46 protein-coding genes, 5 pseudogenes and 1 CRISPR repeat array (1 of these 52 cut by a window edge) are annotated in these 56,958 nt (G+C 69.1%); of the genes and pseudogenes, 29 read left to right on the forward strand and 22 right to left on the reverse strand.

Going from position 1 to position 56,958, the window contains the following annotated elements; all coding sequences use genetic code 11:
- Positions 1–1,168: NHL domain-containing protein (locus tag ACZ5Y0_RS27890; RefSeq protein WP_469131447.1), on the forward strand; the 1,168-nt coding region annotated here is incomplete at its 5' end.
- A gap of 258 nt (positions 1,169–1,426) precedes the next feature.
- On the forward strand, positions 1,427–2,218 hold the full coding sequence (locus ACZ5Y0_RS27895) for a carbon-nitrogen hydrolase family protein (RefSeq protein WP_469131448.1): 792 nt from the start codon (positions 1,427–1,429) through the stop codon (positions 2,216–2,218).
- Between the two features lie 164 nt (positions 2,219–2,382).
- Here ACZ5Y0_RS27895 and istB read toward each other — a convergent pair.
- The 4 genes and pseudogenes from istB to ACZ5Y0_RS27915 all read right to left on the reverse strand — a co-directional run bounded on the left by istB (position 2,383) and on the right by ACZ5Y0_RS27915 (position 6,232).
- Positions 2,383–3,197: pseudogene (gene istB, locus ACZ5Y0_RS27900) on the reverse strand (IS21-like element helper ATPase IstB).
- On the reverse strand, positions 3,194–3,544 hold the full coding sequence (locus ACZ5Y0_RS27905) for a hypothetical protein (protein WP_469131544.1): 351 nt from the start codon (positions 3,542–3,544) through the stop codon (positions 3,194–3,196). Before ACZ5Y0_RS27905 ends, istB begins: the two are co-directional and overlap by 4 nt.
- Positions 3,459–3,840: pseudogene (gene tpg / locus ACZ5Y0_RS27910) on the reverse strand (telomere-protecting terminal protein Tpg); the annotation flags it as partial. The gene ACZ5Y0_RS27905 and the pseudogene tpg, both read right to left, overlap by 86 nt.
- 592 nt (positions 3,841–4,432) lie before the next feature.
- Positions 4,433–6,232, reverse strand: coding sequence for a hypothetical protein (locus ACZ5Y0_RS27915; protein WP_469131449.1), 1,800 nt, complete (start codon positions 6,230–6,232; stop codon positions 4,433–4,435).
- A 153-nt stretch (positions 6,233–6,385) separates the two neighbouring features.
- On the opposite strand from ACZ5Y0_RS27915, the gene ACZ5Y0_RS27920 reads away from it, so the two are divergent.
- Entirely contained in the window at positions 6,386–6,556 is a 171-nt protein-coding gene (locus ACZ5Y0_RS27920; RefSeq protein WP_469131450.1) for a hypothetical protein, read from the forward strand.
- Between the two features lie 389 nt (positions 6,557–6,945).
- Here ACZ5Y0_RS27920 and ACZ5Y0_RS27925 read toward each other — a convergent pair whose 3' ends face one another.
- The 3 genes and pseudogenes from ACZ5Y0_RS27925 to ACZ5Y0_RS27935 all read right to left on the reverse strand — a co-directional run bounded on the left by ACZ5Y0_RS27925 (position 6,946) and on the right by ACZ5Y0_RS27935 (position 9,474).
- A complete protein-coding gene (locus tag ACZ5Y0_RS27925; RefSeq protein WP_469131451.1) occupies positions 6,946–7,356 on the reverse strand; it encodes a hypothetical protein in 411 nt (136 codons plus the stop codon).
- 27 nt (positions 7,357–7,383) lie between these two features.
- Positions 7,384–8,352, reverse strand: coding sequence for a helix-turn-helix domain-containing protein (locus ACZ5Y0_RS27930; RefSeq protein WP_469131452.1), 969 nt, complete (start codon positions 8,350–8,352; stop codon positions 7,384–7,386).
- Between the two features lie 875 nt (positions 8,353–9,227).
- Positions 9,228–9,474, reverse strand: a pseudogene (locus ACZ5Y0_RS27935) (DUF6207 family protein).
- Between the two features lie 439 nt (positions 9,475–9,913).
- Here ACZ5Y0_RS27935 and ACZ5Y0_RS27940 point away from each other — a divergent pair.
- The 8 genes from ACZ5Y0_RS27940 to cas2e all read left to right on the forward strand — a co-directional run bounded on the left by ACZ5Y0_RS27940 (position 9,914) and on the right by cas2e (position 19,520).
- Positions 9,914–12,814, forward strand: a complete 2,901-nt coding sequence (locus ACZ5Y0_RS27940; RefSeq protein WP_469131453.1) for a CRISPR-associated endonuclease Cas3'' — start codon at positions 9,914–9,916, stop codon at positions 12,812–12,814.
- Positions 12,815–13,007: 193 nt separating this feature from the next.
- Positions 13,008–14,603, forward strand: coding sequence for a type I-E CRISPR-associated protein Cse1/CasA (gene casA, locus ACZ5Y0_RS27945; RefSeq protein WP_469131454.1), 1,596 nt, complete (start codon positions 13,008–13,010; stop codon positions 14,601–14,603).
- A gap of 29 nt (positions 14,604–14,632) precedes the next feature.
- A complete protein-coding gene (gene casB, locus ACZ5Y0_RS27950) occupies positions 14,633–15,394 on the forward strand; it encodes a type I-E CRISPR-associated protein Cse2/CasB (RefSeq protein WP_469131455.1) in 762 nt (253 codons plus the stop codon).
- An 81-nt stretch (positions 15,395–15,475) separates the two neighbouring features.
- On the forward strand, positions 15,476–16,657 hold the full coding sequence (cas7e, locus tag ACZ5Y0_RS27955; RefSeq protein ID WP_469131456.1) for a type I-E CRISPR-associated protein Cas7/Cse4/CasC: 1,182 nt from the start codon (positions 15,476–15,478) through the stop codon (positions 16,655–16,657).
- Positions 16,654–17,538: a type I-E CRISPR-associated protein Cas5/CasD gene (gene cas5e / locus ACZ5Y0_RS27960; RefSeq protein WP_469131457.1), complete on the forward strand. Its 885-nt coding sequence runs from the start codon at positions 16,654–16,656 to the stop codon at positions 17,536–17,538. Before cas7e ends, cas5e begins: the two co-directional genes overlap by 4 nt.
- Positions 17,535–18,209: a type I-E CRISPR-associated protein Cas6/Cse3/CasE gene (gene cas6e, locus ACZ5Y0_RS27965; protein ID WP_469131458.1), complete on the forward strand. Its 675-nt coding sequence runs from the start codon at positions 17,535–17,537 to the stop codon at positions 18,207–18,209. The genes cas5e and cas6e overlap by 4 nt, the downstream gene beginning before the upstream one ends.
- Positions 18,206–19,180 carry a type I-E CRISPR-associated endonuclease Cas1e gene (gene cas1e, locus ACZ5Y0_RS27970; protein WP_469131459.1) on the forward strand — a complete coding sequence of 325 codons (975 nt, stop codon included), beginning with the start codon at positions 18,206–18,208 and terminating at the stop codon, positions 19,178–19,180. Before cas6e ends, cas1e begins: the two co-directional genes overlap by 4 nt.
- Positions 19,181–19,208: 28 nt before the next feature.
- Positions 19,209–19,520, forward strand: a complete 312-nt coding sequence (cas2e, locus tag ACZ5Y0_RS27975; protein ID WP_469131460.1) for a type I-E CRISPR-associated endoribonuclease Cas2e — start codon at positions 19,209–19,211, stop codon at positions 19,518–19,520.
- An 18-nt stretch (positions 19,521–19,538) separates the two neighbouring features.
- Positions 19,539–24,569: direct repeats of the CRISPR family, unit length 29 nt; unit sequence GTCCTCTCCGCGCGAGCGGAGGTGAGCCG.
- A gap of 1,027 nt (positions 24,570–25,596) precedes the next feature.
- Here cas2e and ACZ5Y0_RS27980 read toward each other — a convergent pair.
- Positions 25,597–26,949: a hypothetical protein gene (locus tag ACZ5Y0_RS27980; RefSeq protein ID WP_469131461.1), complete on the reverse strand. Its 1,353-nt coding sequence runs from the start codon at positions 26,947–26,949 to the stop codon at positions 25,597–25,599.
- 11 nt (positions 26,950–26,960) lie between these two features.
- Positions 26,961–27,233: a hypothetical protein gene (locus ACZ5Y0_RS27985; RefSeq protein WP_469131462.1), complete on the reverse strand. Its 273-nt coding sequence runs from the start codon at positions 27,231–27,233 to the stop codon at positions 26,961–26,963.
- A gap of 84 nt (positions 27,234–27,317) precedes the next feature.
- On the opposite strand from ACZ5Y0_RS27985, the gene ACZ5Y0_RS27990 reads away from it, so the two are divergent.
- Both ACZ5Y0_RS27990 and ACZ5Y0_RS27995 read left to right on the forward strand, forming a co-directional pair.
- A complete protein-coding gene (locus tag ACZ5Y0_RS27990; protein WP_469131463.1) occupies positions 27,318–27,467 on the forward strand; it encodes a hypothetical protein in 150 nt (49 codons plus the stop codon).
- A 307-nt stretch (positions 27,468–27,774) separates the two neighbouring features.
- Positions 27,775–28,605, forward strand: a complete 831-nt coding sequence (locus ACZ5Y0_RS27995; RefSeq protein ID WP_469131537.1) for a glycosyltransferase family 2 protein — start codon at positions 27,775–27,777, stop codon at positions 28,603–28,605.
- Positions 28,606–28,610: 5 nt separating this feature from the next.
- Here the strand turns inward: ACZ5Y0_RS27995 and ACZ5Y0_RS28000 are convergent, their stop codons facing one another.
- Positions 28,611–29,657: an NAD-dependent epimerase/dehydratase family protein gene (locus ACZ5Y0_RS28000; RefSeq protein WP_469131464.1), complete on the reverse strand. Its 1,047-nt coding sequence runs from the start codon at positions 29,655–29,657 to the stop codon at positions 28,611–28,613.
- Between the two features lie 197 nt (positions 29,658–29,854).
- On the opposite strand from ACZ5Y0_RS28000, the gene ACZ5Y0_RS28005 reads away from it, so the two are divergent.
- A complete protein-coding gene (locus ACZ5Y0_RS28005; RefSeq protein WP_469131465.1) occupies positions 29,855–31,171 on the forward strand; it encodes a helix-turn-helix transcriptional regulator in 1,317 nt (438 codons plus the stop codon).
- Between the two features lie 113 nt (positions 31,172–31,284).
- Here the strand turns inward: ACZ5Y0_RS28005 and ACZ5Y0_RS28010 are convergent.
- Positions 31,285–31,493: pseudogene (locus ACZ5Y0_RS28010) on the reverse strand (telomere-protecting terminal protein Tpg); the annotation flags it as partial.
- A gap of 653 nt (positions 31,494–32,146) precedes the next feature.
- On the opposite strand from ACZ5Y0_RS28010, the gene ACZ5Y0_RS28015 reads away from it, so the two are divergent.
- From ACZ5Y0_RS28015 to ACZ5Y0_RS28025, 3 genes are all read left to right on the forward strand, one after another.
- Positions 32,147–34,582 carry a WD40 repeat domain-containing protein gene (locus tag ACZ5Y0_RS28015; RefSeq protein WP_469131466.1) on the forward strand — a complete coding sequence of 812 codons (2,436 nt, stop codon included), beginning with the start codon at positions 32,147–32,149 and terminating at the stop codon, positions 34,580–34,582.
- 275 nt (positions 34,583–34,857) lie between these two features.
- Complete coding sequence (locus tag ACZ5Y0_RS28020; protein WP_469131467.1) at positions 34,858–35,766, forward strand: hypothetical protein; 909 nt, start codon at positions 34,858–34,860, stop codon at positions 35,764–35,766.
- Between the two features lie 471 nt (positions 35,767–36,237).
- A complete protein-coding gene (locus tag ACZ5Y0_RS28025) occupies positions 36,238–36,732 on the forward strand; it encodes a lamin tail domain-containing protein (RefSeq protein WP_469131468.1) in 495 nt (164 codons plus the stop codon).
- A gap of 301 nt (positions 36,733–37,033) precedes the next feature.
- Here ACZ5Y0_RS28025 and ACZ5Y0_RS28030 read toward each other — a convergent pair whose 3' ends face one another.
- Positions 37,034–37,612: a hypothetical protein gene (locus ACZ5Y0_RS28030; RefSeq protein WP_469131469.1), complete on the reverse strand. Its 579-nt coding sequence runs from the start codon at positions 37,610–37,612 to the stop codon at positions 37,034–37,036.
- A gap of 89 nt (positions 37,613–37,701) precedes the next feature.
- A complete protein-coding gene (locus ACZ5Y0_RS28035; RefSeq protein ID WP_469131470.1) occupies positions 37,702–38,781 on the reverse strand; it encodes a NucA/NucB deoxyribonuclease domain-containing protein in 1,080 nt (359 codons plus the stop codon).
- An 884-nt stretch (positions 38,782–39,665) separates the two neighbouring features.
- Here ACZ5Y0_RS28035 and ACZ5Y0_RS28040 point away from each other — a divergent pair.
- On the forward strand, positions 39,666–40,301 hold the full coding sequence (locus ACZ5Y0_RS28040; RefSeq protein WP_469131538.1) for a hypothetical protein: 636 nt from the start codon (positions 39,666–39,668) through the stop codon (positions 40,299–40,301).
- A gap of 810 nt (positions 40,302–41,111) precedes the next feature.
- Complete coding sequence (locus ACZ5Y0_RS28045) at positions 41,112–42,392, forward strand: MFS transporter (protein WP_469131471.1); 1,281 nt, start codon at positions 41,112–41,114, stop codon at positions 42,390–42,392.
- Here ACZ5Y0_RS28045 and ACZ5Y0_RS28050 read toward each other — a convergent pair.
- Positions 42,382–42,954, reverse strand: coding sequence for a hypothetical protein (locus tag ACZ5Y0_RS28050; protein ID WP_469131472.1), 573 nt, complete (start codon positions 42,952–42,954; stop codon positions 42,382–42,384). The two genes, ACZ5Y0_RS28045 and ACZ5Y0_RS28050, sit on opposite strands and share 11 nt — an antisense overlap.
- Positions 42,955–43,225: 271 nt before the next feature.
- Between ACZ5Y0_RS28050 and ACZ5Y0_RS28055 the strand changes: the two genes are divergently transcribed.
- The gene (locus ACZ5Y0_RS28055; RefSeq protein WP_469131473.1) at positions 43,226–43,708 is read left to right on the forward strand and encodes a hypothetical protein; all 483 of its coding nucleotides are present in this window, start codon (positions 43,226–43,228) and stop codon (positions 43,706–43,708) included.
- A 305-nt stretch (positions 43,709–44,013) separates the two neighbouring features.
- Positions 44,014–44,382, forward strand: coding sequence for a hypothetical protein (locus tag ACZ5Y0_RS28060; RefSeq protein WP_469131474.1), 369 nt, complete (start codon positions 44,014–44,016; stop codon positions 44,380–44,382).
- 849 nt (positions 44,383–45,231) lie between these two features.
- Here the strand turns inward: ACZ5Y0_RS28060 and ACZ5Y0_RS28065 are convergent.
- On the reverse strand, positions 45,232–45,603 hold the full coding sequence (locus ACZ5Y0_RS28065; RefSeq protein WP_469131475.1) for a hypothetical protein: 372 nt from the start codon (positions 45,601–45,603) through the stop codon (positions 45,232–45,234).
- Entirely contained in the window at positions 45,600–45,869 is a 270-nt protein-coding gene (locus ACZ5Y0_RS28070; RefSeq protein WP_469131476.1) for a hypothetical protein, read from the reverse strand. Before ACZ5Y0_RS28070 ends, ACZ5Y0_RS28065 begins: the two co-directional genes overlap by 4 nt.
- Positions 45,870–45,926: 57 nt before the next feature.
- On the opposite strand from ACZ5Y0_RS28070, the gene ACZ5Y0_RS28075 reads away from it, so the two are divergent.
- From ACZ5Y0_RS28075 to ACZ5Y0_RS28090, 4 genes are all read left to right on the forward strand, one after another.
- Positions 45,927–46,400: a DUF4240 domain-containing protein gene (locus tag ACZ5Y0_RS28075; RefSeq protein WP_469131477.1), complete on the forward strand. Its 474-nt coding sequence runs from the start codon at positions 45,927–45,929 to the stop codon at positions 46,398–46,400.
- A 161-nt stretch (positions 46,401–46,561) separates the two neighbouring features.
- The gene (locus ACZ5Y0_RS28080; RefSeq protein ID WP_469131478.1) at positions 46,562–46,948 is read left to right on the forward strand and encodes a hypothetical protein; all 387 of its coding nucleotides are present in this window, start codon (positions 46,562–46,564) and stop codon (positions 46,946–46,948) included.
- Positions 46,945–47,538, forward strand: a complete 594-nt coding sequence (locus ACZ5Y0_RS28085; RefSeq protein WP_469131479.1) for a hypothetical protein — start codon at positions 46,945–46,947, stop codon at positions 47,536–47,538. The genes ACZ5Y0_RS28080 and ACZ5Y0_RS28085 overlap by 4 nt, the downstream gene beginning before the upstream one ends.
- Before the next feature lie 34 nt (positions 47,539–47,572).
- Entirely contained in the window at positions 47,573–47,917 is a 345-nt protein-coding gene (locus ACZ5Y0_RS28090) for a hypothetical protein (protein WP_402576122.1), read from the forward strand.
- Between the two features lie 51 nt (positions 47,918–47,968).
- Here the strand turns inward: ACZ5Y0_RS28090 and ACZ5Y0_RS28095 are convergent, their stop codons facing one another.
- The 6 genes from ACZ5Y0_RS28095 to ACZ5Y0_RS28120 all read right to left on the reverse strand — a co-directional run bounded on the left by ACZ5Y0_RS28095 (position 47,969) and on the right by ACZ5Y0_RS28120 (position 53,753).
- Positions 47,969–48,430: a hypothetical protein gene (locus ACZ5Y0_RS28095; protein WP_469131480.1), complete on the reverse strand. Its 462-nt coding sequence runs from the start codon at positions 48,428–48,430 to the stop codon at positions 47,969–47,971.
- An 8-nt stretch (positions 48,431–48,438) separates the two neighbouring features.
- Positions 48,439–48,894 (reverse strand): DUF6228 family protein, encoded by a 456-nt coding sequence (locus ACZ5Y0_RS28100; protein ID WP_469131481.1) that lies wholly within the window; start codon positions 48,892–48,894, stop codon positions 48,439–48,441.
- A 69-nt stretch (positions 48,895–48,963) separates the two neighbouring features.
- Positions 48,964–49,884 carry a hypothetical protein gene (locus ACZ5Y0_RS28105; protein ID WP_469131482.1) on the reverse strand — a complete coding sequence of 307 codons (921 nt, stop codon included), beginning with the start codon at positions 49,882–49,884 and terminating at the stop codon, positions 48,964–48,966.
- Entirely contained in the window at positions 49,881–50,927 is a 1,047-nt protein-coding gene (locus tag ACZ5Y0_RS28110; RefSeq protein ID WP_469131483.1) for an ATP-binding protein, read from the reverse strand. Before ACZ5Y0_RS28110 ends, ACZ5Y0_RS28105 begins: the two co-directional genes overlap by 4 nt.
- Positions 50,918–52,984 (reverse strand): transposase, encoded by a 2,067-nt coding sequence (locus ACZ5Y0_RS28115; RefSeq protein ID WP_469131484.1) that lies wholly within the window; start codon positions 52,982–52,984, stop codon positions 50,918–50,920. Before ACZ5Y0_RS28115 ends, ACZ5Y0_RS28110 begins: the two co-directional genes overlap by 10 nt.
- Positions 52,950–53,753 (reverse strand): TnsA-like heteromeric transposase endonuclease subunit, encoded by an 804-nt coding sequence (locus ACZ5Y0_RS28120; protein WP_469131485.1) that lies wholly within the window; start codon positions 53,751–53,753, stop codon positions 52,950–52,952. The genes ACZ5Y0_RS28115 and ACZ5Y0_RS28120 overlap by 35 nt, the downstream gene beginning before the upstream one ends.
- A 216-nt stretch (positions 53,754–53,969) precedes the next feature.
- Between ACZ5Y0_RS28120 and ACZ5Y0_RS28125 the strand changes: the two genes are divergently transcribed.
- The 4 genes and pseudogenes from ACZ5Y0_RS28125 to ACZ5Y0_RS28140 form a co-directional block, all read left to right on the forward strand.
- Complete coding sequence (locus tag ACZ5Y0_RS28125; protein ID WP_469131486.1) at positions 53,970–55,127, forward strand: ParA family protein; 1,158 nt, start codon at positions 53,970–53,972, stop codon at positions 55,125–55,127.
- Positions 55,124–56,416: a ParB/RepB/Spo0J family partition protein gene (locus ACZ5Y0_RS28130; protein ID WP_469131487.1), complete on the forward strand. Its 1,293-nt coding sequence runs from the start codon at positions 55,124–55,126 to the stop codon at positions 56,414–56,416. Before ACZ5Y0_RS28125 ends, ACZ5Y0_RS28130 begins: the two co-directional genes overlap by 4 nt.
- An 89-nt stretch (positions 56,417–56,505) precedes the next feature.
- A pseudogene (locus ACZ5Y0_RS28135) lies at positions 56,506–56,846 on the forward strand (transposase); the annotation flags it as partial.
- 77 nt (positions 56,847–56,923) lie between these two features.
- Positions 56,924–56,958, forward strand: partial view of a GNAT family N-acetyltransferase gene (locus tag ACZ5Y0_RS28140; RefSeq protein ID WP_469131539.1) — the beginning only. 505 nt of this gene lie beyond the right edge of the window; the window shows 35 of its 540 coding nt (coding positions 1–35); it begins with the start codon at positions 56,924–56,926; its stop codon lies off the right edge, out of view.

Below are 56,958 nucleotides of genomic sequence, written 5' to 3' on the forward strand. Positions count from 1 at the left end.
GGTTCGGAAGGTCACGGCTGACGGGAAGATCAGCACGGTCGCCGGCACGGGCACCCCGGACTTCGGCGGTGACGGCGGTTCCGCCACCGACGCCCACCTCAATACCCCGCGTGGGGTGGCGGTGGATGGTGCGGGCATCCTCTACATCGCCGATTCCGACAATCACCGGGTTCGGAAGGTCACGGCTGACGGGAAGATCAGCACGGTCGCCGGCACGGGCACCCCGGACTTCGGCGGTGACGGCGGTTCCGCCACCGACGCCCATCTCAATGGCCCGCGTGGGGCGGCGGTGGACAACGTAGGCAACCTCTACATCACCGACCACCTCAACCACCGGGTCCGGAAGGTCACGGCTGACGGGAAAATCAGCACGGTCGCCGGCACGGGCACCGAGGGTTCTGACGGTGACGGCGGCCCGGCAATCTCGGCCCAGCTACACAACCCGGCGGGGCTGGTGGTGGACAGCACCGGCACCCTCTACATCTCCGAATACAACGGCCACCGGGTTCGGAAGGTCACAACTGACGGGAAGATCAGCACGGTCGCCGGCACGGGCACCGCGGACTTCGGCGGTGACGGTGATACGGCCGCCTTGGCCCAGCTGCGCAACCCGTTGGGGCTCGCTGTGAACTGCGTCGACGCCCTCTATATCGCCGACCACTGCAACCACCGGGTTCGGAAGATCGCGGCAGCACCCATGGCCGGGCTCCCCGCCTCGGGCGCGGTGGTTTCCTGGGCCAACGTCCGGAGCAAGTTGCGGATGGCGGCCGCGCGTGAGTCCACCAAGGACGGAGCCGAGATCCACCAGTCCCTGACCGCCCCCAGGGACCACCAGCGGTGGCGCCTGGTCGTGTCAGGCCAAAACAACGGCGACGTCCTGTACACGATCGAGAACGTGCGCAGCGGCAAGGTCCTGGAGATCGCCGGAGCGCAGGAGACGGCCGGGGCGGTGGTCGCGCAGCGCGCCTACGGGGGTGACGACGCACATCACCAGCAATGGCGGCTGATCCCCGTGGGCTCGCTGACCGACACCCCCCGGGTGTACGAGATCGCGAACCGCAACAGCGGCCTGCTCCTGCAAGTCGACACCAATGCCCGCACGGTGATCAAGCAGTACGGGTCGGAGGGTGACCACCGCGGCCGGCAGTGGCAGCTGCTCCCGGTGTGACACACGAGGGAGCAGGGGCGATCCCGTCCTTGCCCGCAGTGGCCGAAACCATGCCGATCAACCCCGGGACCTCGGTCAAGACTGCCTGGGCGTGACGTCAGCCGTCGGCGGGTGTTGAACCTGTCGAACGCGCACGAAACCCCGGGCTGCCATGGCCGCGCCCGGGGTCTCGTGCTGTCTCCAGGTTCAGGCCGTGAGTTTCTTGAAGACCGTCTCGAAGCGGTTGAGGGTGTCGTGCTGTGCAGCACAATGAGTCGCATGACAAGACTTCGCATCGCGCTCGCCAACCTCGAAATACCCGAGAATCCAGAAGACTCCGTGGTGCGAGCCGAGCGCGCGGTCAGAGCCGCTGCTGCTGCCGACGCGCATATCGTGTGCTTCCCGGAAGCGTACGTGCCGGGCTACCCATGGCCGCCGCAATCGCGTAAGGCCACGAGCGCCAACTTCTTGGAAGCTGCGCACGAGCGCATCGCCCAGGCCGCGCGGGAGAGCCACATCTACGTGGTGCTCGGTACGGAGCGGTACGTTTCCGACAAGCCACGTCTGACCACGCTCGTACTTCGACCCGACGGCGATCGAGCGGGTTATCAGGACAAGGTGCAGCTCGACCCAGCAGAAGATTCCACATACGAGGCGGGCAGCGATCGCCGGATATTCGAAGTCGACAGCTTCCGCTTCGGCATCGTGATTTGCCACGAGGGCTTTCGCTATCCGGAGACGGTACGCTGGGCCGTGCGCAACGGCGCCCAGTTGGTGTTCCACCCCCACTATAGCGAAGCAGAGCCCGGCGCGTTTCAGCCAACTGAATTCGCCGACCCGAGAAATTCCTTCCACGAGAAGGCATTTCTCTGTCGCGCCGCCGAGAACAATTGTTACGTCGCCGCCGTCAACTGCGCGAGCGCGGGATCGCCCACGACATCCGCCGTAGTGCGGCCGGACGGCACGCTGCTTAGCCATCAGCCTTACGGAAAGCCCGGGCTGTTGGTCTGCGACATCGATCCCGCCGAAGCCACGCCACTGCTCGCGCAACGCCTGAAAACTTGTTCTTGAGTTGTCGAGTTCGGTTGAATCGTTCGACCTTGCCGTTTGACTGGGGTCAGTGTCGCCCGGCCCACAGATACGGACACCTCGATGAAGGGGGCCTCGCGTCAACGCCTCTCCGGCCGGGCAAAAGGGCGCCACCGTGCCCGGCCCGTAGGACGGCGCCGTCTTCGTCAGCCCGCGGCGACCGCGGCGGCCCAGGCGGCCTGCTGTTCGGCGCGGGGCGCGGGTGGCGGCCAGCCGGTAGGGGTCGGTGCCGGTTTCGATGATGTTGCCGCCGAACGTCAATCGGTCCAATGGCCGCACAGTGCCTTGGATCCGTGAAGGTTTTGGTCCAGCCTCCGAAGGATTCGTTGGAGGCGATCGCCACAGAATTCTTTTCCTCACGCTCCGTCAATACTGGAACAGCAGCTCCACCCCGCGACGATCAAGCTCCATATAGCCGAGTTCATCAATGCACAAAAGATCGACGCGGCCGTAGCGGGGCGATGGTCTTGGCCAGCAGCTTCTCGTCGGCCGCCTCCACCAGCTCGTTGACGAGCTTGGTGGCCAGCACGTACTTCACCCGGCACTCGTGCATCGCCTCCTCGGTGCCCAGCGCGATAAGCAGGTGCGACTTGCCGGGTTCCGCTGTCGCCGATCAGGCACAGCGGCAAGCCCTTCTTGACCCAGTCGCACTTGGCGAGGGTGTGGATGGCAGCCGCGTCGATAACCGGGTTGGCGTCGAAGTCGAACTGCCGGATCGACTTCTCGCGCGGAAAGCCGGCTGCCTTGATCCGTCGCTCCGAGCGGCGCCGTGCCCGGTCGTCGCATTCGGACAGCAGCACTTCTGCCAGGAACCCGCGATACGTCATCTGGTCGCGGCCGGCGGCTTCGGCCAGCTCGGGTACTGGGAGCGGATGGTGGGCAGCCGGAGCATCCGGCACGCCTGGTCCACGGCGGTGTCGGCGGCCTGTTCGGTCAGTCCGCGGTTGCGCTTGGCGGTCACGGTGCCTCTTCCTGGTATGCCTGGCCGTCGGCCGGACGCCGACGGAATCGCAGCAGCTGGTCGTAGACGGCCACCGACGGCAGCGACCTGGGATCGGGCGGCAGCGCGGCCAGGCGCCGCTCGATCAGCGAGGTCACCGTCGCCCCGCCGTCCACCCGGCGGCGCTGGGTGTCCTGGTCGGCCGGCTGTTCGGCGCCCTGGTCGGCCTCGCCCCACTTGCGAGCCTCCAGGGCGACCGCGTCGGCAGTCAGCGCGCCGGCCCGCAGCGCGGTCGCGATCCCGGTAGTACATCTCGCCGAGGCCTTCGGCGGTGATGTCGCGCAGCCGCTGCTCGCTGGCGCCGGCATCGTGGGCGTCGAAGAGTCGGGCCGCGTGCTGGGGGGCCAGGGCGATGGTCAGGTGGCGGATGCGGGCGTCGTCGGTGGTACCGGGTGCCGCGGTGAAGCCGAAGCGGGCGCGGGTGTCGACGACCAGGCCGGTGCTGGTGGCGGCCTGGCGGCGGGCTTGGGCGCGGATGCGGGGCTGCCACCGCTCGCGCACGGCGTCGGCTAGGCGCTGGGCGAGGCCGGCGGATCTGGTCCTTCACGTAGCGCCCTACGGTGCGCTGCGAGACGCCGAGCGCGTCAGCCACCGCCCGGGTGCCACCGTTCCCCCGGCCCGGCACCCCTGTGTCAGCCGAACTGTGCGGCGCCCGCCGCGCGGAACATACGAGCTACGGCTCGATCCCCTCGTCTGTCAGCCGTCCGTCCCGCCCCACCTTCCTGTCTTCCTTCCTGTGGTCGGGGCGGTGGGGTGTCATAGGGGGGGTGTCACCGGATCCGGAACACCCCCTACGGCACCTGGCCTGCGGAAGCGACAGCTGACGGAATCCGGACCGGGCAACAGCCGGCGCAACCCGTGCCGCAACGCCCAGCGCGACCCCGACCACGCGGCGGGCTACTTCTTTCAAGCGTTCGAAAGACGGCGTCTGCGCACCGACTCCCCCGTCCCCGGCGCGCAGGAGACGTCGTGCTCCTAGTCGTCGACGCTGGCGCGCTCGACCGGCAACAACCGCGCCGGAACGAACATCTGGAAAGCAAAAAAGCGGTGGGATCGGTGCCCAGTGGACGGCCGCCGTGGCGGTGGTGGCACCAGGGCTGGTCATCAATGAAGCGGCGGTGGTCGTTGCGGGAGGTAGCGGTGCCGGAGCCGTTGTCCCACACGTAGTTGCGGCGGTTCTGGCCAGAAGCCCAGTCCTATAAGAGCCCCATGAGGCGGGCAAGCCACCGGCCTGGGATGTTTGAGTCCAAAAGCCAGGGAAGTGCGAGCCCTGCTGGAGCGGCGAGCACGCTGGCCGCGAGGCAGGCGGCGCCGAACCGTTTGTTCAACGGCGAGTGCTCCTCTCGTGCGCACAGGACCGCGACCCGCGCAGTGAGGAGCAGGACGAAGAGGCATCCGGCCAGCAGGAGGGCCCCGTAGACGCTCAGCGTGGCCGGGGCGGGGCGGGGGGATGCCTGAAGGCCGGCCGTGTAGGCGGTCGTCATTCCGAAGACAGCGGTCGGCGCAAAGACAGCTATGCCCCACTCAAACTTCCGGGGCTGCGTGGCAGGTGCGCCAAGGATGTGGCGTAGGCCGCGGGCGAAGGGAGACAGGTCGGCTAGGTCGTAATTACGGGCGCTCCACGAGGAGGGGCCGCCGCTGGAGGCGATCCTCCGGTAGGCCTGTTCGAACGCCGATGCTTCGTCATCCGTGGCGCCCATCTGGCGTACCAGGGCCTCGAGGTGAGGCCATGTGTCGGGGAGGACGTCGCCGTCGATCCAGCGCCCGACTGCGGCGCCGAGCACGTCGTCTCTCATGTCGTCGGGCAACGCGGCGGCCAGTTCTCGGATCGGCTGAGCTCCAGCGCGGCGCCGTAACTGGGAGAGCGCCGTCGCCAGCGCGTCCGGAGTGCTTGCTGTGCGCAAGCCAATGACCAACGCTGTCGACATGGCGGGTCGAGGACGCTCGGCCGCAGCGTAGACGTCCGTCGGGGACGCCTCGGATCCGATTTCCCTGGCCGCCTGCACGGTATTTGCGCTGGTCAGCGGTTTTCGCGCGTTGTCCGTCGTCTGTCTGGGGACATACTCGTCTTGCCCTGTCGGCTCGACGACCTGCCCCCAGATGACGTGATGCGTGGCAGGGTCGCCGGGCAAGTCCTGGGAGTCGTGGACGCCGAGCTCCCTACCGAGGTCGTTCAGCTCCTTGTCCAAGGCGTCCATCTGTTGCTTGTTGGCGTCGAAGAACTCCTGGATGCGGTCCAGGGGTGGTAGTTGTAGATCTTCAGCCATGGTCGTGCCTGGTGTGAGCCGCGGAGATCCCTCCGCGACGTGGCCGTCGACGCGTCGCAGCTCGTGCTGCTTACGAGCTACTTGCTTGTCAGCCGCAAGCCGCAGTTCCCGGGCCCGCTCCACGGCTCGGCCGGCCTCTCGCAGCCTCTCGCCTGCCTGCCGCCGGTACTCCCGCGACATCTGCAGTTCACGCTGCAGTTCCGCGCGGACGTCTTCCCTGGCCCGATCGCGTTCGCTTTCCAAGATGGTGATGCGCTGTTCCAGGACCGAGACCATCGTCTCCAGCTCCTCGCGGCGCCGCTCGGAGGCTTCATACTTCCGCGTCGCCTCGAACTGCAGCAGGCGAGCGTCGTCCAGACGCAGAGCAAGCGCGGCGACATCAGTATGTCGCTGGGCTGCCCGGGTCGCCGGTAGGTCAGTGCCGGATGGCTCAGCCTGTTCAGACAGGTCTCTGGCAGCCCGCTCAGCAGCAGCAAGCAGGCGCAGTCCGTGCTCCAGTTGGCGCTTGCGCATCTCAGGCTCGCGTACGAAGCGAGTGGTCACCTCCTCCACCAAGGTCGCAGGCGGCAGTCGGCTGCCATCGCGGAACCTGCTCCACGAGGTCTTGCCATGGGGGAATTCCTTCTCCAAGGTCCGCACCGTCACCCCATGGGTGATCTTGCGTAACCAGCGGGCGAACTCGTCAGCCTGTTCCGTCAGCCCCTTCAGGTCCCCCAGCGGCCGCCCCATCCGCTCCCCCGCTCCGCCTTGTCCCGGGACAATCCCGGGTTGTCCGCGATTTATGAGCCTTCACCTGCAGCAATCGCATGCCGCTACGCCGGACAACGAAACCATGGATGAACGTAGGTCTCCAACAGACCAGTCAATCTTCGGAGGCCCACCGTGCTCACGCCCAACTCACCGCAGCGACAGCGCCAGTCGTGGCCGTACGTCGTTGCCGCCGCGCTCGTGCTGGCCCTCCAACAGGGGTGGAGCTCAACGGACGTCATCGCCCTGGCCACCTGCCTTCTCGTGCTCATCGCCCTCGTCACATCAACCGGAGGCGGCCAGTAGCCGGACTTCCTCCCTGAGGTCCACCACCCCATCGAGGGCGGCGAGGCCGTCCTCCCCGACGCCCTGCTGGATTACCGGCGCGGCCGACAAGACACCGACAGCGGAGGATTCCCGCCGCCTTGTCGTCGGCGGATTCTCGGAGCAAGTCGTCGATCGACGAGCACTCCACGCACCGAAGCGCCGGCCGTCGTGCCGGTTCCAACGCCTGACGGGCACAGCCGGCTCAGAAGCCTGTGACACACAACACCCCCGGCTCTGGGAGACCCGGCAGCGCACCAGTGGCTCGTCCTGACGGCCCGCCCCTTCAGCCTGACTGGTAGTTGGGTTCCAATCGCGTCAGCTGCACCTCGCTACCGGCTACCGGTAGCGAGCGCTCCGAGGGCGCTCGTTCATCCCGTGGGCGTGGAGCGCGACTGGGGAGGGCGGTTGGGCCGGCGGGCGGCGGCCAAGAGCGTGGTGACCCGGGCGGGGTCGGTTCCGGTGATGGTGGCGATGCGGTCGATACTCAGGCGCAGGCCGTCGTGCAGGAGCGCGGTGTCCTCGGCTGGGGTGGGAGTACGGCCGGCGCGGCGGGCGACGGCCCAAATGTGCTTTTCCCACGCCCAGGCGGAGGGGCGCTGATTAGTCATGAGCCAGGTCCAGTTATTGGCGATGAGGTCGAAGATCTGGGTGACGCTGAGCTGGGCTTCTTCTTGGGAGAGGCGCGCGGCGGCATAGGCGTGGTAGGCCTCGCGGTGCAGGTCGTAGAAGGCGTAGAAGGCGGTCGTGAGCACGGACGCGGTGGGCGCTGTGGGCTTCATGGTCCTTTCCCCCGATGGGTAGGCGGTTCAGCTGTGGGTGTCGGTGGGGTCGTTCTCGGCGGCCGACTGGGCGCGGCGCCACAGGGGCCGGGCGACGGTGGGCAGGCTCTGCAGGGCGAAGGTGAGCCGATCGATCACTGGCCAGTCGGGGACGCCGGGCCCGTTGAGGGCGCGGGCTAGGTCGTCGGCGCTCAGGGCGTGCTGGACAGCCGCGAGAATGATTTCGGGCTCGGGTGAGCCGAATGCGTAATGCAAACCCTGGAGGTAGGTACGCAGGTAGGTGACTGGGTTCTCGGTGTCCGAAGGTTGGATGCCGGCAGCCACTTCCCACAGCGGTTTCATCAGCTCGGGGTCGATGTCGCACGCCTCGCAGATGATTTTGACGTATTTCCAGTGGGTGGCGCGGTGGCCGGAGAGCATGCGTGAGGCATAGGACTCGTCGATGCCCATCTTCGCGGCGAGTTCGCGCTGGCGGCGGCCGGAACCTTCCTTCATCCGGGTCAGGGCAGTGGCCAGACGCTGACGCGGGTGGCGCAGGGTGGGCGCGTCCGGGGCAGTTCCGGTGCTGTAGGCGGGGGTTGCGGGGCTGGGACGGCTGCGGGTGGCCAGGGCACGGTCGACGGAGGTCGGGTTGTACTTCTTACGCAGCCGGTCCTGAGTGCGCTTGGCGATCGGGGCGAGGTCGGCGAGCGGCTCCCCCTGGGCACGCTGGCGGACGACGACGACTCCGATCGCCTCGTCCACCAGATCCCGGAGATCGATTAGGAGCTGGAGGAGTTCGGTGTTCGGTGTGGCAGCGCTGTAGGCATTGAGCAGCAGGGACTCGGAGACCACGGTGCAGTCCTCGGCGATGTCGCGCAGGGCCTCGGTGCAGCGGCGGGAACGGGCCGGGTCGGCTGTAGGAGAAGGACGGCCACGGGGCAAGTCGGCCGCAGGGGCGGAACGGGTGGGGTGTGGCGCGTTGTCAGCCGTCTGGAGGCGGGAACGGGTGGACACCAGGGACCTCTTTCGGGGGTGCTGGGCGGGTATCTGTACCGGCCCTGCGGCCAGGAGCGGCCGAAGGGCCTGAGACAGCCCGGGGTGCGAGCGTCTGCTCGCACCCCGGGCGGCCCTCGGGTCAGCGGCGGTAAATCCGCTGGCGGACCAGCACAGATCCGTGAGCAGTTGTCAGAAAGAGGGCCATCAGAGGCAGTACACGCGGCGGCAGAGCGTCCGGAACCGCGAGCATGGAGAGACAGATCGCAGCAATGGGCAGGCTTCCGCGGAGCATGACAGCCTTGACATGCCACACCAGGGTTTGGGCCGGGGGTGGCGGCGGGATGATACGGTCACGACTCGTTTTCACCGCAAGTGCACACGTGCCTGCGGGAAAACGAATTCGGCGTCGGCACAGCGACATCGGAGACCTCCCTTGTCTCGGGGCTGGCGCTGAGAGCGACAAGACCCCGGCGCGAGGCGACCAACCAACGGTGCCGGGGTCTTTGCCGTCCGGCAGAAGATGCCGGGAGCAGGACGCTACTACCTTGTGCAGCGCTGTGATGCCGGAAAGTAGTGTCGTGGGTACGGGTGCCCATCACCCCGCAGACGGTCGCCGTCAGAAGACCCCGCCCACAAACGGCTGTAAATGATCATAAACGGTCACCCAAACAGGGCATGCCGGATGAATCGACGAATTCGAGTACGCCCGCGCAGACCTCCGCGTCCCCTTGTACACCCCTCGTGCGCCCCCCCACCCGCGCTCTCAAGATCCACAACCGTGTCAACAAAATCTGGGGGAAGTCGGTGTGTACGAAGACCTGCCTGTACGCCGACAACCCGAACAGACCACTGGCACGGTTCCGCACGGCTCGCCACCCTCGAGAGCACGCTCCTCACGGACGTTGGCCTAGCCAGGTACCGCTGTTCGGCAAGGACCCTGCCTCGCCGTGATCGCTACGCCGTGTTTGGGCCGACCACGGCGGGGGCTTCTGGCGCAGATCGAGGTGGCAGCGCAGCCGTACGCCCGGCTTGCCTGGCGTCCTGGCCATCTGTCGCTTTCGTCCAGCGTCCGGCAAGCACCTCCTGGAAAGCCAAAGCGGTGGCGTCGTCCGCACCCGCGACGTCTACCGATCTACCCACACACCGACACCTGGAAGACCCGCTACAACACCCGCGCCGGCGTCGAGGGCACCATCTCGCAGGGCATCAGCCGCTGCGGCCTGCGCAGCCCCCCGCCCCGCACCCCGCAGGAAACCCCCGTGGTACCGCCTCACCCAAAGGGCCATCGCGGGACCTCAGGCCGGGGGCGACGGCACGTCCGCGGTGGAAGGCATGGCACGTGACATGGACCCGCCTCAGCCGATGCCACTCCGACGTCCAACCGCGACCTCGTAGTCGATCTCGTTACGGGTGCTGTCGCCGATGTAGGCGCCCCGGTTGACGACGAGGACCTCGTCGGCCAGGTCGTTCTTTCGGCGGTGCAGGTCTCCAGGTTGCTGCTTGGCTTGGGCGCCCTCGCGTGGTCGGTGTTCTGGCTGGTCAGAGCCTGTTGTCAGTGAGCCCTGATAGCAGTGCCTTTGTGACGAACTATCAGGAAGTCTCGCGGGTCTGTGCCTGTCCTGATCCCAGGCTCTGGGGCAAGGAGCACGGTCTCGAGTATGCGTACCCGGTGATGTGCCACCTGCTGGACGTCGCCGCGGTCTTCGGTGTGCTGTGGGACGTGTTGCTGTCCACCCATGCGCGGCAGCGGTTCACCGAGCAGCTGGCTCTGGAGGTGGAGGACTGCCGGGCGGTGCTGTCGTTGTGGGCGGGTCTTCACGATCTGGGGAAGATCACGCCGGTCTTTCAGGCGCAGGTGGCGTCGCTGTTCGAGAAGGTGCGTGCCGATGCAGCCTATCTTTTCGCGCCGGGTGCCGAGCGGGACCGGGGGTTTCGGCACGAGATGGCGACGCATTGGTCTCTTGCCACGCTGCTGGCGGAAGAGGGCTATCCGGTCCGGCGGGCTACTTCCGGGGTGGGGGGAGCGAAGGCACCGGTGGCTCACTGGGTGGGCCAGCTGCTGGGGGGACACCATGGGGTCTTCGGGGCCAAGCTGTCTGTGGCGCAGTTGCGGGTGCCGAGTCAGTACCAGCCGGGGCTTGGGGAGGCGGGCTGGGCACAGCAGCGGCGGCTGCACTTCGAGGAGCTGCGGCGGGTGAGCGGTGGGGAGGCGGTGCCGGGGGGTGTGCTTTCGGCGGACATGGCGGTGGTGCTGACGGGTCTGGTGGTCACCGCGGACTGGCTGGCGAGCCAGATCGGCGCCATCAAGGCCGTCCAGCCGGCTGCCGGGGCCTGGCAGGGGACGCCGGCAGAGGTCGATGCGCATTGGCGGCGGGCGTGCGCTGCCGCGCCGGGGCTGGTGGCTCAGGCGCAGTTGGGGCGGGCCACGTTCGAGGCGGAGTCCTTCGGCGAGATGTTTGCGTTCTCCCCTAACCCGCTGCAGGAGGATCTTGTCGAGCGCTTGCCGCGGCTAGTCGCAGCGCATAGTGCGGGGCTGGTGCTGGTGACCGCGCCCACCGGTGACGGGAAGACGGAGGCGGCGTTGTACGCCGCCTCCGTTCTCGGCCGGGCGGCGGGGGCTCGGGGGATGTATGTGGCGCTGCCGACCATGGCGACGGCCGATGCGATGTACCGGCGGGTGCGGAAGTTCGCCGAGGCTTCGCTTGGCGGGGAGCAGGCGCTCACCTTGCTGCACTCCATGGCGTGGCTGAACCCGTTGTACGGGCAGGCGGCCCAGGATGCGGCAGGCGTGGCGGTCGGCCGGGGGCGGGCGGGTGAGGTCAGCGCGGATGAGGGGACGGCGGTGGTGGCGGACGCCTGGCTGCGCGGGCCGGGGCGAGGGTTCCTTGCTCCTTTGTCGGTGGGGACCGTCGACCAGGTGCTGCGCGGGGTGCTGCCTCTGCGGTACAACGCGCTGCCGTTGTTCGGTCTGCACGAGAAGGTCGTCATCGTCGACGAGGCCCACGCTTACGGGCCTTGGATGCACAAGCTGCTGCTCACGCTGCTGGAGTGGCTCGGTGCGCTGCGCTCGCCGGTGGTGCTGCTGTCGGCCACGCTGACCGGCAGTACCGCGGCATCGCTGGTCAACGCCTATCGCCGGGGTGCGGGTTTTCTGGAGCCGGTCGCTGTCGCTGCGCGCTACCCGGGGTGGCTGTACGCGAGTGCGGTCACCGGTGAGGTGCCGGCTGCTCGGGTGACCAGCAGTGGCCGCCCGCGCACTCTCGAGGTGACGGTGCGGCGGGTGGCCTGGGACGTTGGCGACGGGGCGGTTGTGCCGCCGCAGTCCGGTGGCCGGCGGGAGGCGCTGCGGGAGGAGCTGCGGCCGGTCGTGGAGGAGGGCGGAGCGGCTCTCGTATGCTGTACGACGGTCGCGGAGGCCCAGTCCACCTACCGGGACCTGTGCGTCGCCTTCCCTGATCTGGCGCGGCGGGAGGGCGGTATCCGGCTGCTGCATTCGCGGTATCCGGCGAACGTCCGCCAGCAGATCACCTCCCACTGCGAGTCGGCGTACGGCAAGCCGCAGGCCGGCGAGGCGCCGGCGGTGCGGCCGGCGTCGATCCTGGTGGCGACGCAGGTGGTGGAGCAGTCGTTGGATCTCGACTTCGATCTGGTCGTCAGCGACCTGGCCCCCTTGGCGCAGTTGCTGCAGCGTGCGGGCCGTGGACGCCGCCACCACCGGGGGCCTGGCGGACGGCCGCGGTGGGCGCAGGCGGAGGACCGGCCGAAGCTGGTCGTCCTTGACCCCTTCCGCCGTGCGCAGAAGGCGGACAAGCCGGTGACCTGGGGTTCGGTCTACGACGTGAGTCTGCTCCTGCGTACCTCCTTGCTGCTGGCCGAACGGGCCGCGGGAGGGATTGTGGTGCCTGACGGTGTGCAGGGGTTGGTGGACGCCGTCTATGCGCCGGACTTCGTCGAGGGCCTCGAGGCGGCGGTCGCGCGCGAGCTCGAGTCCTTGGACGTGGGGCGTATGGCGTCCGAGATGGCGGAGACCGATCTGGCCGCCCTGGTGGGTATCAAGGGTCCCGGGGACATCGAGGGCCAGCTGCACCTCATCAGCCGACGGCTCGAAGGGGTCACGCAGGAGTTGCTCACCACTCGGCTGGGGGCGGACACGGGCCGGGTGCTGTGTGGATACGTGCAGGGAGACGGGTCTGTTTCTCTCAGCCCTGACGGTTCGGGCGGCGCGGTGCCCGGCCTGGGCGCGAAGGCCCTGAGCCGGGACGACGTGGCCGCCGTCGTCGCCCACACCGCCCCGGTGCCCGGCATGTGGTTGCGTGGGGGCGGCGACGCGGCGAAGGACCACCCTGCCCGGTGGAGGAAGGTCTCGACACTGCGGGACGTCGTCCTGCTGCCGGTGACCAGAACTTCCGACGGCCGGTGGATGTGCCGTCGCGGTGATCGAACGATCGCCATTTCAGAGGTCGGTCTTGAGCAGATATGACCGAACCGCACGAAAGCTCTACTGAGAGCCGCAGTCTTCGCTACGGTTCAACTCCACGCAGTCCGGGGGGACTTGGAGAGCACCTGCTTGCGCAGGCAGGGGGATGTGACGCGTCCGCGTCTGAGAGCGGCAGTCGGCTCACCCCCGCTCCCGCAGGGACCCCAGCCTCATTGTGTATCGCCCCGGGAGTCTCATGCCTGCGACAACGAACATCTGGTACGAACCCCTCATCCCCGTGCGCTGGGCGCCGCACGCCAGCCTGCAGGATGCGGAGGAACTGCCGCCCAGGGTCGGCTTTCGCAACCTGCTGCTGCGCAGTCACGACATCGAGAGCCTGGCCGTCGCCGACGCGCCGGCGCACTCGGCGCTACTGCGGCCCCTGTACACGCTCACCGCCCGCGTCACCGGGCTGGACGAAGCGCGGGAGGGGCCCGAGGAGTGGCTGGAGCGGCGGGAAGAGCTGCTGGAGGAAGGTGAGCTCCCGGCGGCGGGCATCGAGGAGTACGCCGCCGCTTACGGCAGCCGCTTCTTCCTCTTCGACCCGGGCGAGGACGGCCGCCCATGGATGCAGGACCCGCGCCTGGTGCAGCAGTGCGACGCGGCCAGCACGGCCGGGGTGAACAAGCTGGTCGTGACGCGCCCGTCCGGCAACAACCACGCCTGGTGGCACCACAGCCTGGATGCCCGCCCCGGCCCTGTGTCCGCGTCAGAGGCACTGCTCAACCTGCTGACCTGGCATTACTACGGCCCGTCCGGCCGCTGCTCGTCCCGGGAGGTGAACGGGCAAAAGAGCGCCAGCGCGACGGCCGGCCCGCTGCGTTCGGCCCTGTCCTACCACCCCGAAGGGGCCACCCTTTTCGAGACGCTGCTGGCCGGGCTCGTCCCGCCGGACAAAGCCGTCAAGCGGGAGCAGGACCGCTGCCCGTGGGAGTGGGAGGAGCTTCCCGACCCGGACGGCCCGCCGGCCGCCCTGACGGGGCCGTGCTCGCGCTTGACCGCCGCCTCGATGCACGCCCTGCTCCTGGTGCCCGACGAAGACGACGCTTCCCGGGTGCGGGACGCCTACATCACCTGGGCCTACCGCACGGGCCGCGGCATGCGGCCGCAGGACGACTACCTGATCTGGCAGATCAGCAAGCAGGCCAACGTCTACCCGCGGCCCGCAGACTCGCAGCGTGCACTGTGGCGGGACCTGGACGCGCTGCTGCTCATCGACCCGCCCGGCGTCGCACAGCCACGGCGGCCCAAGGTCTTCGAGTGGGCCATCGAGATGGACGTGGACCTGCGGGTGCACGCTCTGGGCTTCGAGCAGGACGGGCAGGCCAAGGACACCCAGTTCGTCGACTCGGTGACCCCGCCGGTCCTCGCCTTCACCGAACGGCGCTCGGCCCGCACCCGGCCTGCCGTCGGACGGCTGCGGGCGATGGGAGAGCAGTTCGGCAGGCGCCTGGAGCGCGCCTTGCGCCGGGCCTGGCGGGCCTACGTCAACGACCAGAAAGACAGCGCCGAGGCCTGGGCCCACCAAGGAGCCGCCCGGTACTGGCCGGCGGCCGAAGCCGAGTTCTGGACCCGCTTCCGTCTGCTGGACCGCACCGGGACCTCCCTCGACGGGGGCCTCGACGCCAAAGCGGCGCGCAAGGCGTTCCTGAATCTCGCGGTCCGTGCCTACGACGAGGTCACCGCGCCGGTGACACGCACCCAGCGCGGCGCCCGGGCCGTGGAGGAGGCCCGTGTCGAACTGTTCGGCGACCCCCGCCCCCGCAAGCCCGGCGCGAGTTCCGCCGCATGAACCAGCCCTCAGATCCGAAGGAGATCCTGGTGACCACACAAGCCCCGCCCGCCGTGGCGGTCCCGGCCCCGCGCCCCGGCGAGGAACCCACCCGTCTGGACCGCTACCGCACCTTCACCCAGGCCGTGCAGGCCAAGTGCGCGGGCGACCCGGGCGCGCGCAGTGCCCTGCGGTCCGGTATCCGCAAGGACCTGGACTCGGTTCCGCGGATGCACCGCGTCATCGCCCACCTGGTGCCGCACAACGTGTCCGAGGACACCCAGCGGGCGTACTACGCCGTCGCCGCGATGATCGCCGAGCAGGCACGCCGCGAACCCACCACCCCACCCACCGGCACCGGCACCGGCACTAGGGGCGTGGTGTCCGGCGAGGAGAGCGCCGGGCCGGCAGCCGAGGCCGAGCCGGATCCCGTCCCCAAGGACAAGGCCCCGGGTGGGGAAAGGGACTACGGCACCAGTCTCGGCGCGTCCTTCGCGCTGGCCATCATCCGCAGCCCCGGCCACGAGCGCAAGATGCGACGCGGGACCGCGGAGAGCCGCCTGAACCTGCTGTGCAAGCAGGGCGTGCCGGGTGTGCACCGGCACCTGCCGGCCTCGGTCCGCTACCTGCGGTCCCTCGACGTGCCCGTGGACTGGGCACGGCTGCTGCAGGACCTCGTCGACTGGCAGCGGCACTCCGGCCGGATCACCCGCCGCTGGCTGCAGGACTTCTACCGCCGCCTGCAGGAGGAAGAGCGCCGCCTGCGCGATCAGGCCGACAGCCGGGAGCCCGAGAACGCCGACGGCAGATGATCCACCACGCCGGCCCACACCGGCCGGTACCGGTCGTCAGACCGCAGTTCACCATCCATCGCTGTGCCTCGAGGAGTTCCCATGTCCGTGAAGCCGTCCGCCCGCTTCATCTGCGTCCACGTCCTGCAGACCGTGCCGTTCGCCAACCTCAACCGGGACGACACCAACTCGGTCAAAACCGTCCAGTACGGGGGTGTGCTGCGCACCCGCGTGTCCAGCCAGTGCTGGAAGCGGGCCGTCCGTCTCGACTTCGAGCAGCGCGTCGGCCAGGCGGCGCTGCGCACCCGCCGGATCGGGGAGCGCGTCAGCCGCCTGCTGGCCGAAGAGCGCGGCTGGCCCGAGGACCTGGCCGCGCGGGCTGGCGCCCACCTGGCGGCCGCCAGCGGCATCAAGTTCGAGGTGGAGGAGAAGGACAAGCAGGTCCAGGCCAACAAGGTGGTCGGCAACGCGATGGTCTACGTCCCGCAGAGCGCCGTTGCCGCGCTCGCCGACCTGGCTGAGGCCAGGCGGGACGAGCTGGAGCGCGCGAAGGACATCAAGAAGGCCACCGACAAGAGCATCCTGCCCAAGGAGGAGGTGACGGCGATCCTGCGGTCCCGCAATGGCGTCATCAACCTCTTCGGCCGGATGCTCGCCGAGGTCGACGACGCCGGCGTCGACGGCGCCGTCCAGGTCGCCCACGCCATGACGACCCACCAGACCGACGTCGAGATCGACTACTTCTCCGCCGTCGACGACGTCACCGCCGCCTGGAACGACACCACCGGCAGCGCCCACATGGGCCACGCCGAGTTCAGCGCCGGCACCTTCTACCGCTACGCCACCGTGGACCTGGCCGAGCTCGCCGACAACCTCGGCGGCGACCTGGCGGCCGCCCGCGAGCTGGCCGAGGCGTTCCTGCACGCGTTCGTCACCTCCCTGCCGCAGGCGAAGAAGAACTCCACCGCCCCGCACACCGTGCCGGACCTGGTCCACCTCACCGTCCGCGGCGACCGGCCCCTCTCCCTCGCCGCGGCCTTCGAAAAGCCGGTGCAGGCGGCCGGCGACGGCGGCTACGCGGCCGCCTCCCGCGACACCCTGTCCGCATACGCCGAGGCCGTGAACTCCTTCATGGGCACCTCCGCCATCCTGCACACCGGCTGGGCCGGCCTCGACCCCAAGGGCCACCACGGCCTGGGCGAGCGCCACACCAGCCTGAACCACCTGATCGCCTCCGCCGTCCAGAGCGCGTTCACCACCACCGCGCCCGGAGCCGCCGCGTGAGCACGACCACCCACCCCACGCCCGCCCCGGACGCCGCCTCCGGGGCGGGCGCCCCGGCGGCGGGGCTGCTGCTGCACTGCGCCGGCCCCCTGCAGTCCTGGGGCCACCACAGCCACTTCAACCAGCGCGACACCGCCGCGTTCCCCACCCGCTCCGGCATCCTCGGACTCCTCGCCGCAGCCCTGGGCCGCAGCCGCGAAGAGCCCATCGACGACCTCGCCCAGCTCGGCATCACCGTCCGCGTGGACCGGCCCGGCGTCCTCCTGCGCGACCTGCACACCGTCGGCGGCGGCCTGCCCGCCGCCGCCACCGTCACCACCGCCCAGGGCAAAAAACGCTCCGGGGACACCACCACCTTGCTCTCCCACCGCTACTACCTCGCCGACGCCGCCTTCACCGTCGCCGTGACCAACCCCACCCAGACACCCCTGCTCACCGCATGCGCACAAGCACTGCGCACCCCCAGGTGGCCGCTGTTCCTGGGCCGACGGGCCTGCCCGCCCACCGGACCGCTGTTCCTCGCCCTCACCGAAGGCGCCCTGCACCACCTGGTGCGCCTGCCGATCGCCGCCCCGGCCCCCCACCCCGGCAACGCTGCCCGCACCGTCGACTTCCTCTCCGACCACCCCCTCAACCAGCTGCCGCTGCCCCAGGACACCCCCAGCTCCGACCCGGCCGAGGCCACCCACCCCACCACCCGCCTCAACGACCAGCCCGTCACCTACCACCCCGACCGGCGCACCTACCGGGCCCGCCCCCTGTACCGGCGCACCGTCACCCCGCCCGCCCAGCAGTGGAGCGGCCTGGGCACCGACTACCTCCACGCCCTCACCACCTACAGCCGCCACCACTTCGACACCTACGAGGGAAGCCGTCCATGAACAATGTCTGGCTGACCCGGATCACCCCCCACCCCGCCTCCCGCGACGCCCGCCGCGACCTCGGCGACGCCGTCCACCTGCACCGCCGGCTCATGTCGCTCTTCCCCGACGAAGTTGGGCCCGACCCCCGCGCCGCCCTGGGAGTCCTCCACCGCACAGACGACTCCCCCACCGGCCCCTGCATCCTCATGCAGTCCACCCACCAGCCCGACCTGAGCCGCCTGCCCCAGCCCTACGCCACCGCCATCACCCGCGACCTCGGCCCCCTCCTGGCCGCACTGCGCCCCGGGATCAACGTCCACTTCCGCTGCGTGGCCAGCCCCGTCCGCAAACCCGGCGCCACCACGCGCTCTCTGTACAACCTGCCCGCCGTCGTTCCCCTCACCGGCGCCCACGCCGACGAGTGGTGGATGCGGCAGGCCGACACCGCCGGCCTGAAAGTACTGACCCTGCACTCCCAGCCCCTCGACAGCGCCACCGGCGTCCGCGGTAAACCCGGCACCGGCCAGCAGCGGATACGGCACGCCCGCACCCGCTTCGACGGCACCGCCACCGTCATCGACCCCGACCAGCTCCGGGCGAAACTCACCGACGGAATCGGCCGCGGCAAGGCCTACGGCTGCGGCCTCCTCACCCTCGCCCCCACCCGGGAAAGCACCAGCACCCCATGACCGCGCCTGTCCCCCATACCGGCCGCCGCAGACTCGCCGCCCCCACGGTGGCCATGCTGCCCCGCTTCGCCGACTCCCTGTCGTTCCTCTACCTGGACGTCGTCCGCGTCCTCCAGGACGACACCGGCGTCCTGGCCGAGGTGAGCAGCGACCGGCGAGGCAGGGAGACCGTCTACCTGCCGACCGCCGCCCTCAGCTGCGTCCTCCTCGGCCCCGGCACCTCCATCACCGCCCGCGCCCTGGCCACCCTCGCCCGCCACGGCACCACCGTGGTCGTCACCGGATCGGGCGGTGTCCGCTGCTACGCCGCAACCCAGCCGGCCTCCCTCACCACCGTCTGGCTCGAGCGCCAGGCCCGCTCCTGGGCCGACAACGACCGACGGCTCGCCGTCGCCACCGCCATGTACGAGCGACGCTTCGGCAAAGGCTCGGTACCGCCCGGTACCTCCCTGGCGCAGCTGCGCGGCATGGAAGGACAGCGCGTCAAGGCCCAGTACCGGCTCCTCGCCCAGCAGTACAAGATCGGCCGCTTCCGCCGCACCTACGACCCCGCGCAGTGGGACACCCAGGACCCCGTCAACCTCGCCCTGTCCTCAGCGAACACCTGCCTCTACGGCATAGTCCACGCAGCCATCATCGCCCTCGGCTGCTCACCCGCCCTGGGATACGTCCACAACGGAAACCAGCAGGCTTTCGTCTACGACGTAGCCGACCTCTACAAGGCCGAACTCACCATCCCGCTGGCCTTCTCCCTCAACGCCTCCCCCAACCCCGAGGCCGAGGCCCGCCGCTCCTTCCGCGACGGCCTGCGCCTCTTCCGGCTCCTGCCGAGCATCGTCCACGACATCCAGAGCCTTCTGGACCCCGACAGCGACCGCGAAGAACCCGACCCGGAAGAAGAACTCGTCGACCTGTGGGACCCTGTGGCCGGCGCCCTGCCCGGCGGCACCAACCACGGAGCCGCCCTGTGAACCCCCTCCACCACAAGGCACGGCGCACATGGCCACTATGACCGTCCTGGCCACCACCGCCGTCCCCGACCACCTCCGCGGCGCCCTCACCCGCTGGCTCCTCGAAGTCACCCCAGAGCTGTACATCGGCACCGTCTCCGCCCGCGTACGCGACGAACTCTGGGCCTCCGTCACCGCCTGCGTCGGCAACGGCACCGCAGTCCTCGCCTACCCCAGCGACAACGAGCAAGGCTTCGAACTCCGCACAGCCGGAGAACAACGCCGTAATCCCATCGACTTCGACGGCTTGACCCTCATCACGTTCAGGAGCGAAGGTCAAGAAACCGCAAACCACTCCTAACACCGCAGGCCAAAAAGGGTCCTCTCCGCGCGAGCGGAGGTGAGCCGACAGCGCCTACATCGAACGCAAACGCGACGACGTCCTCTCCGCGCGAGCGGAGGTGAGCCAGCGTGGTCGTGGTCCCGGTCCTGTCGGGGAACGTCCTCTCCGCGCGAGCGGAGGTGAGCCGACTGAGCAGGTACTCCGCCAGCCCTCGGGCCCGTCCTCTCCGCGCGAGCGGAGGTGAGCCGCACCGACCAGCACCACTCCCGACTCCAGCGAGGTCCTCTCCGCGCGAGCGGAGGTGAGCCGCGGCGAAACTTTACGCGGCCGCGGTGGGTAGAGTCCTCTCCGCGCGAGCGGAGGTGAGCCGGCTGGTGGTCCGATCCGGGTGGGGAAGAGCAAGTCCTCTCCGCGCGAGCGGAGGTGAGCCGCCCCGCAGCGCCTGACTACGCCCCCCGCAAGCGTCCTCTCCGCGCGAGCGGAGGTGAGCCGTCGTTGTAGAGGCCTGGGGGTAGCCAGGTGGAGTCCTCTCCGCGCGAGCGGAGGTGAGCCGTTCCAGTCCGGCTGTTCGTTATCCACGTCTCAGTCCTCTCCGCGCGAGCGGAGGTGAGCCGGCGGGCGGGTCGGGGCAGGGGCGTCAGCAGTAGTCCTCTCCGCGCGAGCGGAGGTGAGCCGCACTACAAGACCGGACCCAGCCCCGACTGGACGTCCTCTCCGCGCGAGCGGAGGTGAGCCGCCCTACACCATCTGATCAACCTCATAGGAGACGTCCTCTCCGCGCGAGCGGAGGTGAGCCGCCCGACGACGCGGCCTACCCCAGCGAACTGGAGTCCTCTCCGCGCGAGCGGAGGTGAGCCGTTTGGGGATCGGGTCCTGATCGACGTCGTGCTGTCCTCTCCGCGCGAGCGGAGGTGAGCCGCTGTCCGTGGCCGTGCAACGGCATCAGGCCGCGTCCTCTCCGCGCGAGCGGAGGTGAGCCGGGGCGCCAGCGGACGGTGCCCTCTGTTGCCGTGTCCTCTCCGCGCGAGCGGAGGTGAGCCGGCCGCCCGGCGGGGTGTGTGGCGTCGGGTGCTGTCCTCTCCGCGCGAGCGGAGGTGAGCCGGACAGGCAACGCCGGATCGTCGGGTCCTCCTCGTCCTCTCCGCGCGAGCGGAGGTGAGCCGCCCATCCCCGCCGGCGCAGTCGCCAAGCAGCTGTCCTCTCCGCGCGAGCGGAGGTGAGCCGCCGGGGCATCGCTCGATGGTGGCGACGGCCGGGTCCTCTCCGCGCGAGCGGAGGTGAGCCGGCGGCTGCCTTCGCGGCGTCGGCGCTGAACGGGTCCTCTCCGCGCGAGCGGAGGTGAGCCGCCTGCACCAACCCAGCCGGCCCCGAATACGAGGTCCTCTCCGCGCGAGCGGAGGTGAGCCCGCGTGTGGGAACGGTTCTGCGCGGACCAGCACGTCCTCTCCGCGCGAGCGGAGGTGAGCCGCACCCCATCCGCCGCCTCACCGCCGGCCTCACGTCCTCTCCGCGCGAGCGGAGGTGAGCCGCCCACAAGCAGCGCAGCGCCAAGGATGCCCGGGTCCTCTCCGCGCGAGCGGAGGTGAGCCGCACACTCGCGGGCCAGGGCGGCCTCGTAGGTAGTCCTCTCCGCGCGAGCGGAGGTGAGCCGTTCGGTGGGGCAGATCTGCGCCCACTGGTCGAGTCCTCTCCGCGCGAGCGGAGGTGAGCCGGCGACGGAACCGAGCACTGGCAGTGCAGGACCGTCCTCTCCGCGCGAGCGGAGGTGAGCCGCATCCCGGCGGTGGTGGCTTCCGCGGCGGCACGTCCTCTCCGCGCGAGCGGAGGTGAGCCGCAGGCGTTGATGACGTCTTTGAGGATGTCGGCGTCCTCTCCGCGCGAGCGGAGGTGAGCCGTCACCCAGCGCTCCACCCCTGGCGCAGGCGTCGTCCTCTCCGCGCGAGCGGAGGTGAGCCGAGGACGGGACAGGGGCGGTAGGGATCTCGGTCGTCCTCTCCGCGCGAGCGGAGGTGAGCCGCCTTCACGCTCCAGAGCCTCCAGCACGGGGCTGTCCTCTCCGCGCGAGCGGAGGTGAGCCGGACGTCTCGCGGATGCGGGCGTTGGCGGTGGCGTCCTCTCCGCGCGAGCGGAGGTGAGCCGATGCAGCAGCAGCGAGTAGCCGAAGAGTCGGCGTCCTCTCCGCGCGAGCGGAGGTGAGCCGTACTTCAGCTACACGTACACGGCGCAGTACACGTCCTCTCCGCGCGAGCGGAGGTGAGCCGTCCTTCAGCTACACGTACACGGCGCAGTACACGTCCTCTCCGCGCGAGCGGAGGTGAGCCGTCCTCGGGGACCCAGGACGCCGGCACGGCGAAGTCCTCTCCGCGCGAGCGGAGGTGAGCCGGGTCGGGTTGGAGGCCAGCAGGCGCGGGGTGAGTCCTCTCCGCGCGAGCGGAGGTGAGCCGTGCCGGCGGGGCGAGGCGGCCCGACCCGCCGCGTCCTCTCCGCGCGAGCGGAGGTGAGCCGGCGCCGGCCTCGATGACCCTGCCTCCGAGGGCGTCCTCTCCGCGCGAGCGGAGGTGAGCCCTCTCATCAGCCAGAAAGTGTCTCTCCTGAGCCGTCCTCTCCGCGCGAGCGGAGGTGAGCCAGCGGGCCGCGACCTTCCGCGGCTGCTGTGCGTCGTCCTCTCCGCGCGAGCGGAGGTGAGCCGTGGGCGTGGGCGTCGTCAGCCACCCGCCCCAGGTCCTCTCCGCGCGAGCGGAGGTGAGCCGCGGCCCCCGTCCAATCCGGACGGGGGCTTTTTGTCCTCTCCGCGCGAGCGGAGGTGAGCCGCAGGCGAGCGCCCTGGCCGCCTGTATCGAGCGGTCCTCTCCGCGCGAGCGGAGGTGAGCCGGTCGAGGCCGCGACCGAGCACATCGTCGGCGAGTCCTCTCCGCGCGAGCGGAGGTGAGCCCTTTTTTGTTGCCTCGTTAACTCCTCGTTGCGCGTCCTCTCCGCGCGAGCGGAGGTGAGCCGGATTCGACGGCGCCGTCGCGGTCCTTGTCGTAGTCCTCTCCGCGCGAGCGGAGGTGAGCCGCGCTCACGGATGGGGCCGAGGACGGTGGTGGCGTCCTCTCCGCGCGAGCGGAGGTGAGCCGCACCGGGCGTCCGCCGCGGCTTGCCTGACCGGGTCCTCTCCGCGCGAGCGGAGGTGAGCCGGTTCTCCATGTCGTCAGGCGAGCCACCCAGGCGTCCTCTCCGCGCGAGCGGAGGTGAGCCGCCGCTGAGGCACTGGATTGATGCACTGGTTCAGTCCTCTCCGCGCGAGCGGAGGTGAGCCGCAGTGGGAAGCCCGCGGCGGCATGAAGCAGCAGTCCTCTCCGCGCGAGCGGAGGTGAGCCGGTGATCAAAGTCGCAGGCCACGAGGGTCAGGTGTCCTCTCCGCGCGAGCGGAGGTGAGCCCCACGTCTCCTCCTTCGTCCTCCGGGCCCCGCCGTCCTCTCCGCGCGAGCGGAGGTGAGCCGGTCTGGGCGGCAATCGGATCGGGTGCCAAGACGTCCTCTCCGCGCGAGCGGAGGTGAGCCGTCGACGCCCGTTCCCGCGAGCTGGTGGCGGCGGTCCTCTCCGCGCGAGCGGAGGTGAGCCGGAAACTGACGCTATGGGAGCTGTGTCACCTTCGTCCTCTCCGCGCGAGCGGAGGTGAGCCGAGTCGTACCGGCCGAAGGGTGCCAAGAGCACGTCCTCTCCGCGCGAGCGGAGGTGAGCCGCCCCAGGCCCGCTTGAACCGCTTGCAGAACGCGTCCTCTCCGCGCGAGCGGAGGTGAGCCGTCGGTATGGGATCTGACCGGCGACACCGCGACGTCCTCTCCGCGCGAGCGGAGGTGAGCCGGCTGGACAGCTCGATGAGCCGTTGCAGCCGCTGTCCTCTCCGCGCGAGCGGAGGTGAGCCGCAGAACTGGTACCTGACCACCGGCCAGGTCATGTCCTCTCCGCGCGAGCGGAGGTGAGCCGGCAGCCCCTACCAGCGCGGTCTCATCGACGACGTCCTCTCCGCGCGAGCGGAGGTGAGCCGTACGTCATAGCGCGCCGGTAGCGTTGCGGGATGTCCTCTCCGCGCGAGCGGAGGTGAGCCGCCGACGCGGCACCCTGGTTGACCGCCGTGATGGTCCTCTCCGCGCGAGCGGAGGTGAGCCGCGCGGGAACGGGCGCGGGGCGGGGGCCGGGGCGTCCTCTCCGCGCGAGCGGAGGTGAGCCGGTTGACCGGTCGCCCGGCCGTGTCCTTGCCATGTCCTCTCCGCGCGAGCGGAGGTGAGCCGGCGGCGTCGGCTCCAGCGGTCCGATCCAGGAGGTCCTCTCCGCGCGAGCGGAGGTGAGCCGCAGCCAGGCGATCATCCGGTAGTGCCAGTGCGGTCCTCTCCGCGCGAGCGGAGGTGAGCCTCATGGGTGGAGCAGAAGGACGGCCCCGGCTACGTCCTCTCCGCGCGAGCGGAGGTGAGCCGTTCATCGATGGCCTGGACGCGGCCTTCACCGCGTCCTCTCCGCGCGAGCGGAGGTGAGCCGCGCTGCCTGCTGCGAGGACAGACCGGTGAGGAGTCCTCTCCGCGCGAGCGGAGGTGAGCCGACGGCCCTGTGGTCGGACACGATCGTCCCCCTGTCCTCTCCGCGCGAGCGGAGGTGAGCCGGGCGCTCGGTTCCCTTTATTCGGGCTTCTCGGGTCCTCTCCGCGCGAGCGGAGGTGAGCCGCCCTGTCCGGCGACGACTACGCCAAGGTCGTCGTCCTCTCCGCGCGAGCGGAGGTGAGCCGAAGTTCGGGGCACCGCGCCCGGTATGGGTTCGGTCCTCTCCGCGCGAGCGGAGGTGAGCCGTCGCCGAGGATGTTGTTCAGGTCGTCGCGCGTGTCCTCTCCGCGCGAGCGGAGGTGAGCCGTTCTCGCCGGTGCCGTCGCCCTGGACCATCTGGTCCTCTCCGCGCGAGCGGAGATGAGCCTACGCACGGTGAACTCGCCCTGTACCCGCCGGAGCCCCCTCCGCGCGAGCGGAGGTGATCGCGGCCGCGCGAGTACTGCTCGAGGAATTGCCGGTCCTCTCCGCGCGAGCAGAGGTGAACCGGGACTCTCGTGGACAGCAGGGAAGTCTGGTCGGTGCTCTCCAAGCGCACAGAGGTGAGCCGCACGCCGCCGTGACGGCGATGGTGTGGATTGTGTCCTCTTCGCGCGAGCGGTGGTGAACCGCGGAAGAATGACCGGACGGCAGGGCCGTGCTGGTCCTTTCCGCGCGAGCGGAGGTGAGCCGTTCTACCTGCTGATCGCTCTCATTGTGATCGGGTCCTCTCCGCACAAGCGGAGGTGAGCCGGTCGACGCCTACGCCGCGCTGATGCTGGCGCAGTCCTCTCCGCATGAGCGGAGGTGAGCCGCTGATCCCGTTCGCCGACCAGCCGTGACCACGGTCCTCTCCGCGCGAGCGGAGGTGAGCCGCTGACGCCAGAACAGCGTGCGCTTTTCGACTCGTCCTCTCCGCGCGAGCGGAGGTGAGCCGCAGTCGCCACTGACAACGGGTGACCCTGCGATGTCCTCTCCGCGCGAGCGGAGGTGAGCCGCACCTCGCCCGCGCCGAGGTCTACGAGCGCCTGTCCTCTCCGCGCGAGCGGAGGTGAGCCGAGGCGCCGCGTACGGTCCCGCCATGACGAATCGTCCTCTCCGCGCGAGCGGAGGTGAGCCGCCACTCGATCGGGAACGGCGCCGCGTACCGCTGTCCTCTCCGCGCGAGCGGAGGTGAGCCGTGGAAGGGGCGCGGCAAAGCCCTGGTGCACGCGTTCTCTCCGCGCGAGCGGAGGTGAGCCAACGGGGGCGACACCCTGAAGTCGTGCTTTCCGCGCGAGCGGAGGTGAGCCGCCGCTCGCAGACGCCGTCGGCGGGACGAGTACGTCCTCTCCAGTGCTCCTCCGCGCGCGTTTCAAGTTCCAAAACCGGCACCCAATGGGTGCATCTGCCGGAAGGTACGGCAACTGGCGGGCGTCTATATGCGGCTGCGGATGTGGCCGTGGACGGGACCTGGGAGCGGGTGTTCACCGCGCCTATGGCCAGGCCGATGCAGACGAGGGCCGCCACTGGCCTATGAGTCGGCGGGTGCGGTCCAGTTACGGGACTGGTTCGTGGCGGTGCCGCGGGGTGGCCGGATGCCCGGCGGCTCTGCCGGTGTTGTCGCGGCGCATCGCGGTCATGGACAGGTCCGCCAGCCGGGGCATGAACGTGACGTCGAGCCGGTCGACCGGGTGGAGCAGGCCCCGTTCGCAGGTGTCCGCTGTCCACACCGTGCAACCCGCTGACGGATAGGCGGGGTTGACGCCGATCTCTCCTTTGGGGAGAAATCCGTTGAAGGGGGCCGCGATCCCCTCGCCGTTCCAGTAGTTCCACGCGTGCAGGGCTTTGGCCTGCTCGAAGGCGAGATAGAGCTGCGGATACCGTGCGAGGGTCCGCGTCTGGCGGAAGATGGCCTGCCCCAGCAGTGACGGCGCGGTCCGGACGAGGCCGTCGAAGTCCTGCTCGCGGAAGGTGTAGGAGGTCGCGTCTTCGCCAGGATCCAGGGCCAGGCCGGTGAACAGGTGCGAGAGACGGTCCCTGGTGTACTGCGCGGCTTCGGGAGCGAGCACGGGCTCGATGCCGGCGATCAGGTCGCACAGGCGCTGATGGTCCGGGCGGAATCGGGACAGGTCGAACAGCTTGTCCATGCCGTCCACCGCGGTGAACGCCAGGCGCTTGTAGAGGCAGTTGTTCATCTCGCCGATGGCCGCGTACGTCTTGGTCTGCGGGCTGGTGGAGTGCAGCATCAGGTATTCCGACAGCACCTCGAAGTACAGGTAGCCGAGGAAGGGAAGGTTCGGGACGGCGGTGGCGAGTTGATCGACGAACGTCGCTGGCTGCGTCCGGCGGCCGGTGGCGTTGGCCAGCAGCATGTCCAGGAACGGGGCGGTCGCGTCGATCTGCTGCAGTGCCCGGCCTCGTAGCTGGGCGTTCTCGGAGCTGGTGAGCAGGGTGCGGTGCTCCAGGTAGGTGCGCAGGTGGAGCCGGCCGAGCCGGAGGTAGTCGATGCCCTTCGCCGGGGCCGGGCTGGTGGGGGTGATCTCGATGACCAGGGTGCGGGTGTGCGGCTTGGTCTGCAGCAGGTAGGCGCCGAGATTGTGAGGGCGTAACCCTGCCGACGTCGGGGTCAGCGGCGCGCAGTACAGCGCGGCGAGCAGGCAGCCGGAGGAGGCGTACAGCTGGCCGCTTGCGCGGATGGCGTCCAGCGCCACGGTGGTGTGCATCAGGTGGATGGGGCGGCCGCTGGTGAGGGTGCGGGTCATGGCGTTGTGTGCGAGCAGCCATCCGCCCGGGGTGTCGTGTTGCAGGTAGTGGCGCCAGTCGGCGTCGGTTTCGGTGCACCCGCGCGGGACGGGCCGGGCGTGAGGGCTGGTGTAGTCGGTGTGGGCGTCATCGAGGTCGGTGTCCACGGGGTGGTCTCCTATCGGGCGATAAGCACGTGGTGGGCGGCGGCGAGGGCCTGGTGGTGGGTGGCGCCGTCGAGAGCGGCCTGCTCGCTGTGCAGGACGAGGGTGAACGCGGTCGGGAGCAGCCAGGCGGGCACCGCGATGCGCTGCCGGGTCGTGTCGGGCCACCACCGCTTCAGCGGCAGGCGGTAGCGGTCCATGCAGTCGGCCGCCTTGAGGATGTCCGTCAGGTGCGGGGCCTGCCGGTAGGTGTGCTCCTGGTGGGCGGTGAAACGGCTGTAGGGCACGTCGTGGACGGCGATTGCTTGCGTGGTCCGCTCCAGTGCGGCCGCTGGTACCTCGCGGCCCGGGGTCGTGGTGACCGCGGCCGCGTGCTGTCGGAACCACGCTGCCGCCCGCTGCCCGTGGCCGGGATCATCCCGGTCGTCGAGCCGCCGGCAGTCATGGACCGCTCCGGCCGCGCACACCGCGGCGATGTCATCGTCGTCGAGGCCCAGGTGCTCGGCGAGGAGCGCGGCTAGCAGGCTGACCCGGGCGTTGTGGCGGATGCCGTGGTTGGAGTGTCCGCCAGGCGCGGGCCCGCGAACCAGGATTGCTCGGGTACGAGCATCAGCCCCGGGCGTGGCAAGCTGGGCGCGGCAGGGAAGTTCACTGGACGGCTACGCGCGATCCACTCCAGTGTCATTTGGTTTATCGGCTGGTGATCGGGCAGTCGACGCTGCTGGGCGAGGTCCCGCAGGCAGGCATGGTGGTGGGTTTTGTCGGACATGGCGTCCTTCGAGCAGATGGGTCAGGGCAGGCGTGAAGCTGGGCGTGGCGATCGTGACCATGGGCACGCGGCCCAAGGAGCTGGCGGAGCTGCTGGCCTCGGTCCATGCGCAGACAGCGCCTGCGGCGCGGGTCGTGGTGGTCGGCAACGGGTGCTCGGTGGCGGACCTGCCTCCGTGGGTGGAGACGGTGCAGCTGCCCGAGAACCTGGGAGTGACCGGCGGCCGCAACGCCGCCCTGGAGCACCTGCGGGACGTCGACTTGGTCCTGGATCTGGACGATGACGGGTTGCTCGTCTCCGATGACGTGTTCGCTCGAATCACTGCGCTGTTCGAGGCCGATCCCCGGCTTGGCATCGTGGGCTTTCGCATTGCTGATGAGAGCGGGGTGACGCAGCGTCGCCACGTGCCCCGGCTGCGGGCTGGCGATCCGATGCGCGGCGGCCTGGTGACCGGCTTTCTGGGCGGCGCGCACGTGCTGTCCACGGAGATGCTGAAGCAGGTCGGGCACTGGCCCGATGCGTTCTTCTTCGCCCATGAGGAGACCGACATGGCCTGGCGGGCGATCGACGCCGGATGGCGGGTCCTGTACGACCCGCGGCTGCTGCTGCAGCACCCGCGGACCTCCCCGGCCCGGCACTCCTTCTTCTACCGGGTGAACGCCCGCAATCGGGTCTACCTGGCACGCCGGCACTTGCCGGCCGTCCTGGTGCCGGTGTATCTGTTGGTGTGGGTGACGGTGACGCTGGCCCGCACCCGCAGCCTCGCCGGGCTGCGGGCCTGGTTCAGCGGGTTCGCTGAAGGGTGGCGCACCTCGTGCGGGCGCCGCCGTCCGATGCGCTGGCGCACCGTCGTGCGGCTTACCCGTCTTGGCCGGCCTCCCGTGATCTGAGCGGCTCACGCGGCCGCGCGGGCCTGGGCGCGCAGCCACGCCGGGATCGCTTCGGGGGTCCGCTCCAGCCACTGAAGGTAGCGGCGCACGCCCGCCTCGATGTCCACTAGGGGCGCCCAGTTCAGCACCTCACGCATGCGGGTGATGTCGGCGCACGCCCCGAGCGGGTCACCTTGTGGCCGGGGAGTGTCAAGGATCTGGGCTGCGGGATGGTGGTGGCGCACCAGGTCGGCGACCTGCCGGATGGAGGTGGCACGGCCGGTGCCGACGTTGACGGTTGCTTGGTGGGCGCGGTCGGTGACGGCCGCCAGCAGGGTCGCGTCGGCGATGTCGTCGACGTGGACGAAGTCGCGGACCTGGCGGCCGCCGCCGTTGAGGTGCAGCGGCAGCCCGAGCGCGGCCCGCATCGCGAACCACGCCACGACCCAGCTGTGGGAGTTCTCCTTGACCACCTGTGGTTCGCCGTAGACCGAGAAGTAGCGCACGACGGTGTAGGAGTGGTCGGCGCCGCCCAGGGTCAGGGCGGTCTGGTGTTCGCCCCACAGTTTGGTGTTGGCGTACACCGACGCGGGCCGCAGTGGGTCCTCCTCGCTGAAGCGGGCGCCTGCGGTGGTGGAGCCGGCCCCGATGCCGTACACGCTGGCCGAGGACACGAACACCAGGCGTTTCAATGTGCCGTGGTGCCGGGCGGCGGCGTCCAGCACGGTCTGGGTGCCGTGGACGTTGGCCTGCAGCGCCGCGGTCGGGTTGCGGGTGCATTCGGCGACGTCGGCCAGGGCGGCGGCATGGATCACGTAGTCGGCGCGTCCCACGACGTGATCCATCAGCGCCGAGTCGGTGATGTCACCGGAGATGACGTCGGAGTCGCTCGGGGAGATGTGGAACACGGAGGAGCAGACCGGTAAGCCGTAGGCGTCCAGCCGCCCCACGGCCAGCGGCTTGGCGCCGATCGCGCGGAGCTTGTGCACGATACGGCTGCCGACCAGTCCGAAACCGCCGGTCACCGCCACGGTGGCGCCGGACAGAACAGCGAGGCGATCGGTTGCGTTCACGGCTAGGGTCACCCTTCTTGACACCGCCACGCGGGGTGCGTGGCGTGGAGATATCGAGGACACCACCGCCCGTGTGCCGCGCTCCAGGGGATGGCTGTGTGGCCGGTGTGTGCCCGCCGTGCCGAAACCAGCGCAACTCCCTTTCCGCTGGGGCATGGTGGTGGTGACACGACGGAAGGCGATATCGCGGGGGCGGTATGGACCTCGACCAGCATCCACTGACGCACCTGCGCCGCCGGCACCACTGGTCCATGAACGACCTCGCCCGCCTGATACGGGCCGAGGCCCGGCGGCGCGGTCTGCGCAGCGGCGTCGACCGCAACCGGATCTGGCTGTGGGAGGCAGGCGGCACCAAGCCGAGCGAGGAAAGCCAGCTGCTGCTGGCCGCCGTCTTCGAGGTTCCCGCCGCCACGGTCGGCCGTCTTGCCTGGCCCACCTGGCTGCCCGCGTTCGAGGAACCCGCCCCGTTCAGCCCGTCGGGCAGCCGAGCCGCCCTGAGAGAGGTGCAGGTCACCCGCATGGACCGACGATCCTTCCTGGTGCTCAGCAGCAGCGCCCTGGTCGACATCGCCGCCGACTGGGCTCGCATCGAGCCGCGCCACCTCTCCCAGGCCCTCGACGGGCAGATGGTCGACCAGGAGCTGCTGCGGTGGCTGGAGCAGCGATCCGGTGAGCTGCGCGCTCTCACGTCCGGGCCGCACCGGCAGGTGTCCGGCCTGATCGACGCGCACCTGAGCACTGTCATCGGTCTCATCGCACAGGACCGGTACACCGAGGCTGTCGGCCGCCGCCTGCACGCTGTGGCCGCCGAACTCGCGCACTGCGCCGCGTGGCTGCGCTTCGACGCCGACCGCCACGCCGACGCCCAGCGCCACTGGCAGGCCGCCGTCCACGCCGCGCACCAGGCCGGGGACCGCGATCTGGCCGCCGTCGCCCTGTCCGACCTCGCCTACCAGGCCACCTGGCTGTCCAGGCCCGACGACGCCGTGAAGGTCCTCGAGCACGCCCGCTCCCGCACCCGAACGTCGGCCACCCGCTCCCTGCTGGACGTACGCCGCGCCCGGGCCTGCGCGGTACTGCAAGACCGGCAGGCAACTCAGCGCGCACTGGCATCCGCCGAGACCGAGCTTCAGCGGATACACCCCCAGCACACGCCCCCGATCATTTCGTGGATGTCGATGGCAGATGTCAACGCCGACGCCGGACGGTGCTGGCTCGACCTCGGCGACCCGCAACGCGCCGCCACCGCGATCGACGCAGGCCTCGACGAGCTACAGCCACGGCGCGCCCGCACGAAGGCGGTGTTCCTGACCTACCGGGCTGAAAGCTCACTGCACCGCCGGGATACCTCGGCAGCCGCCGCCGACGCCCGCGCCGCCCTCGACACCGCCCTCGACTCAGACGCTGCCCGCTGCGTCGATCTGGTCCACGCCTTCATCCGCCGTACCGGCGACCGCACCGAGCAGCCGATGGTCGAGCTACGCGAGTACGCCCGAGAACGCCTCGCCGTGTGACGCGGGCGGCGCCGGATGTACTGCAACCAGTCGATGGCCAGGCGCTGTCGCATGCGAGCTATGAAACGCCGGCCGAGCCGCGCACAGCGGGTGGCAGGTGCGTGTGCGGGGGGCTCCGCGGCGACGTCCGGGCGGGCGTGCTTGCAGGCGCCGCGCCGGTAGCGGTTGACGGAGTCGGCGGTGACCCCCATCTCGCGTGCGACGGCCTTGGCACTGCCCAGTTGTCGGATCAGGTGGCGATCCGGCCCTTCAGCGTCTTGGACGGCTCGCGGGTGAACGCTTCGCGGTCGGCGCGCTCGATGGCGTCCTCGATCTCCCCCACCGCTCTACTCCCCTTCGTCCAGGACGGCGTCCCCGCCCTTGATTTGACACCTTCACCCCCTCCGTCCCGGACGCCGGCAGCCCGCCTTTGACCCCAACCGCCCTACCGGCCCCGACGCCGTCATGTAAACCTTCAGCAAGACCCTCACCGAAGACCACACCGTCGAAGACAGCCCCGCCTCCTGCACAAACTCGCCAAGAAAACACCCACACAGGACTCCCAACGCCGCCGACTCCCCACCTCTCACCCAGGGCCTACGGACAACGCATCCTCCCCCTCCCACCCGCCATCACCCCCTCGGAGAGGCCTAGGCACTGTTTGAGCCCGCCTCGGTGCCCGCCGCAAGGAACACGACGGCATGGGCATCGCCAACAGGGTGCCTGGGCCAGCCCCTTGCGCTCCATGCAGCGCGACGACGGATGGGACGACAACGCCTCCGCCAGCCTTGCCTACCCTCCCTCACAGCTGAGCGCGCCGCCGAGCCGGGTTGGCACCACCGGAGTGGAATTGCGGCGGTGCGGGATGGCTCACTCGTGACGACTCACCGGACGCCGTGCGGTGGACAACTCCCTTATCGCTCCAACATGCTGACCCGAATGCCGAACAAACCGTGACGGCATGATGGCGGAGAGCGAGCGGGGGTGGCGGGCGCCATGGTGGTGACCGGAGAAGACGAGGACGAGTGGGCTGTGCGGGAGGCTGCTGTCTCCCAGAAACCGAAGCCGTCAACCGCGCGGGGCGCCAGGTGGTTCTACCGCTGGCGGGCCGCCGCGGTGGACGGGGCGCCGGAGGCATCGCGCCGCAACCGGCTGGTGATGTTGCTCGGCCCGCCACGCAGCAGCAGGTCCCCCCTCGTCCTGGCCAGCCTGCTCGCCCTCACCCTGATCGCCGTCGGCCTGGCCTTCTGGCAATACCAGTCTGCACAGACCGCCGAATCCGCCGTACGGGACGCCGTCGCCGCAGAACGCCGGGCCCAATCCAAGCAATTGGCCACCCAGTCCGAAATGCTGTTCGACTCAAATCTCGAACTGGCCTCGCTGCTGGCTGTCAAGGCGTACCGGACCAGCCCCACCAAGGAAGCCGTCGCCAGCCTCTACCACGCCGCCGACGCTGGCCTGACGGGCAGCTTTCGCACCGATGCGAAGGCGGTGGCCTCCGTGGCGTTCAGCCCAGACGGCGCCCTCCTCGCCACCGGCGGAGCCGACCCCAGGGCACAGCTGTGGGACATTGCCACAGGCCGGGAGCTGCACACCCTCGACCACATCCTCGGCGGGGTGTTCTCCGTGGCGTTCAGCCCAGACGGCGCGCTGATCGCCACCGGCGGCGCCGACGGCCTAGCGCACGTGTGGGACGTCGCCACCGGCGAGAAGCGCCGCACCCTCACCGGCCACAAAAGCTGGATTAATGCCGTGGCCTTCGGCCCGGACGGCACGACCCTTGCTACCGGTGGCAACGACGGCACCGTCCGGCTGTGGGACGTGGCCACCGGCAAGCAGCGCCGCGCCCTCACCGGGCACCAGGGCGCGGTGCTCGACCTCTCCTTCGACCCGGAAGGCGGCACCCTCGCCACCGGTGGCGCCGACGGTACGGTCCGGGTGTGGGACCCGGCCGGCGGCGCGGAACGCCGCACCATCAATCCCGCCAGGACCGCCCAGGTCTACGATGTGGCGTTCAGTCCGGACGGCACCCTCCTCGCCACCAACACGGCCACCGCCCTGTCGGTGTGGAAGGCGGCGACGGGCGGGAAAATCGACGCCCTCCCCGTCAAGGACGGCGTGATCAACGCGCTGGCGTTCGGTCCCGACAGCCGTACGCTCGCCTACGGCCTGGACAATGGCGGGCTGTACTTGTGGGAGGCGGCCACCGGCGGGAAGTTCGGCAAGGTGCCCCGCAGGCTCACCGGCCACCGGGGCGAGGTGTCCGACATCTCCTTCAGCCCCGACGGCCGCTCCCTCGCCACCGGCAGCGTCGAGGGCGGCACGGCCCGATTGTGGGACACGACCACCGGCCAGGAGCGCCATGTGCTCGATCACGGTAAGGCCACAGAGGTGTACCACATGGCTTTCAACGCCTGGGGTACCTCTCTCACCACCGTCAGCGGTGATGGAGGTGATGGAAAGGCCGTCGTGCGGCTGTGGGACCACGCCACGGGAGAAGAACGCCCCTTCCCAGGGACCGACCGCTGGGACAGCGTCTGGGAGCTGAGTCCGAACGGCACGACCATGGTCGCGGCGAGCGCCACCGACAGTGATGAGGGCGTCGTGCGGCTGTGGGATCTGGCCACCGGCGACCAGCTTCAGGTCTTCACCGGTCACGAGAGCTTCGTGCATGACGAGGTGTTCAGCCCGGACGGCACCGTTCTCGTCACCACCGCTATCAAGGGCGACGATGAGGGTGTCGTGCGGCTGTGGAACGTGGCCACCGGCGAGAAGCGCCAGACCCTCACTGTCGGAGGGAGCGAAGTGGCCTCGGTCACCCTCAGTCCGGACAACACCACCCTCGCCACCGCCGACACCGTGGGAACCGTGCGGCTCTGGGACACCAAGAGCGGGAAGAAGCTGCGCACCCTGGCCGTTGACGGACCCGGACTGGCCAGGGCGCGACTGGAGAACCTGGCGTTCAGCCCGAACGGCACGACCCTTGCCACCGGTGGCGACGACGGCACGGCGCGGTTGTGGGACGTGACCACTGGCAAGCAGCGCCACGCCCTCGCCTTCGAGGAGAGTACGGGCCGGGTCCAGGTGCAGGCCGTGGTGTTCAATCCCGACGGCACCACCCTCGCCGCCGCTGGGAGCGACGGCTCGGTGCTGTTGTGGGACGTGGCCACCGGCGAGCAGCGCCACCGCTTCGTCCTCTCCCCCGACGAGGCGCAGGAGCAGATGGCGTTCAGTCCGGACGGCACCACTCTCGCCACTGTGGGCGACACCGCCAGCGCCATACGGCTGTGGGACACCGCGCTTCCCGACGCGGACGGGGCAATGACCCGGATCTGCCGGGCGCTCCGCCGGGACTTCACGGCGCAGGAACGCGCACGCTACCTCACCGACCTGCCGGATGATCCCGTGTGCCCGGCCTCCCCCACCCGTTGACGGCCCTCTGCTGCCCTCTGCCCTGGGCACAGTTCGGAGATTCCATGGCTACGACCCCAGCCTCCCCTTCCTCCTCCGGCCCGGACGTACCGGAGGAGGGAGAGCGCACCGCGGCGCCGACACCCGCCGCGCGGAACGGCCGGGTGCTCGACGGCGCCCCTGAGAGCCCATGGCCCGGACCGCCAGGCTCCGAGTCATCCGGGCGGACCGGCTTGGGCGCCTGGGCCGATGAGCGCCTGCCGGGACTTCGCGGACTTCCGCCCAGACATCGCGCGGTGTACGTGGCCGTTACGGCAGCCCTGGCTCTGGCGGGGCTCCTCCTCGCCTACTACGTCACCTTCGTTCTGGACCGCTCGACGGTCACCGACCGCGCGCGCTCGGACAAGCGAGCAGAGAAGACAGTCGACCGGGAGCAGCCAGCCTTCGTCTCCACCGTCACGCCCCACGACTACGACCAGTACATGCCCGAGGCCATCGTCGTGCTGCTTGACCGGCCGCTGACCGCACCTGAGCAGGCCGCCCTCACCGCCACGACAGGGGACGCGTCGCGAGTCTGGGCGTTCCTGAAGCAACTGGGCGGCCGGATCGTGGAGCATCCGTCGTATGTGAGGCCCTTCGAGGACGGCAACCGGCGGCGCGGGCAGGCCCAGTCGTTCAACCTGAACCTGAACAGCGACCGCAGCGCCGGACTCACGATCAACGGTATGACGGCCGTCAAGGACTCGTGCCGAGCACCCAGCGCGCAGACCGTCGTCAACCTACCGCCCGCCGGGTCCGAGCCTCGGCAGGGCCTGTTGTGGGACCTGACCGGCGGGGCTGAGGACAATCCGAATGGACCGTACGTCCTGGACGAGGGCGCTTCGCAGGGTGAGCTGTACTTCCGCCACACGGTCGTTGACCTGGGCAACGGGCAGGCAAACATGGCCTTTCGTATCCAACCCGAGGTGTCCACGCACACGTGCGAGTGGCATATCGTCGCCTCTTACACCGACACGACCGGCTCCCACCGGCAGCGCATCCCAGGCAGTTCCCGGACCTTCACCACCGAGGCCGTCCCGCAGCGGCCCCTCCAGTACTTCGAGTACGTCCCGGCCACGGGATGGGGGTGTGTCGGCGAGATGAGTCAGAAGGGCTGCACGGCCACCGAACACGTCCTCCCAAACCGTCGGGCGGCACAGCGCTGAAGCGGGTACCAGAGGTACACCGTCGCCTACACCCAAAAGCTCGGCTCCAACGTCCAGCCCCTCGATGGGTATCTGCACCGCGAGACTGGCACATACCTGGCCCCGTAGCACGATCAGCCAAGGCCGCCTACGTGGACACCTTCGCCGACCTCGGCGTCACCAAGGACCTGGACGACCGCGCGTTCCTCGCGGCGTTGAAGCAGCACAAGGACGTCGCCCCGGCGATGGCGGATGCCCTCGCCGCCATCGGGCCTGCGCGTACGGGACCATCCGCGCGGGCGCGGGGAGCAGTGGGACAGCCCGTCGCGGTCCACGCACTCGACAAGAAGGGACCGGCCCCGCGCGCGCGGGGTTGGTCCCTTCTTGTCGAGTGCGGACCAGTCTTTGCCTTCTGCGCACATCTAGCACACTTGATGATCACGTTCGGTATGCTCCGTGGGCTCTGTTCGCACCACTGAGGGGGGATTCCTCATGCGTATCAGCCACGCGCTGGCCGCCGTTGCTGCGGCTATCTCGGCCGCCGCTGTCACTGCCGGTCCGGCTCAGGCCGCCGAATACTCGTCCGCACTGAAGGTGAAGGGCGTCCAGTACGACGCTCCCGGTTCTGACTCCAACCGGTGCTCGGGCGGCAACACCAAGAACGAGTACCTGACCATCAAGAACTACTCGCGTACCGCGAAGGTCAACCTCAAGGGCTACGTCGTCAAGGACGCCGCCGGCAACAAGTACACCTTCACCGCCAGCCACACCCTCGAGCCCGGCGACTACGTCAAGCTCCGCGGCGGCAAGGGCGCCAACTCCGACGCCGGCAACGTCGTCTACCGCCAGAACTGCAACTTCATCTGGAACAACGACAAGGACACCATCTACCTGCTCAAGCCCAGCGGCGCCAAGGCCGACGTCCACTCCTACACCAAGCGCGCCAACGACACCGACGGCAACGGCTACATCAACTACCACGGCTGACACCCGCCGAACAGCACCCCGCCCTCCCCCGGCCAGCCGGGAGGAGGGCGCACGCATGTCATCGAGTCTTCCGCCTGAACTACGCGCCCGGGGCGTGTTCGGGATGGCCCGCTGAAGCCGCCTAGGACCCGTGCAGGCGGCCCCGAGGTCCCCGGTTCCGGTGCCGTATGCCTGCCCGGAACGCCGCTCCTTTTACGAGGTCGAAGGGCAGCGGGTGGAGGCACCCCTGTCATGCGGTGAAGGGGTACGGTGCCGGCAAGGCAGTGCAGCGACCGCACCGGCCGCCCTCCACCGCCCGCGGCTAATGAACGTCGGGGTAGGTGATGGTGTAGTCGTCCACGGGCAGGGCCTGGTCCGCGGCGTACTCGGCACGGGCCTGCCGGTCGGCCTCGGTGATGTCGGGGTGGACGGGGGGCGTGTGGGGTGCGGGCCAGAACTGGGCCAAGTGCCGTTCCCCGTGGTCGCCGATGCCGGGTTCGGGATCGTCGGCGTGGCAGTACAGACGCATGCGCACCCAGTCTCCGCTGTCCGAGGGTGGGGCATCGAGGGGGTCCTGGTCCTGGGGCCATGCGTCCAGGATGTCTCCCTGCTCCAGGGTCGCGAGGCAGAGTGCGGGCGCTTCGATGCGCAGGCTCATCTCCTCCGCCGGCTCCCAGTCGCCGCCGGTCTCCGGTGGCGGCGGGCCGTCGTGGATTTGGACGGTCAGGTGGAGAGGGCCGGTGTCGGTGGTGGTCAGGACGACGGCGTTGGCGTCACCGGTGGCCGGGCCGCAGCGCCATCCGAAGGGCATGTCGGCGGGGTATGCGTAGTCGTCGGTGAAGCCGATGAGGTAGCCGTTCTCCCCCAGGTCGACGGTGAACGAGGACGCGCGCACCAGCATGACAAGCCTCCTTGGACACGGTCGGTGCCCCGTTCCCGGGTGACGCGGGAACGGGGCACCCTGGCTCAGGGGAGTGTATCGGCGGTCGGTCAGGCGATCACGTAGAAGGGATCGTGGTCCATGACATGCATCTGGCCGCGCCACGCGGTGATGCGTCCGCCCTGGGACTTGTTTTCCTGCACTTTGACCCAGGTGATCTCGCGCTGTCCGGCGGCGAGTGTGGTGCCGCCCTCGTAGGTGGAGGCGAAGGGGTATTCGTCGCAGGAGGTGCGTCCGGCGCGGCGCATGTCGGCCGGGGCGGTGCGCGGGCACACCGCGGTGCGGTGCTGGGCCTCCTTGGTCTTGTTGATCATCCAGTGCAGGGGCTTGCCGCCGTTGGGGTCGCCGTAGTGGCCGCCGCGGGCGCGCAGGTTGCGGATGCCTTCGTCGATGCGGGCCAGGCCGACCATGCTCACCCCGGTGGGCACCTCGGGGATGGCGCAGCCGGAGCGGTTGGTGCGGGTGCTGCCGTAGTAGTTGTCGCAGCGGTAGACGGCCGAGGCGTAGGAGACCTTGCCAGGGCTGTAGCCGGCCTTGGTGAAGGTGTAGGTGTAGGTGGTCTTCGCCTTGGCGAGGATCTTCTTGGGGGCGATGGTGGTCTTGTAGGCGACCGAGCCGCTCGCCGCGCTGTCGAGGGTGTGACCCTGTGGGAAGGACACGGTCGCCTTGGTGCCGCCGCCGGACTTGGCGGCGGCGTTGACGTGGACGCCCCTGCCCTGGCCGGTGGTCGTGGCCTTGGAGACCGTGAACTTCTCGCTCCAGTTGGCGGAGTTGGTCTTCAGCGTCATCTGGTGCTTGACGCTGAAGTCCGCGGTGCCCTTGATGACGGGGCGTCCGTTGACGACCTGGATGACGTCGACGTGGACGGTGACCCACTCGCACTCGCTGAAGCGGTTGATCGTGATGCGGTTGATCGTGCAGGTCGCGGCGGCTGCCGGACCGGCGACCGCGCGGGCCTGGGCCGTGGGCGAGCCGGTGGCGGGTGAGGTGACGGTGACGCGCAGCCGGCTGCCGTCGGGTTCGCTGGCCGTGGCTGACGGGGCAGCCGCCGTTACCAGCAACCCCAGTCCCGCGGCCCCCGTGGCGAACAGGTTGATCAGTTTCAAGTTGTACCCCCGGTGTTGTCGCATGCGACAGGGGCCACCGTTGGTCAACTCGTTTGCCCCCGCCGCGCGTTGACGCCATACAAGCACAGGAGACGCAAAGATCGCATAGTGATTTGCTCTGTTTCGGGCATAGGCGAGCGGATACCGCACGTTGATGGCCGATTCCAGTCAATCGGGCGGGAGGATGGACAAGCCTCACCAACGGCTTGCAGTCGCCGGTGGCTCGGCTGCTGCGGCTGAGCATCTGGTGACGGGCCGGGCGGGGATCGGCCAGGTCGATGACCGCCCAGTCGGGAGTTGGAGGTGTCCCGCTCGCCGAGCGACAGGTAGTGCCGGTAGAGGCAGTAGGCGGGGGCTGCTTGTCCGCCGTCGGCGCGTGTCCGAGACATCATGGCGTAGCGCACCTCATCCCTGCGCGCCACGAGGCAGGCTCGCAGCCCAGAAGCATGGCGCACACCGAAGATGCCGCCGCGACTCGCAGATAGGGAGAAGGACCGTATCGTCCGACGCAAGCGAGCTGGGCACTGTCCGGCGGATCATGTGATTCCCAGGGTCCAGGGGTGTCCGTTCCCTGTTGGTCAGTGCCGAGGAACCGCGTGGATGCGGCAGTGATGAGCGGTGCGGATCCGGTGCTGCCCGCAACGGACGGCGAACGGGGGCATGTGGGGAGTTGACAGTTGCATGGGGGTCTCGGGGCGGCGGTGGCTCTTGCTTCTCGCGGTATCCGGTGCCCTGCTTCTGGGCAGGCCGTGGACCGCCTGTGACGTGGGAGTTGTCGGCGTACACCTCTTTTTGCGCAGGGCAGTACAGCCGAAGGTGCTCAGCCCGGTCGACCGTGACGAGGAAGCTCGGCGTAATCGGGAGGCGATACGGGCGGCGGGTACGGAACACTTCCCAGAGTGATCACGATGCAGCCCGTCCTGGAGATGGACGCACCTGACGGCTTCGATCTTTGGCCTGTCGCTGACTTCGAGCCGTTCAGCTTCCTGCGCCTCAGCGGTGAGCTCTCACCCGCCGAAGTAGGGGCGGTCGTGATGCGCATCGCCGACTACAACGGGGTCGACTCGGATGACGATCACATACCACGGCTAGCCAACGCTTTCGGCTCTTTCTTGCGCGGACTGCTCACGCTTGAGAACGACATCGTCGCGCCGGGCGGTCTGCGAGTCATCGACACCTCCACGAGCGTCACCTTCCTGCCTGGCTGCTGTGACGGGCTGGAGAGCTGGCGCGACTGGCATCGGTTCGCCGACGACGGTAACCCGCTCGGATTTGGCCACTCTCCCGTGTCACCGCTTGCGGAGCGCTTCGGCGGCATCGTCAGACTCACTGTCAACGCAGAGCAGCGCGACAGTCCGGTGATCACACTGCCCATCACCGAGCTCCACCACCTACTCGCCGGCGCCGAGCGCGACTTGGCTGACTTCCTCGCGCTGGCAGCCGACTGGGCATTCGGGCACTTGCCTGACTACTGCGCTCCCGTCACAACGGCTCTCGCCCGCGTTCTCGACCTGCCCGGTCCGGCCGTCCCACCAGAGTCGTAGGACGGCCGGAACCGCCACCCCAGCCACGAAGGCAGGGCCAGGGAGAGGCGTCGCGGGCGATGCAGTGAGTACGTTTGCGTGTACCTACCTGGGTACTTCATGACGTGACGCCGACAGGAGTAGGCAACGCGGCCAACAGCGGTTTCCTCTTTGTAGTTGCACCGGCTCCGCTGTGATGTTCTCCAGGTCCTTCAGGATGAGCAACAGGTTGAACGGCTCGAAGACGAACCCGATGCGGTCCCGGCGCAACGGGATCAGCTGCGCCCGCCCGGAGGCCACCTCTCCTCCCCCGGCCTTTCCGGGGCGCGGGCAACAGGGCGCGTCCCCTATAGGACTTAATCCGCAACGTGGGCTATCTTGTGCGCGCTGTTGTTTGCGCCGCAACAAGGTGAACTCCCCTATCTCGGATCAGCGTTCGCGTTCGCGGGATATCGAGTCGACCGGCGTGAGAGCCTTCGCCACCCCCACACTTGAGCGGAGTTCGTGTGACCGGCCATCACCTCCTGCCTCGGACGAGTGCCACTGCTGGCCAGGCGGGCTGCGGTGCGCAAAGTGGCACGCATCCAACCCGGATCGCGCCCCCACGCGGTGCTCGCCTGGAAGGCGGAACGTGATGCGCGGCGGTGGGCGAGGGCTGCGGCCCCGCAGAGGTGAATCACCTCTGTCCGCAGTCCGCCTCGATGCCCGAAGTAGCTGACGCTCCTCTCTTCAGCGGTGATGACAGGCCTTTTCAGCGTCGTCCGCGCCGGCTACCCGTTCGGCTTGCGTCACCGCACTCCCCCCTCCGCACGTAGAAAGCACTCGTAGCCAGTGGTCACCTCTCTTGACAGCGACCGACCGGCCGGTCGGCATGCTGCTGTTCCTCCTGGAACTCTCTTCCGCAGGATCTACGCGCCACGCGCCTGCGACGCGCTCGCCTTCTCCATGTCTACCTATGCCATGCCACTTCTGGTGCTCGCCACGACCGGGTCGACCCGGCTGACAGGACTGGCCTTCGCGCTGGAATGGATTCCACGGGTTGCGGCCTTCGGGGTGGCCGGTGATGTCGTGGACCGACGCGGCGCAGCCATCGTGTTCTTCTTCGCCTCTCTGGGGCGGGGAGTGCTGGTCGCAGCTGCCGGCGTCGCACTCGCCCTGGTGGACCCGGGCACGGCGGAAACCGTCACCGTGATGGTATTGGCCGCAGCGACCGGTGCTCTGACCCAGTTCAGCTTCATCGCGAACGAAGCCCTGGGCGGGATCGTGAGCCGACGGGAGAACACGCAGGCGCACAGGGTTCAGGCCGTGTTGATAGGCATCGATCAGACGGCCACCCTCGTCGGGCCGGCGCTGGGAGGGATCCTTCTCGTGGCCGGTCCGAGCCGCATGCTCGCGGCCTTGAGCCTTTTGTCTCTTCTGGCGGCCGTACTTGCGCTGCAGACCCCGCCCACCCCTCTCCGCGCCTCACGGCGCGACGGCGCGCGGTCGCAGACGGGACTGGCGGTTGGATGGCGCACCTTGCTGGCGATCCGCCCTCTCTGTCGACTGGTGGCGGGATTGGCGGTCTCGAACCTGGCTCTGGCCCTGCTGCAGTCCGCCAGTCCGATCATCGTTGTCGAGCGCTTTGGGTTGTCCTCCGCGGCTGCTGGCACCCTCTGGTCCGTTGCTGCGGCCTCCACGCTTGTCGCGATCGCCGTCTGCAGGATCGCCCTCAACCGGCTGAGTCTGTGGGGAGTGGGAGCGATATGTTCCTGCGTCGCGTCCGCTGCCTGTCTCGCCCTCGCCGAAGCGCCCACCTACGCCGCCTACGTCGCGCTCATGGCGCTGTTCATGGCCGCTGACGGGGGCCTGGCCATCGTGCTCCGCACGGTGCGCTCCCACCTCATTCCTGCAGCCGTCTTCGGGGCCACGCTCTCCGTGACCATCCTGCTCCTGCTGTTGCCCTTCCCCCTGGCCGGGCTCGTGGTGGCTCTGACTCCCCCGGCCTCCCTCGGCCACGTGGTGGCGGTGTGTGCCGTGTTGCAGGTTTTCGCACTCGGGGTGGCCTTCTCCACGTTGCGCACCCATCCGGCGCTCCGCGCTGGCGGCGATGCCACGCCGATCACGCGGTGAGCACCCGAATGCCGGGGGCCCCAAATGGCGTCTTGTGCAGGGTTCGGGCGACCCGCACCGCCTGCCCGGGGCTCCGGGATCTGCTGCCGTCGGCCCGAATGCGCCCGCCGTAGACCGAGCGCAGCAGCCCGGCCCCGCTGCCGTCGTCCTGGGGAATGAGTTTGAGCTTCAGCACTGGCCAGCCGGCCAGTGCCCGCTCGTACGAGGTGTTCCTCGTCCGGGCGGGCGCCGATGGACTGGGCCGTCGGCGCGCGAGCGGCAGGCCGGCCGGGCCCCACAGCCGGTACAGGGGCTGCGCGCCGGCCTTGCCGAGCAGGTCGTGCAGCGCCATAGGGAGCCGGCCCAGCACGCGACGCAGTTCGTACGGCGCCCCGGCGTCCGCCAGCAGCGGGGCGCACGCGGCTGCCAGCTCGGCCGAGTCGGCGCCGCGCGCGGTGCTGTACCCCCACAGGTCCTTCCAGGTCAGCCCGACGACGCTCTGGTGCACCTCCGTGGAGACGCCGGTGTTGCTGACGAACGGTTCCTTGAGGCCCCTGGACAGGGTGCAGTGGATGAACCTCATCCCAGCGCCTCCTCGAAGGCGGCGACGACGGCGCTCGCCTGGCGGAAGGTCAGCGCGCGGGAGCCTTCCGGCTGCACGGGCACCGCAAGCTCGAGTGGTGCCGTCCGCCTGGCACGCCGGTGCTGGGCCGCGTTACGGCCGTGCCATCTATTCACTCGATCGAATGCGGATGTCTGCCCCGGTTCTCCTGGGTCTACACGAGGTAGTTTCGGCGCGGCATACTCGGCATGTAGAACCCGGAGAACCGGGCAAGAATCTGCCGGAAGGCCTCATGAAGATCACGATAGAGGGCGCCTCAGAGGGATTCGAGCGGAAACTGCTCGACATTCTCACCGAGCACCGCCACGAATTGACCGTCACCGCGGACACCGACTGGAGCGTCGAGCGGGCCGAGCGCTACCTGCGCTCGCTTCCCGCCGGCGCCCGCCGGTTCGCCGAGCTGGTCGTCGTCGACGGCGACGGCTACATCGATGCCGACCGACTGCGCCAGGTGCTGGGCAAGCTCAACGGTCCGACCGTCGCCCTGTCCCGCGCCATCCCGCGCGGCGTGCGCGAGGGCTGGTGGCCGGAGGGCACCCGCGCCCCCATCACCGCGGTGTACGACCCAGACAACCCCAGCTGGCACAAGAACATCGCTTACCACATGGACCGAGAGGCCGTGCTGCCCGTCTTCCGGGAGGCCCTCGCTCGCATAGCCACCACGCGGAAGGCCGCCGAGCAAAGGGGTGGAGACAAGAGTGCCGGTGCCCGGTAAGGCGATCCCTCCAGCGCGCTTGCACCCACGCCGGGCTGGGGCTCGCTCGATGACGTACCGCGCGTGCTGCTCACCACCAAGGACGAGGACCAGTGACGGGCAGAGGTTGGGGGGCTAACCCTGCGCTCCGTGATAGTCGGCGCGGCTCGTTCAACTGGCGGGCCGCACCAGCTTGATGGAGGTCACCTGTGTCCAGCGCCCGCGGCGCTGCCCGCTCCATTCGCATCCCGGAGTGAGGCACCCATGTTGCTGTCGCTGCTTATCGCTGCCGTGACCGACATGCTCGGCGCCCTCAGTGCCGCCCTGTGATCGCACTCGCTAGACCCGCATGGCGCCGCCTGCCGTTCTACCGATCACCGACTAACCGCACGTCTCGTCGCTACACCCTGCTGCGCACCGTAGGCCCGGACGGCGCGCCGATCCAGTTCGAGACCGCCCTGCCCACCGGCGAGGCCATGACCCGACGGGTGAACAGACACCCGCAGCGCATCGAGCTGAGCAATGCCCTGCTCGGCGACGGCACCTTCGATGACGCCCGCGCGGCACGGGCGCAGCTGGCCCGCGAGCGTGAGGACCTGCGCTCGACCGACCGCGAGCAGATAGGGGCCGCCCGGGCCCGCTACGCACAGCTGGCCCGCGAGGTCTTGGCGGGATCGTGTGATAGACCCCGCTGAAGTCGCGCTTTACCGCCTTCCCCGCGAGTGGGGACAGGACCAGTTCTACGTCGCCGTGGCTGCGCAGCCGGGCACTGGGGAGGCCTTGACGCGGTCCGCCGACGGCGACCCGTTTAGGGTCCACGGCTCCGGTGAAGGCGCCGACTCCGGGGATCATGCCGAGCCCGACCAGACCTAGCTGCGAGGCGATCATGCGGGTCGGGGAGGGGGACGCGGGCGGGGCGGCGCCCACCGGCGAGTCCGGCACTGCCGCGGCTGCGGCCACTCCCGCGTTGGTCTCGTGCTGGCGCTGGCGATAGGTGCAGTTTGTCGAAGCCTTTCAGCGCCTGGCCCTGCTGGGCGAACTCCTGAGGACATCGCGGAACGCGCCGACCTCTCCCTGCCGCCCGATGAAGCCGGTGGAACGCCGTCTCCCAATCAGTTCCTGCCTCGACGGCCCCCGCCCCGCCATTGTCAGACCCTTCATGATTGGTACGCCACCGGCCGTATGCACGTGCCGTCGCATGGGGCGGATCCCGTCCGGTGAGCTCAGGGACTCCCGCGGGCTCGGCCCGGGATGGGCGGCTCCGGGAGCTGTCCGGGGCGTCCCCGCCGTGCGAGTAGCCCTCCCCGCACGGGTGTCCGCGCGGTGCGTTGATGCTGTAGCAATGGCCGGCCGGTCGCCGTTCTTCCGGCGTGCCTTGTCGGCTGCCCTAGCGAACTTTCGCCGATGCAGTTCCGACTGATGTGTCTCGTCGAACGGCGGCCCGGCCTCCGCGTGCAGCTGTCCCGTCTCAGTGAAGGTGAACCACGTCGGGGCTGTGACCAGCGATGAATCGTGTTGAGTGAGACGCGGTGCGGCGCGGCGTCTCACTCAATCTGAGGTCTGCAGTCCTGCGCTGCTTCGCGCTCGGCAGCGAACTCGTCGAGGAGCTCGAAAAGGACCTTGATCGCGTGCTGTTCGTCCTCAGGCGGAAGATCCCAGAAGTCGTCCCAGCCGTTCGGGAGGGCTATGTGGAGGACCTGGCCGGGCCAGGCGTGGTTGCAGTCGCGTCCACGACGGGCGACGAGCCAGTCGTGCCAGCCGGTGAGCCCGGGCCCACCGTGCCGGAGAGCATGCTGGTCATAACCGGTCAGGAACGCGGTCAGCATGTGGAAGGAGGTCTTGCCGACGAACATGCCGGGACGTCGGCCGACGCTGGCGAAGTACTCGCGTTCAGTCATCCCCGAGAGGGGCTTCATGCGTCCGCACCCTCCTCGTCACTGGCGCTGTCGTCCAGGTCTGGACGAAGCCTGCTGCGGGCCGCCTCCAGACGTTCGGAGTAGTCCGCCGCAAAGATCTCCGGCAGCGACTTGTCGAGCGTTCCGGCAATGCGGTGGAGGGGTGCCCAGACCGCCGCATCGTCGACGAGACGACTGAGGTCTGTCATCTGCACCTGCTCCAGCCAGCCCGACAGGACCAGCGCCTCATCCGGGGTGAGCTTGATGATGATCTCCGGATTCTCCACCGCTCGAACATAGTCCGTCGACCATGCATTGTCAGAGGTGCCTGGCACAGTGCCGCTGTGGACATTGATTCCTTCTGGGGGCTCATCGAGGAGTGCCGGCGTCAGGCGCAGGGCCCGGACGAACGGCTTGCGTGGCTACGTGGCGAACTGTCGCGAAGGTCGCTGGCTGAGGTCCTGCAGTTCCAGGTGCGCTTGGACGAGGTGACGCACGAAGCGTTCACCTGGGACCTGTGGGCAGCGGCGGACCGGATCTTCGGCGGATGGTGTTCCGATGACGGCTTCTGCTACTTCGGCCTGTGGATGGTGGGGCTTGGCAGGGATGCCTTCTCACGGGCAGTGGCTGATCCGGACTCCCTGGCCGACGCCCCGGAGGTGCAGCGCCTGGTGGGCCGTCCGACGGAGATGTGGAACGACGAGTGGCCCGGGTGGGAGTCTCTCGACTATGTCGCGATGGAGGCGTACGGGGTCCTGACCGGTGTAGAAGATGACTGCGGCCGCGTTTTATGCGGCTGTCGAGGCCGAACAGGGTGATGGAGAGGCCAGTTCAGGGCCGCTCGGTCAGCGGTGGGACGTGCGACGCGAGGACGAGGCAGCACGCAAGCTGCCGAGACTGAGCGTGATGTTTCCTTGTGAGCGTTCGCTTAAACGAGTCGGACGGCGTCGCAGGTGCATCAACGGGAAGCGGTCGGCCCGTGGGCCTCGCCGAACGCGCCTTCTCCTCACCAAGAGATCATGTGAGCGTGCTGCTGTGGATCCGCGCCTACGACGGCGAGAGCGATGTTTGGTCGTACTTCGAGCTCGACGGCGAGGAATGGGCCCTGCGCCAGGTCGACCTGCAAGGACCTCAGCGCCAGCCCGTGACCGCAGCCTCGCTGGCGGAGGTCATCGAGATCCGTGACCGTGGCGACCTCGCTGCCATGGCGGCCTACGAGCGGCAGTACGGCGTCCTCGCGGAAGGCGCACTGCGCGGATGGCAGGAAGCGCACGGCGCTGCCGAGATCACCCGCCGAGAATTCGAGTCGACGTGGGCCGCTGTGCGAGAGACCCTCGATGCGGATCGCACCGAGGAGACGACTTGATCACGGAGTACCAGCAGAAGCTGCGCGAGCGCTATCTCACCGCTACCGTCATGCCGGCTCCCGAGCCATGGCAGCCGGTGATGGACCGCAGGACTCCCATCGGGGGCCTACTCGGTATTGGATTCGCCGTCCATCCCGACAGTGGACACGACCTCATCATGGTCGTGTCCAGCGACGGCCATGGACTCTTCGACGCGGTCACCGGCGAGAAGATCGCTCGCGACCGGGACCCTGCTCCGGAAACGAGCACCCCCGACGCCCACCCGGACCTCACCTGCCCTGGGCTCGGCCCAATCGCGGGCGCCCCGGTACGCATAGCCGGACTCTTCGGCGGTGGCCTGCACAGCACCACGCCGGACGGTTGGACCCTGGACGTCGTCAGCCCCGAGTGGCCCCACGATCGCGTCATCCTCTCCGCCAACGGCGGGTCCCACAAAGGACCGGCGGGAGGGACGTGGTGGCACGTCTTCCACTCCGAGTACTCAGAACTCCGCGCGGCCGGGTTCTCTCCCTCCGGCCTGACCCTGGCGGTCGCCACCAGCAGCGACCTCACACTCTGGACCCGGCCGGGCCTCCACTTCGACGACTGAGCGGACTGCGGGACAGTAGGCGGAAAGAGGACAGATGGACCGGGCGGAACTCGCCGGGATGCTGGGCGACCAGACCACGGCCTGCGAAGCCGCCAGGGAGGCGCTTTTCGCCGGAGGCGACTTCGTCGTATGGGACGGCCGCGTTCCCAGTCAGCAGCTTGCCAGCATCTACGCGGCTCGTCTCCGACGGGCAAGGAAGCGAGGTGCTGAGACTCTCGCCCTGCCGTCCACCGTCGACATCCTCACCCGGCTCGAAGCCGCTCAGGTCAGGATCGGCTGCATCTTCTCACCGGACCGGACGTGGGCCTTCATACTCTTCCTCTCCGACGACGCCGACGCAGTCCTCGCCTGTACGGGAGTCCGCCGAGCTGAGCGGTGACAGTTGTCCTGCTGACTTGTCTCACTCGACCTGAGCAGTCTGTTGTCCCGGCTACGTCTTTTGGGGGTGCTGGTGAGTGCGCCAGAGGCGTCTGAGGGCTTCGAGTTCGGTTCGGGGGAAGTGCTCGCCCCACTTGCCCCGGTAGCCGCTCTCTCCATGGGCCTGTGCGACCTCGTCGAAGCAGCGGATCACAGCGCGGGCGAGTTGCTTGATGCCCAGCTGACTCGACCAGATCTCGGTTCCCCTGTTGTCGTGATCGCTGCCGTCGCGCAGTTCCAGCACGCGGATCCAGACGTCGTCGCCTTCGCGATAGAAGATCCACCGGTAGGCGGTCGGTTCGGCCTCGAACTGGACACGGGTCTCCGTCTCCCCCGCGACGAGCCGGGCCACCGCGGTCAGGAACTCCTCGGGCGCACTTGTGATGTACGAAGCGGTGAGCTCGGCCTTCGCGTAGTGATCCTCAAGGGTGCAGTCGACCCATCCGTGTGTAGCCAGCACCCAAGTGATGCGCATGCCCGATGTCACTGGTGCTCCTCGGCGAGGAAGCACTGGACGTCGGCGGCCAGGGCAGTCATCTGCTCGCCGGCCTCAAGCCACGTGGTTGCCGAGGCGCTCCAGCCGCCAGCGGCCCTCGGCCAGGGTCGCAAGGTCCAGGTCAGTCCGACGTGGCCACCGGAACGGAAGACGGCCGACACCGTTAGGTCTCGGTCGTTGGTCTGCCAGCTCCGTTCGCCGTCCCATCCCCGGTAGTCCGCGGCCAGTTCTTCCAGGAACGCGGCGAGATCGCTGTCCCAGATCCAGGCGACGACCTCGTTGACGCGAGCCGTCAAGCCGGGGGCCCGCAGCTCGACGGCATAGTGCACGGAGTCCGCGTCGAAGCTGAACCGATCACAGAAGGTCACGGCGACGAAGGTGTTGTCCTGGCAGCGGATGGTCACGCTGGCCTTGTCGTCGGGGTCGGCGCCCAGGGAGGTCATGGGCGGAACGCTAAGCCAGCGTCGCGTTCGACGTCATCGGGATTCTCCCCTTTCGGGGCTATGCCTTCCTCAACTTGAGCCACAAGGCGAAGAGCCGTGGGCCGTGTTGCCTCCGGTGGGGTGTTCTGCGGCGTTTTGGATGGTGTGTGCGATGACGCGGAGCTGGTGCATAAACCAGGGCTTGGCCGTTGTGCGCAGAGGGTTCTCGTTGGGGAGCCGGCGTGTGAGCTCCGTGTGGAAGGCCCGGAAGTCTTCCTCGTTGCTGGACATGGCCAGGCGGCGCCAGTGAGGAGAGGCGTAGAGGGCCATGGTCGTGACGATCTCCGGATAGACCGCGGCATAGCGTTTGGGGTCCCAGGGCCGGACGCTGCGGGCGGGGCGGGGTTGGAGTCGGACGAGCCGTTGGGAGCGCTCGCTGATCCTGTAGCCGTGCTGCATGAGGACGTGCCAGAACAGAGAGATTTGCGCGTAGCACGGGTTGAGCACGTGGGGGCCGTGGCGGCGAAGGAGCCGGTAGTGGCGCTGTTGGGCGGCGACGATCTCGGGGAGGTCGGCGAGGTCGAACTGGGTGGCGGGGGACTCGACGGCCCGGCCGATCCAGAGGCGGTGGGGGACGCAGACCTGGTCGTGGTGTTTCGACATCCAGACCATGACGTCCTGGTCCGGGTTGCCGGTCCTGCGGGCGGCGCAGCGGCGGCAGGCCCACCGGATGGTCGCAGCGAAAGGGCCCTGCGGGAGGTTCCACGCCTGTTTATCCCAGCGGGGGATCGCGTGCCGGATGCTGGTGCGGGGCTGCCCGCTGAGGACGCTGAGCTGGTCGGTCGGGTCCAGGCAGGAGGTCAGCCAGAGGGAGGGCTGCTGAAGGCGCCGGACGGGCATTGCGTTCGCCGCCGCGAGCCGGTCGAGGAACGATGCCTCGGTCTCCTGCGGGAAGGGCTTCAGGGGACGCGGCAGCGGTCGGAAGACGATGGGTTCGAACCGTGCGCTCATCCGGCCGCCCTGCGCGGTTCGGGCGGGCAGTCGGATTCGCTGTTGTGGTCGATCCGGATGTCACGCAGGGCGGCTTTGGTGATGCGTTCGCTGCCGTCGAGGATGGCGGAGACGGCTGCGGCCCGGATCAGGTGGGACAGGCTTCCGATCATGCCGCCGGTGCGCTGGTGCAGGTACTTCGCGAGCTTGACCAGGGCGCCGTTCTCGTGCCGGTGCAGGCGGAGGGTCGTTTCCAGGGAGGCGACCAGTGCCTGCCACTCCGCGCTGGGAGGGAAGGCGCCGGTGCGCACCAGGATGCACCGGCCCCCGAGTTGCTTGCCGCGAACCCCGGTGAACAGGCCGGACTTCTCGACGTTGATCCCGGCATAGACAAACGTCGCGGGCAGGTGTTCGGTGAAGTACTTCAGATGGTCGGAGAGATCCTCGCCGGCGGTGGTGGCGTGGTTGAGCAGGTGGATCTCGTCGACCAGTACCAAGTCGGTGCGGGCCTCGATCATCACCTGGCAGACGGTGCTGGTGACGTCGATGGTGTTGTGCCGCGGGCCGATCACGGGCAGGCCGAGGAACCGGGCGAACTCCATGGCGAGTTTGCGCGGGGAGCCTTTGGGCGGGGCGGTGATGTAGACGACCGGGATGCGGTCGCTGCCCGGGTAGCGCTGGCGGATACGGAGTTCGTGGGTGCGGCCGAGTTGCTTGAGCCCGGTGGTCTTCCCGGTCGTCCACTGACCGGAGACGATCATGCCGCGGCGGGCGCCGTGCTCACGCTGGTTGAGCAGGGTCAGCAGCCGTCCCTGATGGGCGATCTCCTTGACTGTGGACGTGCGCACGACCTGGAGTTCTGAGTGGTAGGCGATGCGGGCCTCGTCGTAGGTCTCCCGCAGCTGCGGAGACAGATCCTGCCACTGCTGATCGGGCAGCAGATCGAAGAGGGCCGGATCGGCCTCTATGAACCGCCGCCAGCCCTCCAGCCGGGTGGAGGGGTCGGTCCGGTCATCAGGCAGACCGGTCTCATCCCCGCCCGGCTCCGCAGCGTTCACCACCACTTCTCTGCCTCCTTGCGCGCATCGAAGATCTCCAGCGGGACGACGTCGTCGTCATCCGCCGGGTCCGGCTCCGGCGCGGGCGCCGGCCGCGGCCAGGCGGGCTCGCTGGTGGCCCGGGTGCGGGCGGCGACCTTGCGGTTGCGTCGCCGGGCCGGCTGGCCCCCCGGCACCGCCCGGCGGCCAGGCTCGTGATCGGGGCCGTCCGAGGCCCGGTCCAGCAGCTCTGCCGCAACCTGTGCGACGGCATCCTCGTCCGGCTTGCGCTGCCCGCGTTCGGTCAGGATCTGGTGGGCCCGGTCGAAGACCAGCTCGCCCATCGGGATAGGAGACGTGCGCAGGTGGCGCCAGGTCGCGGTGATCCAGCCCGTGCCGTGATGGTTGCGTACCCAGACACAGGAGATGTCGTAGGGGTCGTAGTGGACCTCCCAGAGCTTGCCGTCCGGACCCGCGCCCGAGGGCTGACGCCGGAAAGGAGCTAGTCCGGGAGCGTCGTAAGTGCGGTTGTTGATCCGCACCCCGCTGCGGCCGATGACCCGCCACTCACGGGGCATCAGCTGGACGTACTCCTCCGGGCTGAGCGCAACGGGGACGTATCCGGCTGCTGACACCAGCGCGGCGTACTTCTCGTTCGGGCTCAGCGGCCGGTCCGGCATCAAGGGATCGCGCAGCCCGTCGTGCGGCCTGGACTGCCAGACGACGATCCACTCCTGGAGAAGTTCCTGGAGCTCGTGGATGGACCAGGCCGCCTGCGCGGCCGGGTCCTTTCCCCGCATCTCGGCACTGCGTCCGGTGTAGCCGGCCACGTACTGGGCGAACATCGTCGACACCGAGCCCAGCGTCCGCTCGATGTGCGGCCTGTCGGTCGGGGTGTCCGGGTGCGCGGGCTGGAACGAGATCCCCAAGTGGCGGCAGGCGTTGCGGAAGTTGTCCGAGATGAACGCCTTGCCGTGGTCGCTGACCACCGTCTCCGGAACGATCACCGGGACCGCGGCGGCCTTGTCCAGCCGCTCGTCCAGCGACAACAAGGAGGCATAAGGCAGCACGGAACGCGACATGCGCAGAGCGTCGGACCAGCCGGGCCGCACCGGTTCCGGTGTCATGGCGCGTGCCAGCAGCAGCGCGGCATCGACCGCCTTCGTCGACGGCCGCAGCACCACTGCGGCCAGCGTCCGGGTGGCCAGATCGATCAGCCCGGTCAGTTCGCAGCGGTCCACCGTCCCGTCATCGTGGATGACCATGACGTCCAGCGGCGTGGAGTCGATCTCCATCACCTCGCCGGGCCGGGCCGCCGTCAGCTGCCCGAACATCCGCTTCGGCTGCTTGCCCAGCGAGCGGCGGGTGCGAGCTGAACCGAACAGATGCTGCCCGGTCGAGACCGCTGCCAGCAGACGGTAGAACGCCGCCCGGGACGGCATCCGGACCGCCCCGGCACCGTGCTCGGCGGCCAGGAAGCGTTCGACGCGGCGCCGCAGCACCTGCGCGGAGACGGTCGGCTCGTCCGTCCGGCTGCCCGCGACCTTCGCGATCGCTTCGACCACCCGGGGATCGGCCCGGCTCGTGCCGGTGGCGGGCTTGCGCAGCCTGCCGTCCACCAGGCCCGCCACCCCTTCGTTTTCGAAGCGGGACCGCATCCGGCGCAGCGTGCTCAGCCCCAGCTCCTCACCGCAGTCCCGCAGTTCGGCCAGCTTGGTCAGCTCCCGCTGGCGCAGTGAGTGCACGGTCGGGTCGTACTCGGCCCGCATCGGGGCGTTGGTATTGCCGTCCGGACGGCCGGTGAGCAGTTCGGTCAGATGCCGCCGCCACCACTCAGCCCGCTGTGCCGCTTCCTCCGGCAGCCCCTCCAGCGCCCCGGTCTCCGGCAGCGGCGGGCGGCTCAGTGAGGTGCTGAGCACGGTGAAACCCTCCGACGCCAGCAGGTGTCCCAGCAGCACGACGCTGGCGGCCTGGGCGTCGTCGACCAGCCGCACCGAAGTGCCGTGCAAGGCGGCAACCGTGTGCTCCCGCCCGTCGTAACGGACCCTGTCACCCAGCGACAACAGCCGCGGACGCGCCGGCATCCCCACCCACCTCCTTCGCGACCACGGGCACCGGGCGAACCTGCGTTGCCGCCGACAGCAGACCGCCCTCCAGATCCACCGCCAGTTCCCGGCGCCAGATCAGATGGAAGAGCACCGGGAGTACGGCGATCGGATCGCCCACCGCCCGGACCCCCGCCCACAGACCCCGAGGCCGGGTGAATGCCGCCCGTAACTCCGCCGCCACGGGCTCTCGTCGCACCCGCGGATGCCGGTAGCCCGACAACCAGCGCAGATTCGCCGCCAGCACCGGATCGAGCACACCCACCCGCTCAAAACCCCAGCCGACCCGTGCGCAGGCCGCTGCCGTGACCTGGAACTTCCCCGCGTCCTCGGGCTCGATCCGATCGTCGGGACGCACGTCCAGCACCACACCGGTGCCGTCTCGACGGCGCACGAAGTAGTCCGGCGTATGGCTGATCCGCCGAGCTCGGCCACCGGACCGCCACGAGAGCCGGAACGGCTGCGACGCCATCGCGACCACATCCGGATCACAGTCCAGCCGCATCAGCTGACCGAGCTCCACCCACGACTCGTAACCCACCAACTCGGCACCCGTGGCAGCCCAGTACCAACCGGCGAAATTGCGCTGTCCCCGGTACGACGGGAACGTCCGCACCTGCCCGGCCGCCTCGAAACGCGTCGGCCACATCACCTCAAGCGGCCCCTCATGCGGGTCGCCGCCGGCGTCGACGTACTCCAGCCAGAAGTCCTCAGCCTCCACCAGCCACCCCCACCCGGTGCTGACCATGTACGACGACCGTAGACAGCCAGGCTCGGCAGCGGCTCAGGAAGAGCGAGACAGAACAGCAGATGGCCAAGGTTGACTGAGACACGCACTCCGATGGCTCGGATAGACCGAGATTGGCTCCCCTTCAGCGAGACAGGTCAGTTGTCCGCGGACAACAACCGGCGCGTTGGTGTGCTGGTGGTGGTTCCAGCCCCCACAGGTAAGTAAGGTAGCGCCATGACCGCTCCATACGACCCGACCGATCGGGAAAAGGTAGTAGCCAAGCTGCCTTCTGAGCTACGGAAAGAGCTCAAGGTCCGTGCCGCCGAGCTGGATACCGACATTCAGGACGCCGTGACCCAGGGCGTCGAGGCATGGAGAAAGACCACGAGCCGCCCACCGGTTGACACGACCGGCGGCTCGTCGTTCGCGACCTATCTGCCGGCCGGGCTCTACGACAGGTTGAAGAAGCACTGCAAGTCCCGCGGTATCTCCTACAACCAGGGCATCGCCCAGTCGGTGCGGCTCTGGCTGGATGAGCATCCTTCACCGCGGCCCAAAGCGCAGCGGGTCACTGGGGCGCGGCGCATCATCTTCGGCAACCAGAAGGGGGGCGTGGGCAAGACATCGGTCTCTGCTGGTGTCGCGCAGGCCCTGGCGGAGTCCGGTCGTCGCACCCTGCTGATCGACTTCGATCCGCAGGGGCACATGACCAAGCAGCTTGGCCACCCGTTGATCGAGATCGAAAGCCCCAGCCTCGCCAAGCACATGCTCGGTGAGGTCAAGGATGGCGCCCTCAGGGATCTGCTGGTGCCCATAAAGGGCGGCGACTTCGAGGACCATCTCTGGCTTCTGCCTGCCTGCAAGGACGCCTTCCTCCTGGACGCCAAGCTGGCCACGAGCCGTTTTGTGCGGATCAAGGAAACAGCGCTCGAGAAGGCCCTGGAGCCTCTGGAGCACGACTTCGACTTCATCGTCGTGGACTGTCCTCCGAGCCTCGGCTACAGCATGGACACGGCTATCTACTACTGCCGTACGCGGGAAGGTGAAAAAGAGAACACCTCGGGCATCGTCATCCCGGTCTTGTCCGAGGACTCGTCAGCTGACGCGTACGACATGCTCGAAGAGCAGATCCAGGACCTCATCGAGGACATGGACATCGGCATCGCGCAGCTCGGCTTCGTGGTGAACATGTACGACAGCCGCAAGGGGTACGTAGCGACATCGTCCCTGGAGGCTTGGCAGAAGATCGGGGAGCCACCGGTGCTGGCCATCGTCCCGGAACTGAAGGACCAGCGGGAGGCGGTCCGGGTGAAGGCACCGCTGTTGGCGTACGCCCCCTACGGCGAGCAGGCGGAAGCAATGCGGACCATCGCACGGAGGATCAGCGGATGAGCGTCGCCGACCGGCTGGGGACCGGCTCTTCTTTCGAACGGCGCAGCCGCAGTGCCCGCGGCCGTGCGAAGGCAGTGACCCAGGGAGATGTCCCCGTATACGAACTGGTTCGGCTGCGGCTGGACGAGGTCTCCCCCACTCCCCTCAACCCGCGCCGCAACTTCGGTACGGACGAGGAAAAGACGCGCTTCGGCGAGGAACTGCGCCACGCACAGCTGGCCGCGTGTGTCGCCGTGACCCGGGCCGCCTATCTCGCACTGTGGCCCGACCACGACGAGCGGATCGGCAGCGCGGCTCACGTCCTGGTCAACGGTGAGCGACGCTTCCACAGCGCTGTCCACGTCGGCTTGGAGGCGTTGGACTTCGTTGTCCGCGACGATCTGGCCTCCAGCCGTGAAGCGTTCATTAACCACTTGCTCAAGGAAAACCTTGAGCGGGAGGACTTTGACGTGATCGAGCGGGCTCGCGGTGTGGAGCAGCTCGTAGCCGTGTGCGCGGAGGCAACGGAACGCGGTGCCAGGACGCGAGCAGCCGAGCAGCTCGGCAAGGACCGCTCATGGGTGACCAACCAGCTAATCCTGCTGGAGCTGCCGGCAGAGCTGCAGGCCATGCTCAGCGCTGGCACCCTGCCTGAACGTGACGGGCGAACGCTGGCCCGGTACTCCAAGGACAACCCCGAACTAGGGGCAGCCGCGCTGCTGGACCATCTGAAGGCGGAGAAGGAAGCCGCAGCCCTGGCCAAAGCAGAGGAACGCCGACACTTGCAGGCGCTGCGTTCTGGTGGAGGCACTCCTTTGTTGTCCGCGGACAACAAAGCTGAAGGCCAGAAGCCACATACAGGGAACCTGGCACCAGCCGATGCAGCAGCGGACGGCACAGACCGCAGCTTGTTGTCCGCGGACAACAACGGCTCCGGACAGCCAGCGCCCTCACCCAGCGAAGGAAGTCTGTTGTCCACGGACAACAAACCCGACGGGCCTGTACCGGATGCGGCCAAGCCCCCGGCCCAGCGCAAGCCGACGCAGAAAATCGCCCAACCCGCACCGCCCGCCGGCATCACCACCCCACCCGACTCCGAAACTGTGCCGGACGGAGTGGACAGCAGCGGACAGCCACGTCGACTCCCGTACGACGACGCCTTCTACGTCGTCAATCACCTGCATCTGAAGATGGAGCCGCCGGTCTTCGCTGAGAGCGCCCGTCTGTGGCTGAGGATTCTGCGGGAGCAGCAGCCCGACGCCTACCGCACCCTGCTTGAGGAACTGACCCAGCCGGAACGACACGCCTAAGACGCCGACAGGCACTAAATAACTGATCGTTTCAGAATGAGTTGAGCTGCGGGTCTGTGTCCGACGATCTTGGTCGGCAGGGTGTCCGGGTGCGTGCTGATCTTGTTCCTGACGATCTGTGGGAGCGGGTGGCTCCGCTGCTGCCGCCCGCTCCCGAACGCCGCCGCCGGTATCCCGGACGGCTGCGTGTTCCCGACCGTATGGCGCTCGCCGGAATCCTGTACGTGCTGCGGACCAGTGTCGCGTGGCGCGATGTCTCGGCCGAGACCGTGGGCTCTCCGGGGTGACGGCCTGGCGCCGGCTGCGGGACTGGACCGAGGGCGGCGTCTGGCCACGCCTGCACGCCGTTCTGTTGGCCGAACTCCGCCGCGCGGACTCGCTGGACCTGGACGACTGCTCCGTGGACGGCTCTCATGTCCGGGCCCTCAAAGACATCTCAGGGGGATAAGAAGTCAAGAGAGACCGCGAGTCTTGATCACCACTGAGGCCGCTGATTGGCTGGCCGACATGAATGATCTCGGACCCGTGGCGTGGCCGCCTGC

Source organism: Streptomyces sp. NPDC033216 (assembly GCF_055577115.1).

What these genes read in the sequence shown, in the direction of transcription:
- ACZ5Y0_RS27895 (WP_469131448.1), top strand. Translation starts at nt 1,427, where the DNA reads ATGACAAGACTTCGCATCGCGCTCGCCAACCTCGAAATACCCGAGAAT.
- ACZ5Y0_RS27905 (WP_469131544.1), bottom strand. Translation starts at nt 3,544, where the DNA reads ATGCCGGCGCCAGCGAGCAGCGGCTGCGCGACATCACCGCCGAAGGCC.
- ACZ5Y0_RS27915 (WP_469131449.1), bottom strand. Translation starts at nt 6,232, where the DNA reads ATGGGGCGGCCGCTGGGGGACCTGAAGGGGCTGACGGAACAGGCTGAC.
- ACZ5Y0_RS27925 (WP_469131451.1), bottom strand. Translation starts at nt 7,356, where the DNA reads ATGAAGCCCACAGCGCCCACCGCGTCCGTGCTCACGACCGCCTTCTAC.
- casA (WP_469131454.1), top strand. Translation starts at nt 13,008, where the DNA reads ATGCCTGCGACAACGAACATCTGGTACGAACCCCTCATCCCCGTGCGC.
- cas7e (WP_469131456.1), top strand. Translation starts at nt 15,476, where the DNA reads ATGTCCGTGAAGCCGTCCGCCCGCTTCATCTGCGTCCACGTCCTGCAG.
- cas6e (WP_469131458.1), top strand. Translation starts at nt 17,535, where the DNA reads ATGAACAATGTCTGGCTGACCCGGATCACCCCCCACCCCGCCTCCCGC.
- cas1e (WP_469131459.1), top strand. Translation starts at nt 18,206, where the DNA reads ATGACCGCGCCTGTCCCCCATACCGGCCGCCGCAGACTCGCCGCCCCC.
- cas2e (WP_469131460.1), top strand. Translation starts at nt 19,209, where the DNA reads ATGGCCACTATGACCGTCCTGGCCACCACCGCCGTCCCCGACCACCTC.
- ACZ5Y0_RS27995 (WP_469131537.1), top strand. Translation starts at nt 27,775, where the DNA reads ATGGGCACGCGGCCCAAGGAGCTGGCGGAGCTGCTGGCCTCGGTCCAT.
- ACZ5Y0_RS28005 (WP_469131465.1), top strand. Translation starts at nt 29,855, where the DNA reads ATGGACCTCGACCAGCATCCACTGACGCACCTGCGCCGCCGGCACCAC.
- ACZ5Y0_RS28015 (WP_469131466.1), top strand. Translation starts at nt 32,147, where the DNA reads ATGGTGGTGACCGGAGAAGACGAGGACGAGTGGGCTGTGCGGGAGGCT.
- ACZ5Y0_RS28025 (WP_469131468.1), top strand. Translation starts at nt 36,238, where the DNA reads ATGCGTATCAGCCACGCGCTGGCCGCCGTTGCTGCGGCTATCTCGGCC.
- ACZ5Y0_RS28030 (WP_469131469.1), bottom strand. Translation starts at nt 37,612, where the DNA reads ATGCTGGTGCGCGCGTCCTCGTTCACCGTCGACCTGGGGGAGAACGGC.
- ACZ5Y0_RS28035 (WP_469131470.1), bottom strand. Translation starts at nt 38,781, where the DNA reads ATGCGACAACACCGGGGGTACAACTTGAAACTGATCAACCTGTTCGCC.
- ACZ5Y0_RS28040 (WP_469131538.1), top strand. Translation starts at nt 39,666, where the DNA reads ATGCAGCCCGTCCTGGAGATGGACGCACCTGACGGCTTCGATCTTTGG.
- ACZ5Y0_RS28050 (WP_469131472.1), bottom strand. Translation starts at nt 42,954, where the DNA reads ATGAGGTTCATCCACTGCACCCTGTCCAGGGGCCTCAAGGAACCGTTC.
- ACZ5Y0_RS28055 (WP_469131473.1), top strand. Translation starts at nt 43,226, where the DNA reads ATGAAGATCACGATAGAGGGCGCCTCAGAGGGATTCGAGCGGAAACTG.
- ACZ5Y0_RS28065 (WP_469131475.1), bottom strand. Translation starts at nt 45,603, where the DNA reads ATGAAGCCCCTCTCGGGGATGACTGAACGCGAGTACTTCGCCAGCGTC.
- ACZ5Y0_RS28090 (WP_402576122.1), top strand. Translation starts at nt 47,573, where the DNA reads ATGGACCGGGCGGAACTCGCCGGGATGCTGGGCGACCAGACCACGGCC.
- ACZ5Y0_RS28095 (WP_469131480.1), bottom strand. Translation starts at nt 48,430, where the DNA reads ATGCGCATCACTTGGGTGCTGGCTACACACGGATGGGTCGACTGCACC.
- ACZ5Y0_RS28100 (WP_469131481.1), bottom strand. Translation starts at nt 48,894, where the DNA reads ATGACCTCCCTGGGCGCCGACCCCGACGACAAGGCCAGCGTGACCATC.
- ACZ5Y0_RS28105 (WP_469131482.1), bottom strand. Translation starts at nt 49,884, where the DNA reads ATGAGCGCACGGTTCGAACCCATCGTCTTCCGACCGCTGCCGCGTCCC.
- ACZ5Y0_RS28115 (WP_469131484.1), bottom strand. Translation starts at nt 52,984, where the DNA reads ATGCCGGCGCGTCCGCGGCTGTTGTCGCTGGGTGACAGGGTCCGTTAC.
- ACZ5Y0_RS28120 (WP_469131485.1), bottom strand. Translation starts at nt 53,753, where the DNA reads ATGGTCAGCACCGGGTGGGGGTGGCTGGTGGAGGCTGAGGACTTCTGG.
- ACZ5Y0_RS28125 (WP_469131486.1), top strand. Translation starts at nt 53,970, where the DNA reads ATGACCGCTCCATACGACCCGACCGATCGGGAAAAGGTAGTAGCCAAG.
- ACZ5Y0_RS28130 (WP_469131487.1), top strand. Translation starts at nt 55,124, where the DNA reads ATGAGCGTCGCCGACCGGCTGGGGACCGGCTCTTCTTTCGAACGGCGC.